This window comes from Shimia fortis (genome assembly GCF_040225985.1).
In the GTDB taxonomy this organism is placed as follows: domain Bacteria; phylum Pseudomonadota; class Alphaproteobacteria; order Rhodobacterales; family Rhodobacteraceae; genus Shimia.
Map to the genome: position 1 here is coordinate 114,261 of NZ_JBBPEU010000005.1, position 56,881 is coordinate 171,141.

General features: G+C 58.4%; 55 protein-coding genes (2 of these 55 only partly in view). 31 read left to right on the plus strand and 24 right to left on the minus strand.

Annotation, left to right across the window (positions count from 1 at the left end; genetic code table 11):
• Both WNE31_RS09820 and ald read right to left on the minus strand, forming a co-directional pair.
• Positions 1-522, minus strand: the start of a protein-coding gene (locus tag WNE31_RS09820; RefSeq protein WP_349979573.1) for a CobW family GTP-binding protein. Its footprint begins 528 nt before the window's first position; only the first 522 of its 1,050 coding nucleotides appear in the window; it begins with the start codon at positions 520-522; the stop codon falls past the left edge of the window.
• A 245-nt stretch (positions 523-767) separates the two neighbouring features.
• The gene (gene ald, locus WNE31_RS09825; RefSeq protein ID WP_349979574.1) at positions 768-1,886 is read right to left on the minus strand and encodes an alanine dehydrogenase; all 1,119 of its coding nucleotides are present in this window, start codon (positions 1,884-1,886) and stop codon (positions 768-770) included.
• 139 nt (positions 1,887-2,025) lie between these two features.
• Here ald and WNE31_RS09830 point away from each other — a divergent pair, with 139 nt between their 5' ends.
• The gene (locus tag WNE31_RS09830; protein ID WP_349979575.1) at positions 2,026-2,490 is read left to right on the plus strand and encodes an Lrp/AsnC family transcriptional regulator; all 465 of its coding nucleotides are present in this window, start codon (positions 2,026-2,028) and stop codon (positions 2,488-2,490) included.
• Here the strand turns inward: WNE31_RS09830 and WNE31_RS09835 are convergent.
• Positions 2,481-3,467: a P1 family peptidase gene (locus WNE31_RS09835; protein WP_463407430.1), complete on the minus strand. Its 987-nt coding sequence runs from the start codon at positions 3,465-3,467 to the stop codon at positions 2,481-2,483. The genes WNE31_RS09830 and WNE31_RS09835 overlap by 10 nt on opposite strands.
• 308 nt (positions 3,468-3,775) lie before the next feature.
• On the opposite strand from WNE31_RS09835, the gene WNE31_RS09840 reads away from it, so the two are divergent.
• The gene (locus WNE31_RS09840) at positions 3,776-5,020 is read left to right on the plus strand and encodes an aminopeptidase P family protein (RefSeq protein ID WP_349979577.1); all 1,245 of its coding nucleotides are present in this window, start codon (positions 3,776-3,778) and stop codon (positions 5,018-5,020) included.
• 48 nt (positions 5,021-5,068) lie between these two features.
• Here the strand turns inward: WNE31_RS09840 and WNE31_RS09845 are convergent, their stop codons facing one another.
• The 4 genes from WNE31_RS09845 to WNE31_RS09860 form a co-directional block, all read right to left on the minus strand.
• On the minus strand, positions 5,069-5,623 hold the full coding sequence (locus WNE31_RS09845) for a hypothetical protein (protein ID WP_349979578.1): 555 nt from the start codon (positions 5,621-5,623) through the stop codon (positions 5,069-5,071).
• A 151-nt stretch (positions 5,624-5,774) separates the two neighbouring features.
• Positions 5,775-6,896, minus strand: a complete 1,122-nt coding sequence (locus tag WNE31_RS09850) for a serine/threonine protein kinase (RefSeq protein ID WP_349979579.1) — start codon at positions 6,894-6,896, stop codon at positions 5,775-5,777.
• Between the two features lie 205 nt (positions 6,897-7,101).
• Entirely contained in the window at positions 7,102-7,443 is a 342-nt protein-coding gene (locus tag WNE31_RS09855; RefSeq protein WP_349979581.1) for a cupin domain-containing protein, read from the minus strand.
• 66 nt (positions 7,444-7,509) lie between these two features.
• The gene (locus tag WNE31_RS09860; RefSeq protein WP_349979582.1) at positions 7,510-7,935 is read right to left on the minus strand and encodes an organic hydroperoxide resistance protein; all 426 of its coding nucleotides are present in this window, start codon (positions 7,933-7,935) and stop codon (positions 7,510-7,512) included.
• A gap of 118 nt (positions 7,936-8,053) precedes the next feature.
• Between WNE31_RS09860 and WNE31_RS09865 the strand changes: the two genes are divergently transcribed.
• From WNE31_RS09865 to WNE31_RS09905, 9 genes are all read left to right on the plus strand, one after another.
• A complete protein-coding gene (locus WNE31_RS09865) occupies positions 8,054-8,512 on the plus strand; it encodes a MarR family winged helix-turn-helix transcriptional regulator (RefSeq protein ID WP_349979583.1) in 459 nt (152 codons plus the stop codon).
• Positions 8,513-8,664: 152 nt separating this feature from the next.
• A complete protein-coding gene (locus WNE31_RS09870; protein WP_349979584.1) occupies positions 8,665-9,741 on the plus strand; it encodes a coiled-coil domain-containing protein in 1,077 nt (358 codons plus the stop codon).
• A 7-nt stretch (positions 9,742-9,748) separates the two neighbouring features.
• A complete protein-coding gene (locus WNE31_RS09875; RefSeq protein ID WP_349979585.1) occupies positions 9,749-9,931 on the plus strand; it encodes a hypothetical protein in 183 nt (60 codons plus the stop codon).
• Positions 9,924-11,048: a hypothetical protein gene (locus WNE31_RS09880; RefSeq protein ID WP_349979586.1), complete on the plus strand. Its 1,125-nt coding sequence runs from the start codon at positions 9,924-9,926 to the stop codon at positions 11,046-11,048. The genes WNE31_RS09875 and WNE31_RS09880 overlap by 8 nt, the downstream gene beginning before the upstream one ends.
• Before the next feature lie 104 nt (positions 11,049-11,152).
• Entirely contained in the window at positions 11,153-13,087 is a 1,935-nt protein-coding gene (locus tag WNE31_RS09885) for an AAA family ATPase (protein WP_349979587.1), read from the plus strand.
• Positions 13,088-13,160: 73 nt separating this feature from the next.
• Positions 13,161-13,832 (plus strand): hypothetical protein, encoded by a 672-nt coding sequence (locus WNE31_RS09890; protein ID WP_349979588.1) that lies wholly within the window; start codon positions 13,161-13,163, stop codon positions 13,830-13,832.
• Positions 13,829-15,172 (plus strand): DUF6638 family protein, encoded by a 1,344-nt coding sequence (locus WNE31_RS09895; protein ID WP_349979589.1) that lies wholly within the window; start codon positions 13,829-13,831, stop codon positions 15,170-15,172. The genes WNE31_RS09890 and WNE31_RS09895 overlap by 4 nt, the downstream gene beginning before the upstream one ends.
• A 3-nt stretch (positions 15,173-15,175) precedes the next feature.
• Positions 15,176-15,442 carry a hypothetical protein gene (locus tag WNE31_RS09900; protein ID WP_349979590.1) on the plus strand — a complete coding sequence of 89 codons (267 nt, stop codon included), beginning with the start codon at positions 15,176-15,178 and terminating at the stop codon, positions 15,440-15,442.
• Between the two features lie 12 nt (positions 15,443-15,454).
• Positions 15,455-16,111 carry a DUF1523 family protein gene (locus WNE31_RS09905; protein WP_349979591.1) on the plus strand — a complete coding sequence of 219 codons (657 nt, stop codon included), beginning with the start codon at positions 15,455-15,457 and terminating at the stop codon, positions 16,109-16,111.
• Positions 16,112-16,143: 32 nt separating this feature from the next.
• Here WNE31_RS09905 and WNE31_RS09910 read toward each other — a convergent pair whose 3' ends face one another.
• The 7 genes from WNE31_RS09910 to WNE31_RS09940 form a co-directional block, all read right to left on the minus strand.
• Complete coding sequence (locus WNE31_RS09910) at positions 16,144-17,034, minus strand: dimethyl sulfoxide reductase anchor subunit family protein (RefSeq protein WP_349979592.1); 891 nt, start codon at positions 17,032-17,034, stop codon at positions 16,144-16,146.
• Positions 17,034-17,807, minus strand: a complete 774-nt coding sequence (locus WNE31_RS09915) for a 4Fe-4S dicluster domain-containing protein (protein ID WP_349979593.1) — start codon at positions 17,805-17,807, stop codon at positions 17,034-17,036. Before WNE31_RS09915 ends, WNE31_RS09910 begins: the two co-directional genes overlap by 1 nt.
• On the minus strand, positions 17,804-20,605 hold the full coding sequence (locus WNE31_RS09920; RefSeq protein WP_463407429.1) for a molybdopterin oxidoreductase family protein: 2,802 nt from the start codon (positions 20,603-20,605) through the stop codon (positions 17,804-17,806). The genes WNE31_RS09915 and WNE31_RS09920 overlap by 4 nt, the downstream gene beginning before the upstream one ends.
• Positions 20,606-20,765: 160 nt before the next feature.
• Positions 20,766-22,541: a sulfoacetaldehyde acetyltransferase gene (gene xsc, locus WNE31_RS09925; protein WP_349979594.1), complete on the minus strand. Its 1,776-nt coding sequence runs from the start codon at positions 22,539-22,541 to the stop codon at positions 20,766-20,768.
• A gap of 108 nt (positions 22,542-22,649) precedes the next feature.
• Positions 22,650-24,104: a MocR-like pyridoxine biosynthesis transcription factor PdxR gene (gene pdxR, locus WNE31_RS09930; protein WP_349979595.1), complete on the minus strand. Its 1,455-nt coding sequence runs from the start codon at positions 24,102-24,104 to the stop codon at positions 22,650-22,652.
• Positions 24,105-24,166: 62 nt separating this feature from the next.
• Positions 24,167-24,757 carry a GNAT family N-acetyltransferase gene (locus WNE31_RS09935; RefSeq protein WP_349979597.1) on the minus strand — a complete coding sequence of 197 codons (591 nt, stop codon included), beginning with the start codon at positions 24,755-24,757 and terminating at the stop codon, positions 24,167-24,169.
• A gap of 109 nt (positions 24,758-24,866) precedes the next feature.
• Entirely contained in the window at positions 24,867-26,267 is a 1,401-nt protein-coding gene (locus WNE31_RS09940) for an aminotransferase family protein (protein WP_349979598.1), read from the minus strand.
• Positions 26,268-26,668: 401 nt separating this feature from the next.
• On the opposite strand from WNE31_RS09940, the gene WNE31_RS09945 reads away from it, so the two are divergent.
• The 8 genes from WNE31_RS09945 (at position 26,669) to WNE31_RS09980 (ending at position 33,543) form a co-directional block, all read left to right on the plus strand.
• Complete coding sequence (locus WNE31_RS09945; RefSeq protein ID WP_349979599.1) at positions 26,669-27,673, plus strand: taurine ABC transporter substrate-binding protein; 1,005 nt, start codon at positions 26,669-26,671, stop codon at positions 27,671-27,673.
• Between the two features lie 120 nt (positions 27,674-27,793).
• Positions 27,794-28,600: a taurine ABC transporter ATP-binding protein gene (locus WNE31_RS09950; protein WP_349979600.1), complete on the plus strand. Its 807-nt coding sequence runs from the start codon at positions 27,794-27,796 to the stop codon at positions 28,598-28,600.
• Entirely contained in the window at positions 28,597-29,865 is a 1,269-nt protein-coding gene (locus WNE31_RS09955) for an ABC transporter permease (RefSeq protein WP_349979601.1), read from the plus strand. Before WNE31_RS09950 ends, WNE31_RS09955 begins: the two co-directional genes overlap by 4 nt.
• A gap of 109 nt (positions 29,866-29,974) precedes the next feature.
• On the plus strand, positions 29,975-30,457 hold the full coding sequence (gene smpB / locus WNE31_RS09960; protein ID WP_349979602.1) for an SsrA-binding protein SmpB: 483 nt from the start codon (positions 29,975-29,977) through the stop codon (positions 30,455-30,457).
• A 126-nt stretch (positions 30,458-30,583) separates the two neighbouring features.
• Positions 30,584-31,441 carry a 3-mercaptopyruvate sulfurtransferase gene (gene sseA / locus WNE31_RS09965; protein WP_349979603.1) on the plus strand — a complete coding sequence of 286 codons (858 nt, stop codon included), beginning with the start codon at positions 30,584-30,586 and terminating at the stop codon, positions 31,439-31,441.
• Positions 31,441-32,625 (plus strand): amino acid aminotransferase, encoded by a 1,185-nt coding sequence (locus tag WNE31_RS09970; protein ID WP_349979604.1) that lies wholly within the window; start codon positions 31,441-31,443, stop codon positions 32,623-32,625. Before sseA ends, WNE31_RS09970 begins: the two co-directional genes overlap by 1 nt.
• A gap of 111 nt (positions 32,626-32,736) precedes the next feature.
• Positions 32,737-33,084 carry a hypothetical protein gene (locus WNE31_RS09975; RefSeq protein WP_349979605.1) on the plus strand — a complete coding sequence of 116 codons (348 nt, stop codon included), beginning with the start codon at positions 32,737-32,739 and terminating at the stop codon, positions 33,082-33,084.
• Between the two features lie 3 nt (positions 33,085-33,087).
• Positions 33,088-33,543, plus strand: a complete 456-nt coding sequence (locus tag WNE31_RS09980) for a patatin-like phospholipase family protein (protein WP_349979606.1) — start codon at positions 33,088-33,090, stop codon at positions 33,541-33,543.
• A 394-nt stretch (positions 33,544-33,937) separates the two neighbouring features.
• Here WNE31_RS09980 and hemP read toward each other — a convergent pair whose 3' ends face one another.
• From hemP to WNE31_RS09995, 3 genes are all read right to left on the minus strand, one after another.
• The gene (gene hemP, locus WNE31_RS09985) at positions 33,938-34,096 is read right to left on the minus strand and encodes a hemin uptake protein HemP (protein WP_349979721.1); all 159 of its coding nucleotides are present in this window, start codon (positions 34,094-34,096) and stop codon (positions 33,938-33,940) included.
• Positions 34,097-34,316: 220 nt separating this feature from the next.
• Positions 34,317-35,651 (minus strand): ammonium transporter, encoded by a 1,335-nt coding sequence (locus WNE31_RS09990; protein ID WP_349979607.1) that lies wholly within the window; start codon positions 35,649-35,651, stop codon positions 34,317-34,319.
• A 25-nt stretch (positions 35,652-35,676) separates the two neighbouring features.
• A complete protein-coding gene (locus WNE31_RS09995) occupies positions 35,677-36,015 on the minus strand; it encodes a P-II family nitrogen regulator (RefSeq protein WP_058313150.1) in 339 nt (112 codons plus the stop codon).
• Between the two features lie 255 nt (positions 36,016-36,270).
• Between WNE31_RS09995 and WNE31_RS10000 the strand changes: the two genes are divergently transcribed.
• Positions 36,271-38,457 (plus strand): transglycosylase domain-containing protein, encoded by a 2,187-nt coding sequence (locus tag WNE31_RS10000; protein ID WP_349979608.1) that lies wholly within the window; start codon positions 36,271-36,273, stop codon positions 38,455-38,457.
• Positions 38,458-38,492: 35 nt separating this feature from the next.
• Here WNE31_RS10000 and WNE31_RS10005 read toward each other — a convergent pair whose 3' ends face one another.
• Positions 38,493-39,086, minus strand: coding sequence for an ABC transporter substrate-binding protein (locus WNE31_RS10005; RefSeq protein WP_349979609.1), 594 nt, complete (start codon positions 39,084-39,086; stop codon positions 38,493-38,495).
• Position 39,087: 1 nt separating this feature from the next.
• Positions 39,088-39,831, minus strand: a complete 744-nt coding sequence (locus tag WNE31_RS10010; RefSeq protein ID WP_349979722.1) for an MlaA family lipoprotein — start codon at positions 39,829-39,831, stop codon at positions 39,088-39,090.
• A 201-nt stretch (positions 39,832-40,032) separates the two neighbouring features.
• Between WNE31_RS10010 and WNE31_RS10015 the strand changes: the two genes are divergently transcribed.
• The 6 genes from WNE31_RS10015 (at position 40,033) to WNE31_RS10040 (ending at position 45,909) form a co-directional block, all read left to right on the plus strand.
• Entirely contained in the window at positions 40,033-41,769 is a 1,737-nt protein-coding gene (locus tag WNE31_RS10015; RefSeq protein ID WP_349979610.1) for a type I secretion system permease/ATPase, read from the plus strand.
• On the plus strand, positions 41,766-43,082 hold the full coding sequence (locus WNE31_RS10020) for an HlyD family type I secretion periplasmic adaptor subunit (RefSeq protein ID WP_349979611.1): 1,317 nt from the start codon (positions 41,766-41,768) through the stop codon (positions 43,080-43,082). The genes WNE31_RS10015 and WNE31_RS10020 overlap by 4 nt, the downstream gene beginning before the upstream one ends.
• A gap of 79 nt (positions 43,083-43,161) precedes the next feature.
• Complete coding sequence (locus WNE31_RS10025) at positions 43,162-43,623, plus strand: RidA family protein (RefSeq protein WP_349979612.1); 462 nt, start codon at positions 43,162-43,164, stop codon at positions 43,621-43,623.
• A 2-nt stretch (positions 43,624-43,625) separates the two neighbouring features.
• Positions 43,626-44,387 (plus strand): glycerophosphodiester phosphodiesterase family protein, encoded by a 762-nt coding sequence (locus WNE31_RS10030; protein ID WP_349979613.1) that lies wholly within the window; start codon positions 43,626-43,628, stop codon positions 44,385-44,387.
• A 47-nt stretch (positions 44,388-44,434) separates the two neighbouring features.
• A complete protein-coding gene (locus tag WNE31_RS10035; protein WP_349979614.1) occupies positions 44,435-45,622 on the plus strand; it encodes a GNAT family N-acetyltransferase in 1,188 nt (395 codons plus the stop codon).
• The gene (locus WNE31_RS10040) at positions 45,619-45,909 is read left to right on the plus strand and encodes a 4a-hydroxytetrahydrobiopterin dehydratase (protein WP_349979615.1); all 291 of its coding nucleotides are present in this window, start codon (positions 45,619-45,621) and stop codon (positions 45,907-45,909) included. Before WNE31_RS10035 ends, WNE31_RS10040 begins: the two co-directional genes overlap by 4 nt.
• Before the next feature lie 64 nt (positions 45,910-45,973).
• Here the strand turns inward: WNE31_RS10040 and WNE31_RS10045 are convergent, their stop codons facing one another.
• Positions 45,974-46,462, minus strand: coding sequence for a peroxiredoxin (locus WNE31_RS10045; protein WP_349979616.1), 489 nt, complete (start codon positions 46,460-46,462; stop codon positions 45,974-45,976).
• A gap of 86 nt (positions 46,463-46,548) precedes the next feature.
• On the opposite strand from WNE31_RS10045, the gene WNE31_RS10050 reads away from it, so the two are divergent.
• The 3 genes from WNE31_RS10050 to WNE31_RS10060 all read left to right on the plus strand — a co-directional run bounded on the left by WNE31_RS10050 (position 46,549) and on the right by WNE31_RS10060 (position 49,331).
• Positions 46,549-47,757, plus strand: coding sequence for an NAD(P)/FAD-dependent oxidoreductase (locus tag WNE31_RS10050; protein WP_349979617.1), 1,209 nt, complete (start codon positions 46,549-46,551; stop codon positions 47,755-47,757).
• Positions 47,754-48,314 carry a 16S rRNA (guanine(966)-N(2))-methyltransferase RsmD gene (gene rsmD, locus WNE31_RS10055; RefSeq protein WP_349979618.1) on the plus strand — a complete coding sequence of 187 codons (561 nt, stop codon included), beginning with the start codon at positions 47,754-47,756 and terminating at the stop codon, positions 48,312-48,314. The genes WNE31_RS10050 and rsmD overlap by 4 nt, the downstream gene beginning before the upstream one ends.
• A gap of 156 nt (positions 48,315-48,470) precedes the next feature.
• On the plus strand, positions 48,471-49,331 hold the full coding sequence (locus WNE31_RS10060) for a DUF2189 domain-containing protein (protein ID WP_349979619.1): 861 nt from the start codon (positions 48,471-48,473) through the stop codon (positions 49,329-49,331).
• A gap of 69 nt (positions 49,332-49,400) precedes the next feature.
• Here WNE31_RS10060 and WNE31_RS10065 read toward each other — a convergent pair whose 3' ends face one another.
• The 3 genes from WNE31_RS10065 to WNE31_RS10075 form a co-directional block, all read right to left on the minus strand.
• A complete protein-coding gene (locus WNE31_RS10065; RefSeq protein WP_349979620.1) occupies positions 49,401-50,447 on the minus strand; it encodes a TRAP transporter substrate-binding protein in 1,047 nt (348 codons plus the stop codon).
• Positions 50,448-50,709: 262 nt separating this feature from the next.
• Positions 50,710-51,516 carry a type I methionyl aminopeptidase gene (gene map / locus WNE31_RS10070; RefSeq protein ID WP_349979621.1) on the minus strand — a complete coding sequence of 269 codons (807 nt, stop codon included), beginning with the start codon at positions 51,514-51,516 and terminating at the stop codon, positions 50,710-50,712.
• Positions 51,517-51,648: 132 nt separating this feature from the next.
• Positions 51,649-52,107, minus strand: a complete 459-nt coding sequence (locus WNE31_RS10075; protein ID WP_349979622.1) for a GNAT family N-acetyltransferase — start codon at positions 52,105-52,107, stop codon at positions 51,649-51,651.
• Between the two features lie 302 nt (positions 52,108-52,409).
• Here WNE31_RS10075 and smc point away from each other — a divergent pair, with 302 nt between their 5' ends.
• Together smc and WNE31_RS10085 are read left to right on the plus strand one after the other, a co-directional pair.
• Positions 52,410-55,865 carry a chromosome segregation protein SMC gene (smc, locus tag WNE31_RS10080; RefSeq protein ID WP_349979623.1) on the plus strand — a complete coding sequence of 1,152 codons (3,456 nt, stop codon included), beginning with the start codon at positions 52,410-52,412 and terminating at the stop codon, positions 55,863-55,865.
• A gap of 90 nt (positions 55,866-55,955) precedes the next feature.
• Positions 55,956-56,303 (plus strand): hypothetical protein, encoded by a 348-nt coding sequence (locus WNE31_RS10085; RefSeq protein ID WP_349979624.1) that lies wholly within the window; start codon positions 55,956-55,958, stop codon positions 56,301-56,303.
• 12 nt (positions 56,304-56,315) lie between these two features.
• Here the strand turns inward: WNE31_RS10085 and WNE31_RS10090 are convergent, their stop codons facing one another.
• Positions 56,316-56,881: the 3' end of a calcium-binding protein gene (locus WNE31_RS10090; protein WP_349979625.1), read on the minus strand. Its footprint extends 949 nt past the window's final position; the window shows 566 of its 1,515 coding nt (coding positions 950-1,515); its start codon lies beyond the right edge, outside the window — the gene reads right to left on this strand; it ends in the stop codon at positions 56,316-56,318.

The following is a 56,881-nucleotide window of genomic DNA, read 5'->3' on the forward strand; positions in this document are numbered from 1 at the left end:
TTCGAAAAGGATGATCTGTTCCGGTGTGGCCAGATCCGTCTTGCTGAAGATAACAAGATCCGCCATCGCCACCTGCGACACGGCCTCGAATTGCGAGTCCAGCGTTCCCGGCCCGTTCACTGTATCCGCAACTGTCACCACACCGTCCATCCGCGTTGTGCGCGCCAGGATGTTCTCGACCAGAAGGGTTTGCAGGATCGGGCCGGGATCGGCCAGACCGGTTGTTTCGATCACGATGCGGTCAAACTCGAACGCGCCTGAATCCCGCCGGTCAATCAGATCGACAATCGTATCGGCCAGCTCGCCGCGCACCGTGCAGCACAGGCACCCGGACTGCATCAAAGAGATGTTGTCGTTCGAGGTTTCCAGCAGATCGTGGTCGAGTCCGGCCTCACCGAATTCGTTCACGATCACCGCGATGCGCTCCGACGACGGATTGTTCAGCAAGGCGTTCAACAGGGTCGTCTTGCCAGCCCCCAGAAATCCGGTGATCAGTGTGACGGGAATGCGCGTGTCGTTCATATTGTCTCAGGTCCATGCGGTTGGGTGGCAAAGGGGCGATGCGCACGGCGAGGGACGTGGAACTTCTCCCGACGCTCTCAGAGCAAACCGCCCCTACGCATTTCGACAGATAGGTATGTTATAGTATTACATGATGCAAGGCCGATCCATGTGTCACTGGCCCCAAACAATATGAAAAAGGCGCCTTCGAACTGCTGCGAAGGCGCCCTTGTTTCTGATGTGTGCGGCCGAGAGCTGCCCGCCGGTTACTGCTTGAGAGCCAGCGAAGGCGACAGCACGTCCAGCCCCAGCGCCTCGCCCACTGCATAGTAGGTCAACTTGCCCGCATGTACGTTCAACCCGTTCAAGAGGTGCGGATCGTCCTCACACGCCTTGCGCCAGCCCTTGTTCGCAAGCGCCAGCATGAACGGCATAGTGGCGTTCCCCAAGGCGATGGTCGAGGTGCGCGCCACTGCGCCCGGCATGTTCGCCACGCAGTAATGCATGATGCCGTCAACGTCATAGATTGGTTCGGCATGGGTGGTGGCCTTCGAGGTCTCGAAACACCCGCCTTGGTCAATCGCCACGTCCACCAATGCCGCGCCCGGCTTCATCGTCGACAGCTGCGCGCGGCTGACCAGCTTGGGTGCGGCTGCACCCGGGATCAGAACTGCGCCGATCACCATGTCAGCCTGTGCCAGCAATTCGGCGGTATAGCCCGCCGATGAGAACCCGGTCTTGAAAACGCCGCCAAAGGCATCATCCAGATACCGCATGCGTGGCAGTGATCGGTCCAGCACGGTCACATCCGCGCCCATGCCCGCCGCGATCCGTGCCGCATGGGTGCCGACAACGCCGCCACCGATCACCAGAACCTTGGCAGGGCCCACACCGGGCACGCCGCCCATCAGCACACCGCGCCCGCCATTGGCCTTTTGCAGGGTCCATGCCCCCACCTGCGGCGCAAGGCGTCCGGCCACCTCGGACATCGGCGCCAGCAGGGGCAGACCGCCCTGTGCGTCGGTCACTGTTTCATAGGCGATCGCCGTACAGCCCGACGCGATAAGGTCATGGGTCTGCTCGGGATCAGGGGCAAGGTGCAGGTAGGTGAACAAAAGCTGCCCCTCGCGCAGCATCTTGCGCTCGGCAGCCTGGGGTTCCTTGACCTTGACGATCATGTCGGCGCTGGCAAAGATCTCCTCTGCCGTGTCCAGAATGACCGCCCCGGCCGCGCGATAGTCATCATCCGTGAACCCCGAACCGGCCCCGGCACCCGACTGCACGATAACCTCGTGCCCATTGGCAATGGCCTCTTGCGCGGCGGTCGGCATCAGGCCGACCCGAAATTCCTGGGGTTTGATCTCTGTTGGACATCCGATTTTCATCTGCGTTTCCTCCCGCAAGTGTTTCTCGGAATTGTGCCGCACCGCCCCCGCAATGTGCTGCATTTTTAAGCGAAATTAAAACATGCAAATCGAAGGATCTTCGACTAAGTTCGTAAAAACTGCAAAAGGCTTTCAACATATGTCGCTTGATCAAACGGATCGTCGGATTCTCGGAGTTTTGCAACGGCGAGGTCGCATCTCAAACGCCGACCTCTCGGACGAGGTCAACCTGTCCCAGTCCGCTTGCCACCGGCGCGTCCAGCGGCTCGAGGCGGATGGCTATATCCGCGACTACGTGGCGCTCCTGGATGCCCGTAAAATGGCCGTGCCCACCACCGTTTTTGTGGAGATCACCCTCTCGGCCCAGGCCGATGACGTGCTTGACGCGTTTGAAAAGGCGGTTTCGCGCATTCCCGATGTTCTGGAATGTCACCTGATGGCGGGGTCTGCCGACTACCTGCTCAAGATCGTGGCCGAGAACACCGATGACTTTGCGCGCATCCACCGGCAATATCTGTCGCGCCTGCCGGGGGTTGCACAGATGCAATCTTCATTCGCGCTGCGCACCGTGTTCAAGACGACGGCCTTGCCGATTCACCCCTGACGATAGGCATAGGCCGGCACCACGTCACCGGCGGCTGGCGTGGCATGAAACACTGCCCGCGCAATCGCCCGCGCCAGGCACGAGGCCGCCGCATGGCCCAACCACATCATGTCCTCTGCCGGGCGCACCATGGAGCGCGCGCCGGTGGACACGCCATACACAAGATCGCCATCCATGGGGGTGTGCGACGGCACGATTGCGCGGGCCATTCCGTCATGCGCCGCCGTGGCCATACGGGTGCACTGGCTCTGGTCCAGCGCCGCATCGGTCGCGACAATCGCGATGGTCGTGTTGGCATTATGGCTGGCCAGTTTGGTCGGCGGCAGACCCTCGGGATACTCTTGTGCAGACCCCAATCCGCCGAATTCCTGTCCCATCTCAAACGGTGCGGCCCAGAAATGGCGCCCGTCCACGGTTGCGTCCCCCAAGGCATTCACAGCGACCAACGCCCCGACCGTATGCCCCGAGGGCAATACAACCGAGGCCGACCCCAGCCCCCCTTTGAAACTGGCCAAAACGGCCCCCGTGCCAGCCCCGACCGATCCCAGATCAAACCGATCACTGGCCTTGCCAAGGGCCTCTGCCCCAAGCTGTTTGTAAGGGTTTTCGGTCCAGTCCTTGTCGCCCCCGTTCAACAGGTCGAACAGGATCGCCCCCGGCACGATCGGCACGACCTGATCACCGACGGCAAACCCTTTTCCTTGGCCCCGCAAGGCATCGGCCACGCCTGACGCAGCATCCAGACCAAAGGCCGATCCTCCCGAAAGAACCAGCGCATTGACCTGCTGCACCGTGCGGTCCGGCGCCAGAAGGTCAGATTCCCGTGTGCCCGGCGCGCCCCCCATCACATGCACGCCCGCGGTGAACGCCTCGTCCGCCACCAGCACCGTTGCGCCTGTCTTGATCCTTTCATCCGAGGCATTACCAACCCGCAATCCCGCAACATCCGTGATCAGGTTTCTGTGCCCGGTCTGCAGCATGTCATGTCTCCCTTTTGGCCCAACCTACCGCGCATGAGGGGTGATGCAACGTCCCCCCTCTTTTTCTTGGGATAAATACCTCGGGGGTTTGGGGGCAGAGCCCCCATGACCGACCTCTGCGAAAAATTTCTCTTGCGCGACTCGTCACACCTGGTGCAAGGATTTCCACAGCATTGGCGATGGCGTCGCCACATTCCGCACCGGAATGCGCTTTTCTATCCAGTCCTGAACGCCGGGACCTCTTTTGTAAGCACGCGCGTCAAAAGGGGGCCTGTTCCCTGACGCGCTCTGAACTGGAGGTCAAAATGACTGTTATTCCCCGTTACCAAGATCTGTCCGCGGCTGCGGCCCGTCCGGATTTCTATCGTTTCCACAATGGTGAAAAGGCCCCATTGCAATTTGCCGAGGCCGAATATGCCGCGCGCGTTGCGGGCCTGCGCCGGATCATGGCCGACCTAGGTGTTGATGTGGCGGTGTTCACGTCGATGCACAATGTTTCGTACTATTCAGGGTTCACCTATTGTGCCTTCGGGCGGCCCTACGCGCTGGTCGTGACCGACACTGCCTGCGTGACCATCTCGGCGGGCATCGACGCGGGCCAGCCATGGCGCCGCTGTTATGGCGACAACATCACCTACACCGACTGGCAAAGGGACAATTACTGGCGCGCCATTGAATCCGTGACCGGCATGGGCCGTGTTGTCGGCTACGAGGGCGACCACCTCAGCCTGCTGCAAAAGGCCAAGCTGGATGCTTTCCTGTCCCCGTCGCAAACCGTAGACCTCTACGAGGCCACCATGCGGCAGCGTATGCATAAATCCGCCGCTGAGCTTGACATGATCCGCGCAGGGGCCGCCGTGGCCGATGTGGGCGGCTATGCCATCCGCGATGCCGTGCGTGAAGGTGTGCGCGAAATCGACGTGGCGATGGCAGGGCGTGACGCGATGGAACTGGAAATCGCACGGCGGTTCCCGGATGCCGAGTATCGCGACACATGGGTCTGGTTCCAGTCGGGTATCAACACTGACGGCGCGCACAACCCGGTCACGGCCCGCAAACTGCAACGCGGGGATATCCTGTCGCTCAACACCTTCCCGATGATCTCGGGCTATTACACCGCACTGGAGCGCACAATGTTCGTGGGCGAGGTCGACGATGCCTCGCTGCGCTATTGGGAGGCCAATGTCGGCGCGCACGAGTTGGGCATTTCATTGTTGAAACCGGGCGCAAGCTGCGCCGAGATCACCCACCAGATCAATGATTTCTTCGCCGAACGCGACATGCTGCAATATCGCAGCTTTGGCTATGGTCACTCTTTCGGGGTGTTGTCCCATTATTATGGCCGCGAGGCGGGTCTGGAACTGCGCGAAGACATCGACACCGTTCTGGAACCCGGCATGGTGATCTCGATGGAGCCGATGTTGACGATCCCCGAGGGCCAGCCCGGTGCCGGCGGATACCGCGAACATGACATTCTCATCATGACCGAAGACGGAAACGAAAACATTACGGGCTACCCCTATGGTCCCGCGTTTAACGTGGTCGGCTGATACGGCACAAAGGGGGCGTCCTGCGGTGCCCCCTCATCCGACCCAAAGTTACTGGCCGAACTTGGACAAGGCGCGGAAATCCATTGTGCCCAGCAGGTCCAGCATCACCGGCACGTCGGCGCCCGACGCCTGCACAAGGATACGATTGTCGACCAGCGCGCTCAACTCGCCATCCTGATTCATGAATTTCTGACGGCCGACCCGTTCGATCTTGGCCCCCATCAAAGCTGCATTGGCGACCATGCCGCCCATCGCGGCCACCATCGGGTTATCGGCCATGATGGACACGGTAAAGGATTGCGTGCCATCGCTATACTCGGCCTCGGTTCCGACGCCGCCGCCCATCATCGGCAATCCCGCGTTCATATCCGTGTTGATCGTGCGGGTCCAACCATCCGGCGCGGCGGGCAACACATCCGACAGCGCCCCCGTTTTTTTCGCGAGCAAAAGTTGCTTGGCAAAGTCCAGCTCTTCGATCGCGTATTGGACGTCGCCTTCGTTATAGGCGGTAAGGGCGCTTTCCAGCGCATCCGAAATTTCGTCCGCCTGCGCGGATAAGGCGGTCATCCCAACGATCAGCGCGGCTGCAAAAACCTGTTTCATGAGTGTCTCCTGTCAATTCCAAGTCGGAAATCTGGTCTGGCAATGCCGCCATTCTATGCGTGAAACGGTTCGCGCCAACAGGGAAACGCCCCGAAAACCATAAAAAAACGGGGCGCGCGGCCCCGTTTCCTGATGCATGGATGTGCGCAGTTCACTGGTTCGGGAAATAGTCTTCGCAGTCGCCGTCGCGATAGACATCCGCCGTACAGCAATGCAGACCCCCGCCAAAGGCATAGGCATCGCGCAGGTCTACTTCGACCACTTCCATCCCAAGTTTGTCCATCTGCTCGGCCTGATAGACCTCGGACTTCTCGACGCAGACGGTTTTCGGGTCGAGCACAAGGACGTTCATCGACAGCCATGTCGATGAATAGCACAGAGGTGGCGGTGTGTTGTGTGCCGGTTGCGCCGCGTCGACGATCTCCCATCCGTTCTTTTCGAACAGGCCACGCTGTTCTTCGGGCAGGCGGCGCTGCGGGTTGTTCAGGATCAAGCCCGGACGCAGCGGCGTAAAGGTCGCGTCGATATGGATCGGGTAAGGATCACCAGGAAAATTCACCGTATGGACGCGGTGATCCGGGAAATGGCGACGCAACCATTCAATGCCCTTCAGGTTCGTCGTGAACCCGTGCTGCACCACCAGATCCTTGCCGAACCGCAGCACGTCGGCGGCATCGAACAGGGGCTCTTCCTCGGTAGTGACAAAGAATTTCTCCGCCGCCCATTGCAGGCGCTTCTCCACGCCGATCTTTTCGCTGAGGTAATCGGGGTGGTAATCCGCATCGGTCAGGCGTGGTTTGGGCGCGGCCTCGTGCCGAAAATTCGGGTCTTCCTCCCAGTACTGTTTCAGAAGCGGGCGATAATTCAGATATTCGAACCAGCGGCACCGATATGACATCGTCGCTTCCAGCATTTCATGCCCCACGGTCAACAGCACGTCGCGTGGTGGCATACAGCCGAACTGGCTGGCAGTGTGGAAATCGGGCGTCGTGACGGGTTTGGAATGATCAATCGGGGTCGGGCGGTCCACCCGCACGCCGCGCTTGCGCAGTTGGTCGGCGAAATTGTCCAAGAGCTCGTTGGCGCGATCAATGGTTTCCTGTGGGCGGCGGCCCCACTGGCCGCGCATGTCGCTGTCCTCGGGGACCTTGGCGTCCAGCGCGGGTTCCTCGGGCGGGATATGGCAATCATCCGCACGGCCCACGATCACGTGGCGCAGCGTGTCCCATTCATTCCAGCTTTTGACTTCGGTTTTCTCCGGCGACCAGGCCATGACCCTCTCCTGTCTCTTGTGAGAGACGGGGCGCGGGGCCTCCAATCTCCCGATTGAAAGTCCCGGCGTGCAGGATCGTGAAACCAAGCAAGAGCGCAGGCTCTCCGGCGACGCCATCGCCGTGTGCTTTGCGCGAGATATAGCAGTTCGGTGAAAGGCGGGGAAGACGATTTCGGCCTCGGCATCCCCCGCAAAGGTGATCTGCTTAAAGACGGATCACATAATCCTTGGTCGTGGTTTCAACCACCTCCCAAGTGCCCTCGAAACCGGGGCGGAGGATAAAGCTGTCACCGGCCTCAAGCCGCGTTTCCCGCCCCTTGGCATCGGTCAGGATCGACACGCCGCTCAGAATGCGGAAATACTCCCATTCGTCATAGACCACACGCCATTTACCCGGCGTGGATTTCCAGATTCCGGCATAAAGCCCGTCGCGCTCCTCTAGGTTCCAGGTGGTGAACTCGGGGGTGCCTGAAATCAGGCGGTCCGCTGCGGGCGTGTCATGTTCGGCGTCACCCGTGGGGGCAACCTGTTGCAGAAGCGCGGTCATGGCGTGTCTCGTCTGTTGTTTTCCAACAGCTATGACGCCCGACCGCGCCCTGCAAGACCGATTGTCTCAGACCAGTTTCGGCGTGATCTCAAGCGCGCCACGGGTTGCGTGGCTATAGGGGCAGGTCAGGTGTGCCGTCTCGACCAGCTTTTCGGCCACGGCAGGCTCCAGCCCCGGCAGCGACACTTCAAGGTCAACTTCCAGACCGAACCCCACGTCTTCGCGCGGGCCAATGCCGACAATGGCCTTGACTGTCGCCTCGTCGGGCACGGCAATCTTTTGCTGCATCGCGATGAACTTGAGGGCAGACAGGAAACAGGCCGCATAACCGGCGGCAAACATCTGTTCGGGGTTGGTGCCTTCACCGCCCGCGCCACCAAGAGCCGCCGGGGTCGAGAGCGCCACGTCAAGATGGCCATCCTCGGAAATGGCGCGGCCTTCGCGGCCTCCGGCGGCAGTGGCGGACGTGGTGTAGAGGGTTTTCACAGGCATCAGTCTCTCCATTTGCATCGTGTACGATTTAATTGTGTGCGATATTTGTGCCTGCCGTTAAAATGTCAAGTCTTGCGAATGGATCGTGCACGATTTATTTTATATCGCAGGAGACCCCATGACAGATCACGCCCCCCCGCCGTCCCTGTTGGACCAGATGCTGTGCTTTGAAATCTACAGCACCGAACACGCCTTCGGACGTCTTTACAAAGACCTGCTGACGCCGCTCGGCCTGACCTATCCCCAGTTTCTTGTGATGATTTTTCTCTGGGAGCAGGATGGCCGCATGGTCCGCGAAATCGGCGCGGCGCTGGGCCTTGAGTCCAACACGTTGACGCCGATGATCAAACGTCTGGAAGCCGCAGGTTTCGTCAAACGCACCCGCGATACACGGGACGAACGCCGTGTGCTTGTCGGGTTGACCCCGATGGGTGACCAGTTGCGCCACGAAGTCGGCCATATCCGCGCTTGCGTGACCGAGGCCACCGGCATGAGTGAGGCCGAGTTGCGCACCTTGTTCACAAGCCTCAAAACCCTGCGCAAGGCGTTGGAAACCGCCTCTGGCGGCAGCGGCTGACTTTGCAGGGTCTGCCCCCGCGTCCGGACGAACACCCTTTCCTTGCACGGGCACATTTGCAACACTAATCGTGAATTGATCGGGGAGGGGATGTAAATCCTTTTTACATTTCCCATCTCTTTCTCAACGCATTGATCACAAGGGAGAGTTTTATGGCTGATTTTGACGCCCAGGTGCGCGAATCCCAGGAACAGGTCGCGGCTGCACAGGCCAAGATTGCAGAACTGACAAGCCGGATCGAAACCGCGCGGACCAAGATGAAATCTGGCGATGACATCGCCATCGACATCGAAAACGCCACGCTGGATGACGTGCACGCCCATACCGAGGTGATGAATGCCAACATCGCCGAGTTGATCATGGGACTGGACGATGTGACATCGGCCTTTTCCAAGGACTTTGACGAGATGCGCGACAAGACCGGCTGGGAGAGCTTTGTCGGTATCTTCAGTCGCGGCAAGGCCGAGTCCATGCGTCAGGAGCGCATCAAGACCGCCAATATCGACGACAAGCTGACCGACCTGATCGCCAAATCCGACGTCATCACCAAGCTGCTCGAAGGTCAGCTGAACGTGCTGAATGAGCAAAAGGAAAAGGTTGAAACAAATCTGACGGAAACACTGGACGAACGCGAAATGACCGTGGGCGAGCTGGAATCCCTGCGTGCCGAGATCCTTGGCATGGATCCAAAGATCATCGAATTGGAAAACAAGATCAGCGTCGAACAGGACGCCGCCGCGCGCACCAAGCTGGAAACCGAACTGGCCGATGCGAACAAGGCGTATAACGAACTGGTCCAGCAAGAGCAGGTCAAGCTGGCCAAGTCGCAAACGCTCGAGCGGTACATCGAAAAGGGCAAGACCTGGGTCGACTCGTTGCAAAACCAGGCGGCAACACAGATGGTGCTGATCAACAAGCTGCAAACAGACACCAAACAGCGCGTGGTGCTGTATGACGCCCTGACCAAATCTCTGAAAACCGCGCAACAACAGGACATTGCCCACCGCATCAACGAAATCGGCGTCGAAACCGACAAAGAGGCGCAGGCCTCCATGGCGGCCATCGGCACGGCGACGAACCAGCGAATGGCGGACATGCTCGAAGCGCACGAAGGCCACATGGTTTTTGCCCGCGACGTGCTCGAGGCTAAGGCCAAAGCCGACGAACGCTTTGCCCGCCGGTTCCAGAAGATCGTCGAGAAACACGACAAGAACCTGTACGGGGCTTGATTAGGACGTGAGCAAGACAGTGAAATCCTACTCGGTTGCCATTCTGACAGGGACGGCCGCCGGGCTGGCGGCACATTGGGCATTAGATCTTCCGATCTGGGCTTACTCGGCCGTGGGCGGCGGGGTTGCGGGTCTGATGATTGGGGTAATGAACCGTTGGCTTTCGGAAGATCGGGTGGACAATGACTGACGCGCCCACAGACGACCACAAGGCCTTGATGGAAACCTACGCCTCGCGTCGGTACTTCAAGAAGTTCGAGACTATAACCAACCACTTGACCCGCGTCGCGGCTACCCGCGCAGGCCAGGGTGAGCTGAGCAATGCCGACGTCAAGGTGCTGACCCGCTACCTCACGCAGCTCTCGTTCACCTTCAAGGCGCTGTCGATGAAGTATCTGCTGGTAGGGCGTGAGACGGGGCGCTTCTTTGGCTCTTTGTCGATGGACGCGGTTGAAAGCGGCTTTCCGGTGTTCAATGAACTCTTGGTCATGGCCAATGACGCCCAGCAGGCGCGCGGGCATCTGGAAAACATGCCTTCGGTCGAGGCGCTCAAGGATCAGATGGTGCGCAAGATTGTCGGAGATCGAGAGATCCCGACCAAGCTGCAATTCGCTCTGTCGCAACGGCTCTATTACGAAGAACTGATGCGCGGGAACCTGTTCTGGGCTCAGAATCACCCAGAGGTGCAATGGATCGCCAATATCGACGACAACCGCCGCCGGTTCCTCGTGCATTGGGCGGTTTATGACAGCCAGATCAATCTGCCCACGGTCTATCTGATGGAGGTCGAGGATTCGGGCCGTGTGGCCCTGCCCAAAGACGAACGCCGTTGGCCCGAAGTACAGATGCACTTGATGGGGCAGTCGTTGGGCGGGTTGAAACTCGTCACCATTGCGCATGGCTTTGACCGCAGCTTTGACGACCTGCATCCCAAACGCATGCGCCGTTATCATATCGGCCCGATGTATTCGAGCGTCTACACCCGCCAGTCCGGCCCGATCCGCGACGTCCTCGAACAAGCCCGTGCGCCCGAGGGCGAAGATTGGGCGCTGGCCTGGACGGTCGAGGAACTGGAGTCAGAGCGCGTGCAAGAAGAACGCGCCGGATGGTTCTCAAAGGTCGAACGCGAAGTGTTCGCGCTGGATCCGTTTTCGGGACGCGGAGTCGACACCGGCGCGACCCGCACCGAGCGCAGCATCATCCTGCCCCAGCGCCCGTTTCAGGCACTCGCCGAACTGTCGCCGCCGGGCTTTGCCAGCGTCAACAAATTCGTTGTGAGCCCTTCGGGTCAGGTGCTGAGTTATTAACCTTTAGGGCGGCGCATCTGTCGCTCAAACGCAAGTTCAATTTTGTACAAAGCGGTCATTCGGCCTGAAAACCTTGTACAAACCAGACAAATCCGGGTGAGATTATGAGTGTGACAGCCGATCAGATGGAACTGCGCGAAGAAGATATCCGCAAGCATTACGCGGCGGCTGTCGGGATGTTGGATGGCTTTGACCACACCCCCCGCATCGGCAAGGGGCGCGACGTGGCGACCTCCGAAAAGTCTTCTGGCCTGGGCACCCGTCGCCGGTTCCGGTCGACCACGCCGGGCCTTGTCACCCGCTCAACAGCGCGACCCGAAGGCGTGCACCTGATCGCGCGGATCGAAGATGCAGATGGCGATGATCCGCTGGTTTCGCCCCTGCAGGCCAACGTGATGCATACATTGCGCCGCGCCTTGGCGATTGCCCTTGCCGTGGGCGAAAACTATGCCGAGGCATCGGGTCTCTCGGACTTCAAGCGCGCCAACCTTGCGGGCAGCTTAGGTGCTGACAAAAAAGCAGAATTTTCCGAACTCCTGACGGCTGAGGCGCTGGTCGTTCTGCATGTATTCGCCAATACCACAGCCTATCTCTTAGCTCCGCATCTGGGTGAGGTTTCCGTCGAAGTGGGCGAGGTGGAAGAGGTTTTGACCGATAACGCCCAGTTGGCCCTGCACGGGGCCCTGTGGGAACTGGATCAGGACATCGCCGCCCTTGGCACGGACGAGGCACGTCTTGTTGCCACCGTCTGTGCCTATGCTGAACAGCTTATGGAAAAGCTCGCGCTGCGCGCCCAATCCGCCGGGCGTCTGGCCGCCTTTGCCAATGCCAGCTGGCGTGTCGAGGAAAATGATCTGACAATTCAGGGGTTTACACCGGCGCGCAAGGCCAAAGGCAGCACGCTGACCATGACCTTAAAGAAACCGAACGAGGTCATCGGCAACCACATCGCCAAGTATCAGGCGATGAAATTGTCAAAGATGCTCATGGCTTACGACTTTGACCGCCGCCTGAACCCGTTCGCCGAACTGGGCGGGTTCATCTTCACCTTCATGGGCGATGGCAAACCGGGGACGGGCAAAACAACGCTGATCCAGATGATGGCGGGGATGATCAACGACTATTGTCAGGTGGCCGGATATCCGTTCCGCTATCAGAACCTGTCGACCGACAATATCGACAGCTATCAGGGTAAGTCGGGCCAGAACGCCAAGGCGTTTATCAACAATATCATCGACCCGGGTGTCATTGGCTTCGGCACGATTGACGACATTGACCAATTGGCGGGCAAACGCGGCGACCGTCAGTCCTCGGCCGGTCAGCTGGAAATCACCGCCGTGCTGATGGAGAGCTTTGCCGGCGCCAATACCGTTGTGCGGGGCAACTGCACCTTTGGCATGTTCTCGAACTATCCTGAAAACGTCGACGACGCCCTGCGCCAACGGGCCGGTGCACGGTTCCTTGTGGACGGGCCTCAGACCCGTGACGACTATATCGACATCCTGCATCTGTTGATGGGCAAGAACCACGACATCCCCTTGGGTGACCATGATCTCTACGAAGCGCAGGCCATCCAAAAGGCGGTGGCGGCATCTTTCGAGAGCCATTCCCGCCCGCATGAGGCGGGTCTGTTAAACGTGTTTGATCGCATCCATGATCAGGTAGGCGAGCTGGATACAATTGCCAAGCTGGGCACCTATCTCAAAGGCATTCAGCAGGCAGACGAACGGTTCACCGGCCGCGCGATCAAGAACATCACCGACGCGGTCAAGGTCCGCGCGATGGACTTTGAGCTGCCGGACGAGTGGATGGAGAACCCAGAACTGTTCCTGTTCCAATCCTATGAACGCAAGAAAGACATGATCGGCGCCCTGCGTGTCCCAATCACCGTCGATATGGTCCTGCAAGAAATCAACCGCTACGCGGATTCCGAGTTCCGCTATGCCGACAAGTCCGACGAGGTGGCGATTGAGGCCATGGTGCGCGACTTTGGCCGTCAGGAAGAGGCGAAGAAGCGGTATCTGGAGGGGAAGGGGTGATGGAGTACTATCAAATTGACATTGGTTTTAGTTCTGATCGACGTCGAGATTTCAGCGGGAGGCTGGTTCATTGGTGAAAATCAAAGAAAAACCTCAATGGCCCTTCGGAAAACCTCTGGGTCACATAAGAATAGCGGGCGCCGAACTGATTGATATGTTGGAGAAATACGAGATGCAAGGCGTGTCAGTTCAGGCCGAAACCTCAAAGCACGATTTCGACAGCGTCACTGACATGAAATCAAACCTGCCTCTGCTGCGAGGCGACACGAAAGTTACATTGAAGCCCAACGGCAAGTGGCAATACAGCTTAAGCGTGAACTTCAGCTACTGTACGACAATGCAATCTCTTTTCTACGACTCAGAACATAAAGACGAACTTGCTGTTCTTCGCCAAAACATTGAAGCCGAATTGAAGAACCATAGAACTCCTTTTCTATGGCCATTCACTATTGTGCCGCGCTTTCTTTGGTGGGGAGCTGTTTTGGGTCTGTGGGTTGGCGAGCTTATTGTCACTAGAAGCACCGAGTCAGAACTGAGCTGGGAAGCAGGTAAATTTGATACCTTTGTCTATTCTGCATTTTTCTTGTCGTGCATTCTGGGCTTTTTGCCTCCGGTGTACCATTCACGAAAAGACACGTTTTGGCAAAGAAACAAAGACAAAGTTCTCGTTGGGGCATTGATGCTTGTAATCGGGGTGCTTGTGACAAAGTACTCCCCTCTTTTGTTTGGAATATTTGAGAAATGAAACGTCTCATCCAACGCGGCCTGATGTTTGGCAATCTGATCGAGGTGGCCTCGCCCGTATTGGTCGAGCGCTATAACCGTGCGCTGAAGCATTTGACGGGCAAGACTACGGCGCTGACGGATTTCCATATCGACGTATCCGGCTATTCCCCCGAAATAGGGGACGAGTTGGGGGACCACCTGTACCTTAACCACAACGGCGTGAACCGGCAGTTTATCCTGCTCACGACCGAGCAGAAAAACGCGCCGTTGCTCAATGCCAAATTTTCGACCAGCCGCGATATTCTGCGGGACTTTATCACCGAGAACGAACGCCAGTTGTTCGCTCTCACCGCCCGTGACGCGGTGGCGGGGGAACTTGTGAACTCAGTCTTCAGCGTCACCGATCCCGTGCGTCTGTTCGACATCCGCAAGGTGGTGATCGAAGCCGACACGACCGAAGGCACCCTGCGCGACGTGGAAAAGCTGGCCGGGATGGTGGACCGTTTCAAGGATGAAGAGGACGCGTGGTTTGACGATGTGCTGATCGCGGACATGATCGGCGTCGCCAAACGCACGGGCGACGTGACGCGCAATCCGGTGCGGCTCAAACATATGGAATTCCAGCAGGACAATTTCTGGACCGCGCATTTTGGCGGACTGTACCTGTTTCGCGGGGTTGCACATCCGGCGTTGATCGCACGCGCGAACAAGGATTCGCTGGGCGATTTACCAATCCCGTATGTGTTTGACTTCACCGACCGGCACCAGATTGCCAAGTTCCTGCAAGAAAACGATCTGGTCGAGTCCATCGTGAAGGCGCGGGGCATTGATGCCGCCGCCATCCTGAAACAGAAGATGGATTTCATCGTGGTCGATGCGGCGCAGGACAGCGGCATGGACCTGACCGGTGCGACGCGGCGGGATATTCGCGCGCTGGCCCGCGCCAATGCCAACCGCTTACCGCCTGAGTATCACGGGCTGCGCAAACTGGTGGATTGGGCCGAGAACGGGGCGGCGTGGCCAAGGATCGACAGCGGCCATCCGGCTTATTTCTATACGCTGCGTGCGGCGGCGTCGCCGCACGCTGATCTGGTTAATATGCTGTTGGCGGAACTGGCGCCCAAAGACGTGCGGCAGCTTTTTATCTGCCACAAAGAGGCCTTCTATGCGGCTTATGCGGGGTGGAGCGACACCAAGAAATCCTATGTGGCGGATTTTCTGGAACGAGAGTATCAGGTGGACAAGGCGGGCGCGCGCGCGGCGCTGTTCGGGCACGAAGCCCCGATGGCACAACCAGTGACGCGTTCGGATGACGACCTTATCCGGCGGGTCGGCCCCTGGGGCGCGGTAAGGAGATAGGCCATGTTTGCACTTATAAGGTTGGGCATCGTTGCCTTTATCGTCCTGACAATTCTCTACGTGGTCATCTCGGTCTGGTCGCGCAGGACGCGTCGCGGCAAGCTCGAAGCGGAGTGGGACGAAGAGGGTATGACCGGCGACCGCGATCTCTGGATCGAAGAGGGGCTGCGCGACTATGATGAGTCGTTGCGCCGAAAGCTGATCCTCGGGGTCTATGTGATCCCGATCCTCTGTGTGATCGCGATCATCTACGTGATAAACATTCAGTAAAAGGGGCCTGATATGGTCTATGTAAAGTGGATTTTCTGGGGCACGTTCTGGGTGCTTGTGGCTGCGTTCTTTCACTACACGTTGCCCAAGCGGGATATCGTCTACGTGACCGGCGTCGAAATCAAGATGGAGCAGTTCGGCGAGAACTCGATCTTTTGGGCCGCGCCGGACACCGGGGCCAATATCACCGACGGCGTGGTGCGACGCGATGTGCGGTTCATTGATGCGGTCAAGGCGAATGGTCGCGTGAAGGTCTATCGCAACGAAGATACCGGATGGGGCTGGCCGCCCTATTTTAAGCTCGACAGTTCAAACCTGCAGGCCGAGGCGCGGAACCTGACCTCGACGGCGGACAATCCGAACTGGGTGGCGATCCGGTATTATGGCTGGCGGTTCATTCCGTGGAGCATCTATCCCAACGCGGTCTCGATTTACGAGGTGGAAGGTCCGGATGTACGTCTGATCCCTTGGCTGAACATCGTGATCCTGACGGTCTTCGGCGCGCTAAGCTGGGCTGTGTATGTCCGTTGGCGGCGCTTTCGCGAAGCGCGGATCGACCCGATGATGGAGGATATGAGCCAGAGTTTCGAGGCTGCGGGTGACAGTCTTTCGGAAAGCCGTGGCCGGTTCCGGCGCTGGCTGGACAGTTGGAAAACGCCCAAGCGATAATGACGGAACATGACGCCGAGGTGGCCTGACTGTCAGGCTGCCTCGGTTTGCATATGTGCCCCATAGTAAAGGCCGACCACATGCTCGGCCTCTGCAAAGAACAGCCAGCGCGACGCCCCGACACCTGCGAGATGGCTCAGGACCGCCAGCAGACCGAACAGATGCGGCAGGGGAAGCATCAACAAAAGCACCGGCAGAACCGTCATCAGGCCAAGCGAGATCACCCGAAGTTTCCGGGCGTGTTTGCGACCGATCTGGTGCACCATCTCTTTCATCAGGTAATTGGGCGAAGAGTGGGGATGCGCCATCGAGCGGACCGACCCACGAGTGCCAAGCCCTGTCGCCGTGCCAAGCGTGTGGCCGCGTTGGTTGAACGCCTTGTCTCCAAAGCGCCACCAGACAATTTGTACCAGTCCCGAGAGGACAAGAAAAACCGTCGCGACCGAAACCCGGCCCGACAACAAGGCGCCACCCGTGACCGAAAGGGACATGAACAAGAACGGTGTCAGCGCGGTGTTCCAGCGCGGCACGGTCTTTAACTGTGCGTAGATCATTGAGGTCGTGAAAACGGTGCCAAGTGACAGCAACGCGCCCAAGGGGCCCAGAAACGGCATGCGCCAGTCAAGGAACACAAGGCCCGCGCCGTAAATCGCCATTACCAGCAATGCCGCGACCGCGCAGATGCCTTCGCGGCTAAGCCAGCTGGTTTGCCATTGGCTGAACGCCCGCCAAGCGCGTTCCGGGTGCCCGAGGTGAAAGGTCGAGGCCAGCAAGCCGCCCACCGCCAGAACATAGGCGATGGCGAAAAAGGCAAAAGCCACCCATCCGGTGGGTGGGGTCGGGTCAATACCCAGCCACGCGAGCAGGCCAAAGCCCGCGCCGCTAAGGGTCGAGAACAGTATGATGGATGGGGCGGGATGCATCAGCCGTCCTCCTTCTGCGCGTCTCCGGGCAGCCGAGACAGGGTTTTATCAATCCAGCCGAGGAATCCCGAAGGCTGTTCGTGCAGCGGTTCAAGATAGGGGGCGAGGGGGCTTTCGTCCTGCCAGCTGTCTCTGTCGCGAGGAGGCAGGTATTTGTTCACCGGATTGGTGCCCTGTTCCGGCATCAGGTCCATGCCGCCCCGTTCCGCAGTCAGGCGGCTGACATGCGACTCCGGATCTGCGAAATCGCCGAAATGGCGCGCCCCTGCGGGGCAGGTGCGCACGCAGGCCGGCACGCGGTCTTCTTCGGGCAACGTTTCGTTATAGATCCGGTCGACACACAGCGTGCATTTCTTCATGACCTTTTCCTGCTGGTCCATCTCGCGGGCGCCATAGGGGCAGGCCCATGCGCAAAGACCACAGCCGATGCAGCTGCTTTCGTTAACCAGAACAATGCCATCTTCGGCGCGTTTATAGCTGGCACCGGTCGGGCAAACGGTCACGCAAGGCGCGGTTTCGCAATGCAGACAGGATTTCGGGAAATGTACGGTCTGAGCAGGGCCTGTTTCTGGTTGAACTTCATAGGTGTGCACCCGGTTCAGAAACGTGCCCATCGGTTCGTCGCCATAAGGGTTTTGGTCCGACAGGGGGGCGCCATAGTTTTCGGTGTTCCAGCCTTTACAGGAGATCACGCAGGCATGACATCCAACACAGGTGTCAAGGTCGATCACCAGCCCGAGTTTGCGCTCTGTGTTCGTGGGTAGCTGCGTCATTTTCCGACCTTCCATGCAAGGCTGGCTGGCCCTTTGGGCACTGGCGACTTGATCGGCGGAAGGGCCGGTTGGCTTTCCGTTTGCGGCGGCGCTTTCGCGATATTCACGCGCAGGTCGAACCATGCGGCCTGTCCCGTGATTGGATCGGAATTGGCCCAGCGAAGGCCATCCCCCTTGGGCGGCAGCAATTCGTGGATCAGGTGGTTCAGAAGAAAACCCTTGGAGCTTTCGGGCGCGGTTTCGTCAAGTGCCCAGGTGCCTTTGCGCTTGCCGATGGCATTCCATGTCCAGACCGTGTGATCGTTCAGGGCCGCTTGATGGGCGACGGGCACGGTGATGCTGCCATGGGCCGAGGTCACGGTTGCCCAGTCGCCTTCCCGGAACCCATGCTCCTTCCAAAGGCGCGTGGGCAGGTAGAGCGGGTTGTGCCCGTGCAACTGGCGCAGCCACGCATTCTGGGTGCCCCAGCTGTGATACATGGCCATGGGCCGTTGAGTCAGAGCATGGATCGGGAAGGCTTCGGTGTTCACGTGGCTGTCTTCAAATGGCGGGTACCACGTGGGCAGGGGATCCATCACTTCTTTCAGGCGGGCGCGCAGGTGATCCGGAGGCTGGCGATCCCCGTGCCCTTCGGCCGCCCTCTGGAACTTGCGTACTGGTTCCGAATAAAGCTGGAAGAGGTAGGGCGTCGGTGCATCAAAAAGGCCGATCTGGACCGCCCAGTCCTGATAGGCCGCGTTCCATGGCTTGTAATAGTGGGCACCATCCGGGACGTGTTCCACGAAGAAACCGCCATTTTCGATATATTTCTGCAGTTGATCAGGGTTCGGCGCACCGCGCCCGACATCGGTTCCGTCGCCCCGGAACCCGGCAAGCGGGCCAATTCCGGGTTTGCGCTCGTGATTCACGATATAGTCGGCATAGTCGTCATACTTTGCGCTGCCATCGGGGTTGGTGAAGCCGGGCAGGCCCAAACGGTTGGCCAGCTGCACCAGCACGGTCTGGAAACCGCGCACATCCCGGTCAGGTTCAATCACGGGCCATCGGATCGCATCCGCCGCGGCGTCCGCCTCGCAGATCGGGCGATCCAGCAGAGAGATGCAGTCGTGCCGCTCAAGATAGGTCGTGTCCGGCAGGATCAGGTCGGCATAGGCCACCATTTCGGAACTATAGGCGTCTGAATAAATGATGTGAGGGATCACATAGTCGCCGTTGGCATCCGTGTCGGTCAGCATCTCGATCACGCCGCGCGTGTTCATCGAGGAATTCCACGACATGTTCGCCATATACATGAACAGCGTGTCGATTTTGTAAGGATCGCCTGCGTGGGCATTCGAGATCACCATATGCATGAGGCCATGGGCGCTCATCGGGTTTTCCCACGTATAGGCCTTGTCGATCCGCGCGGGCGAGCCGTCTTCTTTCAGGCATAGGTCTTCGGGGCCTTGCACATAGCCGAGATGCGGGCCATCCAGTGGCGCGCCCGGGGTGACCTTGCAGTGCGGTTTGGGGTGGGCTTCTGAGGGTTTCGGGTACGGGGGTTTGAAGCGAAACCCACCTGGCGTTTCGACGCTGCCCAGAATGATTTGCAAAAGGTGCAGCGCGCGGCAGGTCTGGAACCCGTTGGAATGGGCCGAAATGCCCCGCATGGCATGGAACGAGACCGGACGTCCGACCATTTCGGTATGGGTTTCGCCCCGGAAATCGGTCCATTCCACCGGCAATGTGATGGCCTGTTCGAACGCCACATGTGCGAGTTCGGCGGCGATGCGCCGGATACGGTCGGCGGATATCCCGCAGCGGTCGGCGACGGCATCGGGTGCGTATTCTGGCGACAGGTATTTCTCGGCCATTAGGGCCATGACCGTCTGATGGGTCTTTCCTGCATGGCGATAGCTGGCGGAAAGGTCTGGCTGCACCCCTTTCTGGTCGAACGGTGCCGGTTTGCCAGTGGCACGGTCGATGACCAGCGGCTTTTTGTTCTCGTCCCTCAGAAACAGCCCCGTCTCAGGATCAATCAGAACCGGCGCGTTGGTGTATTGGGCCAGATAGTGCAAATCGATTTTGCCAGCCCGCATCAGTTCGTGCACAAGCGACAGAATAAACAGGCCATCGGTGCCGGGGGTGATGCCGACGCAATCATCGGCCACGGCGTTATAGCCGTTGCGCACGGGGTTCACGCCGATCACGCGCGCACCGCGGGCCTTGATCCTGCCGATTCCCATTTTGATGGGGTTGCTGTCATGGTCCTCTGCCACGCCAAAGATCATGAACAGTTTGGTATGGTCCCAGTCCGGCTGGCCAAATTCCCAGAACGCGCCGCCCATCGTGTAGATGCCACCCGCCGCCATGTTGACCGAGCAGAACCCGCCATGGGCCGCAAAGTTCGGGGTGCCGAAGTTCTGCGCCCAGAACCCTGTGAAGGACTGCGATTGGTCACGCCCCGTAAAAAAGGCAAGCTTTTCCGGGTTGGCTTCGCGTATGGGTTTCAGCCAACCAACCGCAATGTCCAGGGCCTCGTCCCAGCTGATTTCCGCGTAGTCCCCGGACCCGCGCGGGCCAACGCGTTTCATAGGGGCCCGCAGGCGCGAGGGGGCATTGACCTGCATGATGCCGGCTGACCCCTTGGCGCAGAGCACGCCCTTATTCACGGGGTGGTCACGATTGCCCTCGATATAGGCGACCTTGTCGTCCTTCATGTGCACATTGATGCCGCACCGACACGCACACATATAGCAGGTGGTCTTGCGGATTTCGTCCGAGACTTTGGGCGAGAGGTCGATCTTGGGTTGTGGCATACGTATTCCCTGGCTGTTCTGCGCCACGCTAGGTGAGAAAACCGAAGTGCGCGACAATTTTCTGCCTTTGCGGTGCTGGCGGGAAAACGTCTCGGCAAATGCCGCATTGGCGGAATAATGTGCGGGAGAGGCGCGCTGTTAGCAGCAGCGCGCCTTATGGTCAATTCACCTTTTGCGGACGCATGTCGTTTTTGCTGATGCCCGCCACTGCAACAGGTTTTTTCATGGCGTCGCGACGGAAGGGTTCCCCCAGTTCCTGGTTTATCATCGCTTCGATCAGGGTGGTAATGCCGTTTTTCTGATCTTCCACGGCCTGCTTCAGGGCTTCGGTCAGTTCGTCCATGGTGCGGGCGACCACGCCTTTCAGACCGCAGGCTTCTGCGATACCGGCATAAGACACCTGCGTGTCCAACTCGGTGCCGACGAAATTGTCATCGAACCACAGGGTCGAATTGCGCTTTTCCGCGCCCCATTGATAGTTGCGGAACACGACCTGCGTGATTGCGGGCCACTCCTCGCGTCCGATCGCGGTCAGTTCGGTCACGGCGATGCCGAAGGCCCCGTCGCCTGAGAATCCTACAACCGGAGTATCCGGGCAGCCGATCTTGGCGCCGATCACAGCGGGCAGGCCATAGCCGCACGGCCCAAATAGGCCCGGCGCCAGATATTTGCGGCCCGATTCGAATGACGGATAGGCGTTGCCGATTGCACAGTTGTTGCCGATGTCCGACGAGATGATGGCTTCGGTGGGCAGGGCAGACTGGATCGCGCGCCACGCCATGCGGGGGCTCATCCAGTCGGGTTTGTCTGCGCGGGCGCGTTCATTCCATGTCGTGCCCGGATCGTCGTCTTCGTGATCCATTGAGGCAAGCTGTTGCGCCCATGCTGATTTGCGCTGGGCGATTTCGGCCTTGCGGTCGGCGCGCCCTTCGTCGCCTGCCGTGTCGGACAGTTTTTCGAGGATCGAGGTCGCGACCTTCTTGGCGTCGCCCACGATCCCGACAGTCACGGGCTTGGTCAGGCCAATCCGGTCCGGGTTGATGTCAACCTGAATGATCTTGGCGTTGGTGGGCCAGTAATCCATCCCGTATCCGGGCAGGGTCGAAAACGGATTAAGGCGTGTGCCAAGCGCCAACACAACATCGGCCTTGCTGATCAGTTCCATGCCCGCTTTCGACCCGTTATAACCCAGAGGACCAGCAAAAAGAGGGTGGGATCCCGGGAATGCATCGTTGTGCTGATAGCCACAGCACACGGGCGCATCAAGACGCTCGGCCAGTGCCATCGAAGCGGGGATCGCGCCGCCGATCACCACGCCTGCCCCGTTCAGGATCACAGGGAATTTGGCCTCCGACAAAAGCGCGGCTGCTTCGTTCAGTGCGTCTTCGCCGCCGCCCGGGCGTTCAAACTCGACGATAGCGGGCAGGTCGATGTCGATCACTTGTGTGAAGTAATCACGGGGTACGTTGATCTGGGCCGGGGCGCTGTTGCGCTTGGCCTGCAGGATTACCCGGTTCAAAACTTCGGCCATACGGGACGGATCGCGGACCTCTTCCTGATAGCAGACCATGTCCTTGAAGGCGGCCATCTGTTCGACTTCCTGGAATCCGCCCTGACCCATGGTTTTGTTAGCGGCTTGGGGCGTCACCAACAAAAGCGGCGTGTGATTCCAGTAAGCGGTTTTAACCGCGGTCACGAAATTGGTGATGCCCGGGCCGTTCTGGGCCACCATCATCGACATCTTGCCGGTGGCGCGTGTATAGCCATCGGCCATCATTCCACCTGACCCTTCGTGGGCGCAGTCCCAGAAGGTGATCCCGGCCTGCCCGAACAGGTCGGAAATCGGCATCATGGCCGAGCCGATGATCCCGAAGGCGTGTTCAATCCCGTGCATTTGAAGCACTTTGATAAAGGCTTCTTCCGTGGTCATTTTCATTGTGTGGGTCTCCTGTCGCACCGACCGTGCATTTGCCAAGAATTTACGAGGCCGGTGATCTATGGGTTAGGGCCAGAATGGGTGTCCGCGTAAGTCCAAAACAAATTTTCAGGCCAAGGCTTTCGCGATCAACTCAACGCCCGCCGGAATTCGCTCGGACGGGATCGAAGAATAGGCAAGACGATAGAATTCACGCGGTCGTCCCGTTCCGTGAAAGAAGGGGCGGCCGGGTTCGATCAGAACGCCCTTGTGCTGCAATTGCGCGGCCAGCTTTTCAGTGTCTGTGCCTTTTGGGGCCTGCATCCAGAAGGACGAACCCCCATGCGCGCCCTGTCCGGCAATGGTAAGGTCGTTTTGGTCAATTGCCTGCTGCATGACGTCCCTGCGTTTGCGAAGCGCTTCGCGGATGCGCCGGATCAGCGCATCATAGTGACCTAGGGACAGGAAATAGGCCGCAGTGCGCTGGATATGTCCGGGCGGATGCCGCAGGACGCTGGCACGCAGGGCGCGGGCCTCGCGAATGAAGCTTTCAGAGCCGACGAGATAGCCAAGGCGCAGGCCCGGGAAAACGGATTTGGAAAAGCTGCCAACATAGATCACGCGCCCGTCTGTGTCCAATGACTTGAGGGCGGGTGAAGGCGCATCCAGAAAGGACATCTCGAATTCATAGTCATCCTCTACAATCAGCGCATCGAGATCCCGCGCCCGTGTAAGGAGGGCGTGTCGCCGGCTCATCGGCATGGTCGCGGTGGTCGGGCATTGATGGCTGGGCGTTGTGAAAATCACATCAGTTTGCGGCGGAATGGAATCCGGCTGCAACCCGTCACGGTCCACCGGCAAAGCGGCCAAGTGGCAGCGGGATTGGGTCAGAATATCGCGCAAGGCGTGATAGCAGGGGTCTTCGATGGCGGCCATCCTGCGCTGGGTCAGCAGAACCTGCGCCGCCAGCCAAAGTGCGTTCTGCGCGCCAAGCGTGATCAGGATTTCCTCGGGGCGCGCAATGATGCCACGGCGGGGCAGGGTGTTGCGGGCGATGAATTCGACCAGCCGCGGATCGTCCTGATCGTAATAATCGGTGGTCAGCGCGGTAAAGTCCTTCTGCCCCAGTGCCTGAAGCGCGCACAGCCGCCAGTTGGCGTGGTCAAACAACGTTGGGTCGGCCTGGCCATAGATGAACGGGTATCTGAACCGCGCCCAATTCTGCGGCTTTTCTGGTGTATCGCCCCCCGTGAAACGTCGGCCGATCGCCTTGGTCCAGTCGACCTTGTCTTCGCCACGTTTGGGGGGCGTGAATTGCGGCGGTACAGGCGCGTTCTCTGAGACGTAATAACCGGAACGCTTGCGAGACTCGAGATAATCGTTGGCCAGCAGTTCCGTATAGGCAAGTGTCACGGTGATCCGCGAGATCCCCAAGTGGTCGGCCAGCTTGCGCGTTGAAGGCAGGCGTTCGCCCCGGCGAAAACGCCCCGACAAAATGCCTTCGGCAATCATTTGCTGGATCTGAGATTGCAGTGTGCCCTGAAAGGCGGGATTGAGAAAGAACGTTTCGACAGAGATGGTCATGCCACAGGATAGGCTGGACTTATGTCTGGTGCAATCTGGTCTGGTTCTGCAGCGAATTCAGCTCAGCTTTGGCGTTTCTCGATCTGCCAGGACAGGTTCGCTTTTACCGCGGGCCATTCATGCGGCAGAATCGAGTAGACCGCCGTGTCACGCAGCGTGCCGTTGGCCATGACCATGTGATTGCGCAACACGCCATCCAGTTTCGCCCCAAGCCGTTCAATAGCGCGACGGGATTGGGTGTTCAGGAAATGAGTCCGGAATTCAACGGCGATACAGTCGAGATCTTCGAACGCATGCTGCAGCATCAACAGTTTGCATTCGGTGTTCATCGCGCTGCGCTGTACCGAGGCCCGATACCATGTCGATCCGATCTCAAGCCGCCGGTTGGTCGCGTCAATATTCATGTATGTGGTCATTCCGACGGCTTTGCCTTGCGGGGTCAGGATCGCGAAGGGCAGCATCTTGCCCTCTGCCTGCAACCCGTAGCGGCGGTCGATTTCCGCCGGAACGCCCTCAGGCGTCGGAACCATCGTGTACCACAAACGGTGCAAGTCGCCGTCGGCCGACGCTTCGGCAAGGTCGGTCGCGTGATCTTGCGAGAGCGGGGCCAGACCTACATGTTGTCCGGTCAGGCGTATCGGAGAGGGCCACATGTGATTCTTCTTGTCAATTTTGTGCAAAAGGGGTGCGGGGTCTGAAATGATAAAGGCGGCCCAGAGTCGAAGGCCGCCTTTTCCATGTTTTCGGCAATGGAGGCGTGTGTCAGCCGAACACCTTGGTCAGCGCCCTATCCACTGCATCGGTGATGGCGTCGATGTCCTCGGGTGTAGCGATCAGGGCCGGCGAGAAACACAAGACATTGTTGCGACCGGGCACCGAGCGGTTTGCCGCGCCGATAATCACGCCTTGCGCACCGCAATCGGCGACAATGGCCATGACGTCTTTTTCGTCGACCGGCTCTTTGCTGTCACGGTCCCTGACCAGTTCCGCGCCAAGGAACAGACCCTTGCCACGCACATCACCAATGACCGCGTGCTTTTCCATCAGCGCCTTGAGATTGCCCATCATGCGTTCGCCCATGCGTGTGCAGTTTTCGAGCAGGTTTTCCTCTTCGATGATGGCCATGTTCTCCAGCGCCGCCGCTGGACCCGCCGTGCATCCCCCGAAGGTCGAGATATCGCGGAAGTGGTTCAGCTTGTCCTCGGGGTTGTCCTTGAAGTGTTCGAAAACCTCTTCGGTGGTCACCATGCAGGCGATGGCTGCATAGCCGGAAGCCACACCTTTGGCCATGGTGACGAAGTCTGGCTGGATGCCATAGTGCTGGTATCCGAACCATTCGGTGCCGGTGCGCCCGATGCCGCAGACGACCTCGTCAATGTGCAGAAGGATGTCATACTGTTTGCAGATTTCCTGCACGCGTTCCCAGTATCCTTCCGGCGGGGTAATCACACCGCCGCCAGCCGTTACCGGCTCAAGGCACAGCGCGCCCACGGTTTCTGGGCCTTCACGCAGGATCACCTCTTCGATCAGGTTTGCGGCGGCGATGCCAAAGTCGCGGCCCGACAGATGATCCAGACCCAGTTCGTGCTTGCGATATTCCATGCAGTGGGGCACGCGCACGAAATCAGGGGCAAACGGTCCGTATTGCGCGTTACGCTCGTCCTGTCCACCGGCCGACATCGCGGCAAGGGTCGAACCGTGATAGTCGCGGTCGCGATACAGGATCTTGGTTTTCTTGCCGCCATATTTCTTGTGGGCGATCTGGCGGACCATCTTGAACGCCTTCTCGTTCGCCTCGGACCCCGAGTTGGTATAGTAGACTCGGCTCATACCGGGCATCTTCTCGATCAGTTTTTCAGCGAAAAGCGCGCCGGGAATGGACCCGCCCGAATTGGCGAAATAGCACACCTTCATTAGTTGGGCATGAACGGCATCCGCAATCCGCTTGCGGCCATAGCCGACATTCACGGTCCAGACCGCGCCCGAAACGGCGTCGATGTATTCCTTGCCGTTTTGGTCCCAGACGCGCATGTCCTTGCCTTCGATGATGATACGCGGCTCGCCGGTTTCAAAGGGCTTGTGCTGGGTCAGGTGGTGCCAGACATGGGCTTTGTCTGCCGAGACAACCCGTTCCAGATCGTTTTTGTTAAAGTTGCCGTCCATCGGGACACCTCATCGTATTTCAAGGCATTGCTGCGGTTTCAACCGAAAACGGCCGGAAGAATCCGGCCTTGTTCCGACTCTATCCTCGCCAAAATTTCAGGCATCTCAATAGGGCCAAAGTGTATCATGATATATATCCAGAATTGGCTGGATTTACTTTGGGGTGGTGCAGAAAAATTTAGTAAATATATGAAATGTATTAATTATTATTAAAATCTGCCTTTCTGAGGTATTCGAAAAACCAAAGGTAACCAAATGCCTTGCGTAAAAAAGATTTGCGCGAACGCACGATTTTCACTCGAATTGCTTTCGTAGGGCGCGGACCCTCTCGACCCCGGTACAACAGGCGAAGACCGGACGGGGTCAAATAATTTTCCGCAGTTCAACACGGGAGAACAAACATGAACCTCAAACACAAACTCACAAGCGCCGTGGCCGCTGTCGCCCTTATGAGCGGCGCACAGGCTGCTATGGCTGCAGACGAAATCACCGTTGCCTATTTCCTCGAATGGCCGATGCCGTTCCAATACGCCAAGGTCATGGGCACCTACGAAGAAGAAATGGGTGTGGATATCAATTGGGTCAGCTTCGACACCGGCACCGCGATGAGCGCGGCCATGGCATCGGGCGACGTCCAGATTTCTGTCTCTCAAGGCGTACCGCCGTTTGTGGTGGCCGCGTCGGCAGGGCAGGACATCCAGATCGTGGATGTGGCCGTAAGCTATTCCGAGAATGACAACTGTGTCGTGGCCGAGGCGCTTGAGATCGATAAGGACAGCGCCGGGGAATTGGCGGGCAAGAAGGTTGCCGTTCCGCTGGGCACGGCGGCGCATTACGGCTTTCTGAGCCAGATGAACCATTTTGGCGTCGACCTGGCCGGTCTTGACGTGGTCGACATGGCCCCAGCCGAGGGCGCAGCGGCCCTTGCACAAGGGTCGGTGGACATGGCCTGTGGCTGGGGCGGCGCATTGCGGCGCATGAAAGAGCACGGCAATGTCCTGTTGACCGGCGCAGAGAAAGAAGAGCTGGGTATCCTTGTCTTTGACGTCACCTCGGTGCCGGCGTCCTTTGCCGCCGAGCAGAGCGATCTCCTTTCTAAGTTCCTGAAAGTGACCGCTGATGCGAACGCCATGTGGAATGCCGGCGGCGATGGAGCGGCCAAAATGCTGCCCGTGATTGCCAAAGATGCGGGTATGGACGTGGCCGACACTGAAGCGACCATCGCAACCTTCAGCTTCCCGTCGGTAGATGACCAGTTGGGTGCAAAATGGCTTGGCGGTGGCGCACAGGAATTCATGAAGGGCGTGGCTGATGTCTTTGTGGGTGCAGGCAGCATCGACAAGGCGCTGGACACCTATGAAAACGCCGTGAATACCGGTCCGCTGGCGTCTGCCAAAGGCATGTAATTCTCCCGGGGGCCACCCTCGTGTCGTTGCAACGGCGCGTTGGGTGGTCCTGTGGGTGGATGATGGTGCGCGCGGGCTGTCCGCGCCACCGAATGAATTTTCAAGACTGAAAGGCGGACCATGTCGGGACTGTCGATCGAAAATATTTCGATGCGCTTTGACCTGCCCAATGGCAGTTCGGTGCAGGCGTTGAAAGATGTGAGCCTGCACCTGAAAGAAGGCGAACTGCTGAGCGTGCTGGGGCCTTCGGGATGCGGAAAGACCACGCTTTTGAACATTCTCGCCGGATTTCTGGCGCCCACAGAGGGCCAGATCGTGATGAACGGCCACACCGTACAAGGCCCGGATGCCGAGCGAGGCATGGTGTTCCAGCAAGGGGCCCTGTTCGAATGGATGAGCGTGCGCGACAACGTGAGCTTCGGACCGCGCATGAAAGGTTTGAAAGAGGCCGACTGGGGCGAGAACGTGGACCATCTTCTTGATGTCGTCGGTTTGCAGGACTTCAAGCAAAAGGCGATCTACGAATTGTCCGGCGGGATGCAGCAGCGTGTGGCTCTGGCGCGGTGTCTGGCCAACGATCCTGATGTCATTCTGATGGACGAGCCTCTGGGCGCGCTGGATGCGCTGACCCGCGAAAAGATGCAGTCTTTGGTGCTGAAACTCTGGAAAGAGACCGGCAAGACAATCATTCTGATCACCCATTCGGTGGAAGAAGCTTTGCTGCTGGGGGAGCGCCTGCTGGTTATGGCCCCGCGACCAGGGCGTATCCACAAGGAATACCGGTTGCCATTTGCCGATCTCGGGGTGGGGCAGGATCTGCGCGAGGTGAAGAAACACCCTGAATTTAGCCAGAAACGCGAGGAAATCCTCGGGATGATCTGGGACATGGAAGAAGAGATAATGGGACGCACGGAGGCCGCACAATGATTCCGTTTCTGATATATGCGGCTATTTTCGTGGTGTCATTTTATGTGGTCCGCTTCATCGCACAACGCACCGCGATCCGGGATTACACGTCTTTGAAGACGGTGACTTTTGGTGACGAAAGCACGGTCCGCTCCAACCGCACTGCCTCGATCATCTCGATCGTGACGATTTTCGTTCTTTGGGGGGCATTCACTGGATCAAAACTGCTGCCCGCGTTTCTGCATGCGCCCGGACCGTTCGTAGGAGAGGCAACTTTTACCTATACTGCGGCGACAGAGGACGGGCGTCAGGATGACGCTACAGTTACGGTGATCGTGCATCCGGTTGATCAGGAGGTTAGCGCGCCCGAAGTCGCCCCCGGAGAGGGGTGGGCCAAGAACGACTCGGCCACGATAGGTGCTTGGCGGTCAGGTCTGATCCGGGTCGACAAGAACGATGAGATCGGCCGCAAAGAAGGGGCCACCGTGGTGGCCGTCAACGGACAGGCTATCTCGCCCGGTGGTGAAGTGATTACCGAGTTTGGGCGCGTCGGCATGTCGCCCAAGGGCACGCTCAACTTTGCCCCGAACAAGGGCTGGCAGATGGAGCCGATCTGGCTGCCCGCGCCCGAAGCCGTGGTTAAACGTCTTGGAGAAATTGCCAGCGAAGGGTTCCGGGGCAGCACGCTCTGGGAGCATCTTGGCTATTCCTTGTTCCGAGTCGTGGTGGGCTTTTTCTTCGGGGCCCTTGTGGGGATCCCGCTGGGCTATGCGATGGGGCTGTCCGATTGGTTTCGGGGCTGGTTCGACCCGATTGTCGAATTCATGCGCCCTGTTCCACCGCTGGCCCTGATCCCGTTGGTCATCATCTGGGCGGGGATTGGTGAACTTGGTAAGATCATTCTTCTGTTCCTTGCCGCACTCTGGATCATGGCCATCGCGGCCCGCTCGGGTGTATCTGGAGTGAATATCTCGAAGGTGCATGCAGCCTATTCCCTCGGGGCGAGCAAGGTCCAAATCATGCGACACGTGATCATTCCAAATTCACTGCCGGATATCTTCACCGGTGCGCGTGTGGCGATGGGGGTCTGTTGGGGCACGGTTGTGGCGGCAGAACTTGTCGCCGCCGAAAAAGGGGCGGGCATGATGATCATGGTCGCGTCCAAGTTTCAGAACACGGATATCGTCATTATGGGCATCATACTGATCGGGATCATCGGCTTTGGGATTGACATGCTGATGCGCTGGGCGGAACGCGTTCTGGTGCCGTGGAAAGGCAAAGGCTAGAGCGACTTTCAAAGCACGAGTAAAGGGCGGCCTCTGAGCCGCCCTTTTTCTTGTGTCCCCAAGAAGCCTTGTAGACAGTTCCTGCGGCCCCATGTAATCAGTCTCGACGATGGCAAAGCAAAAGAAACAGAACTCGGATCCCAACTATAAAGTGATCGCTGAAAACCGGCGGGCACGGTTTGACTATGCCATTGAGGACGATATCGAATGCGGCATCGTCCTGAGCGGGTCCGAGGTCAAATCTCTGCGGGAAAACAGCGCCAACATAGCCGAAAGTTATGCGGCGGTTGAGGACGGCGAGCTGTGGTTGGTGAACTCTTATATCGCCCCCTATGATCGCGCGATGTTCAGCCACCAAGAGCGCAGACGTCGCAAGATGTTGGTGAGTCGCAAAGAGCTTTCCAACATGTGGAGCGCGACCCAGCGCAAAGGCATGACGCTGGTTCCCCTCGTGATGTATTTCAACCACAAGGGGCTGGTGAAGCTGAAGATTGGCATCGCCAAGGGTAAAAAGAACCACGACAAACGCGCCACCGAAGCCAAGCGGGACTGGGGCCGTCAGAAACAAAGACTGCTTCGTCACGGCGAATAAGAATACCTTCTAGCCTGTCGCCTGTGCGCCTTTGTTGTGTTTTGCGGGCAGGTGAGCTCTTGGTGTAACTTGCGTCCCGACGCTGCCGATAGTAGGCAGGTGGGTGACTCAATTTTGGGGGCAGACATGGCTCAGGATGATCCTCGCACGCTTGTGTCCACCGAGTGGTTGGCCGCGCATATGAAAGACCCGGATTTACGGATTATTGACGCGTCCTGGCACATGCCGGCGGAGAACCGCGATCCGCAGGCCGAATATGACGCCGCACATATCCCGGGCGCACGGTTTTTTGACATAGATGAAATCGCTGACCTGCGCAGCGAACTGCCCCACATGGTTCCGCCCGTTGAAAAATTTATGTCGCGGATGCGCGCGATGGGCGTTGGCGATGGGCATCAGGTCGTTATTTACGACGCAAATGGCGTCAACTCGGCCTGCCGTGTCTGGTGGTTGTTCAAGCTCATGGGGCAGAACGACGTGGCCGTGCTGGATGGTGGTCTGCCGAAATGGCAGGCCGAAGGGCGCGCCATCGAAGACATGCCGCCCGTGATTCGTGATCGCCACATGACGGTGCGTCGTCAGAACCACCTTGTGAAAGACGTAACACAGGTTTCGGCGGCCTCGAAATTGGGGGATTTTGAAATCATCGACGCGCGCAGTGCTGAACGCTTCAAAGGTGAGGTGGACGAGCCGCGCGCCGGTCTGAGATCGGGGCACATTCCCGGATCCAAAAACGTGCCTTTCGCAACCCTGCTGACCGATAACGGTACGATGAAAGACCCCGACGCGTTGCGGGCGATCTTCGAAGAGGCCGGGGTTGACCTGTCCAAGCCCGCCATCACGACCTGCGGGTCGGGTGTGACGGCCTGTATTCTTGCCCTCGCGATGGAGCGTTTTGGCAAGACCGATTATGCCGTCTATGACGGTTCCTGGACCGAGTGGGGTGCCTTTCCCACTCTCCCAATTGCCACCGGAGAAGCCTGATGCTGAACAACCTGAAACAACAGCCTGCGGACAAGATCCTCGCCCTGATGGCGATGTATCGTGACGATCCCCGCCCGACCAAGATTGATCTGGGTGTCGGGGTCTACAAGAACGCCGAGGGTGTGACCCCGGTGATGCGGGCGGTCAAGGAAGCCGAGCGTCGTCTGGTCGAAGAGCAAACCACCAAGGCTTATGTGGCGCTGGCAGGGGATCCGGCGTTCTCGGATGCGATGATTGATCTGGTGCTCGGCACCACCGTGGCGCGCGATCGTATAGCCGCCGTGGCCACACCAGGTGGCACAGGAGCCGTGCGTCAGGCCTTTGAACTGATCAAAGGTGTCAGCCCCGACGCAACGATATGGGTGTCCAACCCGACCTGGCCGAACCATGTCTCGATCCTGAACTATCTGAACATGAAACAGTCGGCTTACCGCTATTTCGACGGTGAAACCCGTGGTGTCGATTTCGACGGGATGATGGAAGACCTTTCTGGCGCGTCGGCGGGCGATGTCGTGCTTCTGCACGGCTGCTGCCACAACCCGACAGGGGCAAACCTCAACATGACCCAGTGGCAAGAGGTGGTGACCCTGCTGAACGAAAAGGGTCTGATCCCGATGATCGACATTGCCTATCAGGGCTTTGGCGATGGTCTGGATGAAGACGCGGCGGCGACACGGCTTGTGGCGTCAAGCGTGCCGGAGTGCCTGATTGCGGCCAGCTGTTCGAAGAACTTCGGGGTTTACCGCGAACGCACGGGCCTGTTGATGGCGATTTCCGAGGATGCGGGAAATACAGCTGTGACTCAAGGCAATCTCAATCACCTGAACCGCCAGAACTTTTCCTTCCCGCCGGATCACGGCGCACGGGTTGTGACGACAATCCTTACCGACGAAGCCTTGCGCGCGGACTGGGCGGCCGAACTGGAAGAAACACGTCTCGGGATGCTCAAACTGCGCGAGCAACTGGCAAGCGAGTTGCAGCGCCTGTCCGGATCTGACCGTTTCGGATTTCTTGCGCAGCACCGCGGAATGTTCTCGCGCCTCGGCACGACCCCGGATATGGTCGAACGTCTGCGTGCAGAACACGGGATCTACATGGTGTCGGACAGCCGTCTGAACATCGCCGGCCTGAACCAGACCACAGTCCCGATCCTTGCCAAGGCGATTGTTGACACGGGCATCTGAGGCCGACTTCAGAACAGGAGAAAGCCATCTGCATCTGCGGATGGCTTTTTCTTTTCCGCAAGCCCTCAACAGATAACGTAGCAACCGTTAGATGGTCTTGGTGGATTCGGCTTGTATGAGCTCTCGCGAAGTATTTTTGTTTTGCTCGCAGGAATGACATTTGCCGTCGCGGGATGTGGGGAGCAGCATGACCGTTCAGAGACGGCTCCTCCTGCTGAAAGCTATGAAAACTTCGGGCCTGTGGGGTATGCTGTGCCGGTGCGAGCCGACGAGGCCGCCTACAAGGAAGATCCCGCGGCGCTGGTGTCCTATTACGAAAATGGCGTCATGCCCATACCGGTCGCTGTTCACGGTCGTGGAATGAATATTCTGGCCTTGTCCGGGGGAGGGCAGGATGGTGCCTTTGGGGCCGGAGTGTTGAATGACTGGACACAGGCAGGGACACGGCCGCAGATTTAGATCGTGACCGGAATTTCCACAGGCGCGCTCATGGCGCCCTTTGCCTTCCTTGGGTCTGACTATGACGATCGACTGCGCAGCACCTATACACAGTCTTCGACCAGCGATATCGCGCGTTTCAACGTGCTAGGTGCAGTCTTTGAGCGGGGTTATGTGGCATCGACCCGCCCCCTTGCCGAAGCGATCAGGCGCGAACTGGATGCATCTGTGATCCGCGCCATCGCCGAGCAGTCACGTCAGGGGCGCAAACTGTTGATCGGCATGACGAATACCGACGCCGAGCGTCCGGTGCTTTGGGATATCGGGGCCATGACACAGGTTGATACGCCTGAGTCCCACGACATGATCCGCGAAGTAGTTCCTGCGTCCGCGTCGATACCTTTTGTGTTCGAACCGGTGCGCATCCTGGTCACGGGCGGCACTCAAATCCGGGGGGAATTCCACGTGGATGGGGGCTGACCCGCGAAATCTTTGTGTATCCGCCGCAATTCGACATGCGCAGCCCTTCGGAAACATGGGTTCAGTTCGGGCAGCAAGACCATTTGGCTGAACCACAATAATAGGCTCGAGGACAGTTACGCGCCTCAGAATACATAACTGCGCGATATGGCTGAGCGCACATTCGCGATTCTGATCCGCTCTCAGAGCATCGAAATATCAACTCGATCGCCTTTCTGGCCAAGCGGGACGGGCTGAATGCGCATCTCCAGTCCATCCCTGCAAGTTTTGATGCAAGCCGAGCGAAGCCTTAGATCAGGCTTATATGGTCGCCCTGTTCGAAGTTGTTTTTCAGCAGGCTTTGCAGCCGGATGGGTGGTTGACAAACATCCAGAAGCGCAACGCGCCTTAGCTCTTACTTCGTCAGGATCAGCTTGCCCGCGCGCGTGATTCTTAGCGTATAGACCTGTTCATCCAGAACGATCTGGGCAAGGCCTTTGTCGCCGGTCAGCGTGCGGGCATCATGCAGAGGCATTGGATTCAACAGGTGGCTCATTGGAGTTTGGGCATTCATGGGTTCAGCCTCGTTCATCAAGTCACAAATCTCTCCACGAACGGTGCAGCGCGTTTCCTGCGTGGTCCTGTGGATGCTCACTGGCTCGCCCGGGATCACGGGCTGGCTGATATGATAATAGATGACAAAAAAGGTCGGATAAGTCAACACCCAACGATCCGGTATAGAAAAACCCGGACGTCGCCGTCCGGGTTCGTTTTTTTGCGATGTCTTGGAAGGCTTAGCCGTTGGTGAACTCGGGGTAAGCTTCCATGCCCAGCTCTGCCATGTCCAGACCGTTGATCTCTTCTTCTTCCGAGACACGGATGCCGATGGTTACTTTCAGGATGAACCACACGATGGCCGACAGGACGATGGTTGCGCCGCCGATGACAACGATGCCGTAAAGCTGTGCACCGATGGTGGCGTCGCCGTTCGAGAGAACAACTGCCAGGGTGCCCCAGATGCCTGCGATCAGGTGAACCGGGATGGCGCCTACGACGTCGTCGATTTTGAGTTTGTCCAGGAACGGAACTGCGAAGACCACGATCACGCCACCGACCATACCGATGATGGTTGCGAGGCCAAGGGTGGGTGCCAGAGGTTCAGCCGTGATCGACACGAGGCCGGCCAGTGCGCCGTTCAGTACCATTGTGAGGTCAGGCTTTTTGAACATGATCTGGGTCAGGATCAGGGCTGCGATGGCGCCACCGGCTGCGGCTGCATTGGTGTTCGAGAAGATGCGCGATACGTCAGCAACGTCGCCTACCGAACCCATGGCCAGCTGCGAGCCGCCGTTAAAGCCGAACCAACCCAGCCACAGGATGAACGTTCCCAGCGTTGCGAGGGGCAGGTTCGAGCCCGGCATCGGGATCGTGCGCCCATCTTTATACTTGCCGATACGCGGTCCGAGGATGATAGCACCGGTCAGAGCAGCCCAGCCGCCTACCGAGTGTACGATGGTCGAGCCGGCAAAATCCGAGAAGCCTGCTTCGCCCACAAAGCCACCACCCCAGGTCCAGGATGCGGTCAGCGGATAGATGATCGAAGTCAGAATGACGGTGAAGATCAGGAAGGGCCACAGTTTGATCCGTTCAGCCACGGTGCCCGATACGATTGAGGCCGTTGCCGCACAGAACATCAGCTGGAAGAAGAAGTCCGAGCCGGTCGAGGCGTAGGAATAGTCGTCTGCTGCGTCGGCGGTCACGCCCACGGCTTCCAGAACGCCCGGTCCCCAAACACCCGACAGAACGCCTTCAACACTCCAGGTGCCGAGCGGGTACATAAGGTTATAGCCGATCAGGTAATAGAAGATGGCGGCCAGACCGAACAGTGCCATGTTCTTGGTCAGCTGCATGGTCACGTTCTTGGCACGCACGAGGCCCGCTTCGAGCATGGCAAAGCCAGCAGCCATGAAGAATACCAGGAAGCCGCCAATCAGGAACAGCAGCGAGTTCAGGATAAAGACGGTATCGGTCGACGGGTTGGTGCCCGGAACCGGCCTTTCTTCAGCGAGCCCCATCACCGGCAGCGCGGTCAGCGCAACGGGCAGGGCGATTTTTGCAAGTGTTTTCATTGTCTCTCTTCCTTCCGTGACGCTCTTAGATCGCGTCTGCGTCCGTTTCGCCGGTGCGCACGCGAACTGCTTGCTGCACATCCAGCACAAAGATTTTGCCGTCACCGATCTTGCCGGTTTGTGCGGTTTTGGTGATAGTTTCGACGACCTGGTCGGCCATGGTGGCCGGAACGACCAACTCGAGTTTGACCTTCGGCACGAAGTTCACGGCATATTCCGCGCCGCGATAGATTTCAGTGTGGCCCGACTGAGAGCCGAAGCCCTTGATCTCGGTGACCATCATGCCGCGCACGCCGATTCCGGTCAGCGCCTCGCGGACCTCCTCGAGCTTGAACGGTTTGATCGTTGCAATAATCAGTTTCACCGTATTCCCCTTTCCGTTTGCAGGCAGACACCTGCGTTGTGCACCTGCAGAAAACCTGCCCAGCGCGGGGAATCGAAGGTTTTTGCTGCAAAAATCACCGTTTCATCAGGTGCGTGTGATTAAAAAATGCACAAAATATGGTTGTTGACTAAAAAATAGGCAAAACAATTACGTTTATGTCGATTGGAACGGGTCAACATCCAACGCAATCCGGTTTAAACTGACTCAAAATCAAGGTGCCGAGCAGTACTGCATATGAGTGATTCAGGTCGAAAGACGCCACCTCTGGTGGCTGAAAACCGCTATGGCAAGGCGTCTGCGCCAAGGCGCAAGGCTGCCTCGAAACCCAAGGCGAAACCCAAGCCTACGGTGAAACGGACCTCAACCAAGAAAACAGCCCCAAAGCGAAAGCCGGCCCCCAAGAAACCCCCGCGCAACCCCGTTGTGGCCTTTTTCGTCGGGATCCTGCGGTGGATCTGGCGACTGGTCTGGGCGTTTACGTGGCGCTCGGCCATGGTGTTTGGCCTGCTTTTGACGGTCTCGGTTGGGTATGTCTATTCGACCTTACCAAATGTGGACGCGTTGCTGGATGGTCGCGCGCGAGGTTCGGTCACGATGCTGGACGCCAACGGTGATGCCTTCGCGTGGCGCGGAGACCAGTTCGGCGGCGTTGTCACGGCTGACAGTGTCTCTCCGGACCTTCGGAATGCCGTCGTCGCGACAGAGGATAAACGTTTCTATCGTCACTTCGGGGTCAGCCCACGCGGTATTGCCAGCGCAGTACGCATCAACCTGAGCGAGGGGCGTGGACCGCTCTCTGGGCACGGCGGGTCTACGATTACGCAGCAAACCGCGAAGCTTCTGTGTCTGGGTGTCGAGTATGATCCGAACGAATGGAAGAACGAGGCCGCCTATGTGCGTGACTGTCGCCAGGGATCGTTGTGGCGCAAGGTCAAGGAAGCGGTCTATTCGCTTGCGATGGAATTCAAGTACACCAAGGACGAAATCCTCTCGATCTATCTGAACCGTGCCTATATGGGCGGAGGGGCCTATGGCGCCGAGGCCGCGGCGCAGCGGTATTTTGGAAAACATGCCGCAGTTCTGAACCCGGCTGAGGGGGCGATGCTGGCGGGGCTTTTGACCGCACCATCCTCGTTGGCGCCCACGGCCAACCTACAAAGATCGCAGGATCGCGCGGCCACGGTTCTACGTCTGATGAATGAACAAGGCTATCTGACAAACGAGGAAACCGTCTATTGGCAACAAAACCCTGCACAGTTGTCTGAAGCGGCCGAAGCACAAAGCGGAGGGTATTTCGCAGATTGGGTCATGGCCTCTGGTCCTGAATTTTTCACCCGTAACACCACCGAAGACGTGGTGATCCGCACCACGCTTGATCCCCGCATCCAGGCCGCGTTGGAAGATGCGATGACCTTTGTGTTCGAAAACAAGGTGCGGGAAGGGTCCAAGGCGCAGGCGGCCATCGTTGTGATGTCTGCGGATGGAGCGGTTCGGGGCATGCTAGGGGGACGGGACACTACCGTGTCCGGTGCCTTCAACCGTGCAACACAGGCCAAGCGGCAAACCGGGTCGGCGTTCAAGCCCTTTGTCTACGGCACGGCACTTGAACTGGGCTACAGCTGGGATGATACGGTGGATGACGCACCATATTGTATGAACATCCCGGGATCAGGTGAATGGTGCCCTCGAAATTATACCAACAAGTATTACGGCACGGTCACTTTGACCGAGGCCTTGAAACGGTCGCTGAACGTGCCTGCGGTCAAGGTCTCAGAGGCGGTCGGGCGCGAAAATGTGCGCACGGTTGCCTCGGATTTCGGGATCGACAACGAACTGGCCCTGGGGCCTGCCTTGGCGCTCGGGGCTTCTGAGAGCACCCTCTTGGAAATGACCGGGGCCTATGCCGGTATCCTGAACGGTGGGTCTTCGGTGACACCTTATGGTCTCGTGGAATTGCGTCTGCAGGACGAAGACGAGCCTCTGATGGGGACGGGGGGCGGTATCGGGGAGCGTGTTATTTCTGAAGTCGCCGCCCGAGAACTTATCTATATGATGGAAAAGGTGGTCAGCGAAGGGACAGGCGCGCGCGCGCGCCTTGATGGTTGGCAGGTTGCTGGCAAGACCGGCACGACACAGGCCGCACGTGATGCCTGGTTTATCGGGTTCACTTCGGAATATGTCGCAGGTGTCTGGATGGGGTATGATGACAACACCCCATTGACCGGAGTCACGGGCAGCGGACTGCCGGCCGAGATCTGGCACGAGGCGATGACGCGGGTGCATGAGGGGCTTGATCCTGTCCCTCTGCCTGCTTTCGTGCCCAAGCCGAAGAAGCCGTCGCCAAAACCTACGAAGAAACGCGGCACTGGGCTGGATGATGCCATCAACGGGATTTTGCGGGATATCTTTGGCGGGAATTAAGTGTCGTCAGGATTGAAAACGCTAAAGGCCGGGCATTACCCGGCCTTTTTCAGATCCTGTGTCAGAAGATCAATGTCGCCTTTGCGCCGGTCCAGCATGGCGCCGATTTCTTCTTTTTCACTCAGGCGCAGGCTGATGCCTTCGATGATCATGTCGAAAAAGCGTGGCTTACCCGATTTGTCGGAAACGAGGAAATTGACCGCAAAAGGTGCCTCGCCGCGAAGCTTTGCAACGGTCTGTACCTCGTGGAAACTTTTGACCCGTCGTGCGCCCTGAACCTCGATCTGGCCGCCCACGAATTCTTCGAAGCGTTTGCCATACTTGCGGGCAATGTATCCTTGGAAAGCCTTGGTATAGGCCGACAGCTGGGCGCTGGTCGCGCGTCGGGCATCTGCTCCAAGGGCGGAGCGCGCGATTACGGGGACGTCTGCGTAGGTGACGAAGATACGTTCGAAATCACGGATCATGCCAGACAGCGAGTTTCCGGATGAAATGACTTTGTTGATGTCGGCAACAGCCCGGTCGACCAAATTTTTCGCCTGCGCATCGCTCAGGGCAAACGCGCTGGCTGGAAGCATTGCCGCAAAGACAGATGCCGAGGCTGTGGCCAGAAAGGTACGACGGTTCATGTCAGAAATCCTCGTAAGGGTCCGAATAGGGGTCTGAATACGGATCGAGATATGCATCCGGCCCCGACATTCCAAGCTCAAACCGGCGATTCTGCAAGTAAAGGCTTCGTGCTTGGGCATAGCTGTCGGCGCTGTCATACAGGATGGATTCGACCGTGGTGTCATAGTCGTACCGCGTTCCCATGGAATCCAGCACATAGGCCACGATACCGACATACTGTGTCGGATCCTGAAAGATCACCACAAACGGGTTCATGGCGACGTCGACAAAGAAGGCGACCGTGTCACGCGAAGTGGAGGGGCCAAGGAAGGGCATTTCGACATAGGGCCCTTCGGCCATGCCCCAGACATGCATGGTTTCGCCAAAATCGGTATCGCGCCGTTCAAGCCCGATATCCGCGGCGGGATCAAAGAAGCCCCCGATCCCGACGATGGTATTCACGGCAAAGCGGCCCGTGTTGTGCAGAGCATCCCCGGGCTTTGCCTGAAGCAAATCGTTGATCACGTCGTTCGGCAAGGCAAGATGCGACGAAAATCTGCCCACTGCGCTGCGGATTCCGGTGGTGGTTGCGGCGCCATAGCCTTCGGACAAGGGGTCGACCAGAAGTCTGTCCATGTCCTTGTTGAATTGGTGGGTCCCGCGATTCTCGGCTTCGAACGGGTCATAAAACCCTGTTGTCGGCGCATTGTCCGCGCAGGCCGCAAGAAATAGGGCCGCGCAAAGGGCTGCGAACCGGAAAAGCATATTGCACGGGCGGGTGTTACGCAAAATTGACAATGGAAATCCCGTATCAAACTTCGTATCAGTCCATTTAGACCAATCACCGGGCAACCCCAATGTCTCGCATTGAAATGGCGCGGCCTGTGGCAGTTTGGAGACATACCAATCGTGTCGCAACCGTGTAATGTATTTTGAAAAAACGTCTTCAGGTAGCAGGATGAGCAGATGAGCAACCCCATGACACAAGCTGGACAGGACGAATTGCGCGCCGTCCGCCGCGAGAGTCGCAGCCTATATTGGGCTGTTGGCATCTTCAGTTTCTTTGCGAACTTGCTGATGCTGACGGGCCCCCTCTACATGCTTCAGGTCTATGATCGGGTTTTGGGAAGTCGATCTGAGGAAACTCTGATTGCGCTGTCGCTGCTTGTGGCCTTTCTGTATGGCACGATGGGCATTCTGGATTTCGCACGCGGCCGGATCATGGCGCGGGTTGGTGCGCGATTTCAGACACGCCTCGACCGCCGGGTTTTTGATGCAGTTGTGCGCAAATCCGCGATCAAACCCGACGAGCGGTCACAGACGGGGTTGCAGGATTTGGAATCGGTGCAAAGGTTGATGTCCGCGCCTGTTTTGATGTCGGTGTTCGATATGCCTTGGACACCTTTCTTTCTGGCCGGGATTGCAATTTTCCATCCGTGGCTTGGTATTCTGGCGATTGCCGGTGGTACGATCCTGGTGGTTGTCACCTTGTTGAACCAGTTGACCACGCGCAAACCCGTGATGAAGGCTAACATGGCCGCACATCATTCTGAAATGATCAGCCAGCAAATCCGCACCGAGGCCGAAATGGTACAGGCCATGGGGATGCAGACGGCAGCGTTTGATCGCTGGCAGGTAGCACGCACCAAGGCGCTGGACGAAAACGTTGCTGCTGCCGATCTCGGGGGGGGGTTCACGGCCACGACCAAGACATTCCGCATGTTCCTTCAATCGGCCATGTTGGGGCTTGGCGCGTATCTCGTGTTGCTCAACGAACTGACCCCGGGCGCGATGATCGCCGGGTCGATCCTTTTGGGGCGCGCGTTGGCGCCGATCGAATTGGCCATCGGTCAATGGCCGATGGTGCAACGTGCGATGAAAGGCTGGGGCAACCTCGAGATTCTGCTGAGCGAGGTGCCGCCCTCCAAACCCAAGACGGCGCTGCCTGCACCCAAGGCAAACCTTGATGTGCAACAGCTGACGGTTGTGCCGCCCGGAGATTCCCAGGCTGCGTTGCGCATGATCACCTTCACGCTGCGTCCGGGCGAGGCGCTTGGCGTGATCGGCCAATCCGGTGCGGGGAAATCCACGCTGGCCCGCGCACTGACCGGAGTGTGGCGACCCGCAGGTGGCAAGGTGCGCTTGGACGGGGCTTCGCTTGAGCAATATGATCCTGATGTTCTGGGACAATATATCGGGTATCTTCCGCAACGCGTTCAGATGTTTGAGGGAACCATTGCCGAAAATATCGCGCGTTTGTCGAAACAACCCGATCCCGAAAAGGTGGTCGCGGCCGCCAAGAAGGCCGCTGCGCACGATATGATTGTGAAGCTGCCTGAAGGCTATGATACCCGCATTTCTGCAAATGGCGGGCGCTTGTCAGGCGGGCAGATCCAAAGGATCGGTCTTGCCCGCGCCCTGTATTCAGACCCTGTCATTCTGGTACTGGACGAACCCAATTCGAACCTCGACAACGAAGGCTCTCAGGCGTTGAACCAGGCTATCCGGGTGATGAAGTCGGAAGGGAAATCCGTGCTGATCATGGCCCACCGGCCTGCCGCAATTCAGGAGTGTGAACTGCTCTTGGTTCTGGACAACGGCATGAGCACCGCCTTCGGACCCAAGGAAGAAGTGATGCAGAAAATGGTGGCCAACCATCAGCAACTCAAGAAGGCTGGTAACAGCGGGGGAGGGGTTCAATGAGCGACGCCGAAAACGTAAAGGCGGAGTGGCCTGTTGGCAAACACATGCTCATTGGCCTGTTTGGTCTGGTGGTCTTGCTTGGTGGGTTTGGAACATGGGCGGTGATGACGGAAATCTCCGGGGCCATTATTGCAGGTGGCCGGATCGAAGTTGATCGCAACCGGCAGGTTGTCCAGCATCTTGATGGTGGCGTCGTCGAAGACATCCTTGTCGATGAAGGTGACACTGTGTCTGAAGGACAGGTTTTGATCCGGCTCGATCCGACCCTGATCGCATCCAACCTCGCGATCACCGAAAGCCAGCTTTACGAGTTGATGGCGCGTCGTGGACGCCTCGAGGCCGAGCGTGATGGCAATGACGAGCTTGTTTTCGAAGAAGAGCTGCTTGAGGTCGCTGCGCGTAATCCCGAGATCATGGATATCGTCGAGGGACAACGCCGCCTGTTTCATGCGCGCAATGAATCCCTGACGCGGGAAGTTGAACAGCTTGGCAAAAGGCGGGCTCAGATCGTCAACCAGATCGAGGGGATCGAGGCGCAGCAACAGTCTTTGACAGTGCAACTTGGACTGATCGTTGAAGAGTTGGAAGACCAGAGAACCCTTCTTGAAAAAGGTCTTGCGCAGTCGAGTCGCGTGCTCGCCCTGCAACGGGAAGAGGCCGAGTTGAGCGGCACAGTTGGTGAACTCACCGCGACCAAGGCGCAGGCCGAAGGGCGGATCACCGAGATTGACATTGAACTGCTCAAGCTGGACACGCGGCGGCGGGAAGAGGCCATTTCGCGCCTGCGCGACCTGCAATATCGTGAACTCGAACTGGCCGAACAGCGCCGCGCGTTGAAGGAACAGTTGTCGCGGCTGGATATCAGGGCCCCTGTGTCCGGCGTTGTGTACGGGCTTCAGGTTTTCACACCGAAGTCGGTGCTGCGTCCGGCTGATCCGGTTCTATTCATCGTTCCGCAGGATCGCCCGCTGGTGATCGCGGCACAGGTGGAACCCATCCATATCGAACAGGTATATGTCGGGCAGGAAGTGATTGTGCGCTTCTCGTCTATTGACCAGCGGAACACCCCGGACATGTTCGGCGTTGTCACACGCGTCTCGCCAGATGCGTTCGAAGATCAGGCGACGGGCCTGTCCTATTATCGGGCCGAAATCGAACTTTCCGAGGAAGAGCTGGCCAAGCTGCCCGAGAACGTGACGCTTATTCCGGGTATGCCCGCAGAGAGTTATTTGAGAACAGATGACCGCACCCCGATCACCTATCTTGTAAAACCTCTGACCGACTATTTCACCAAGGCTTTCCGCGAAAGCTGACCAAAGCTTCGGAATTGGGCTTTTCTTACGAGGCGGCGCGATCTAGCGTCGCCTCGAAACATTTTGTGGGAGTGGAATGATGAGCGCGATCGAAGCAAAACTTGCCGAGTTGGGTGTCACCCTGTCCGAGGCTCCGGCCCCGGCGGCGAACTATGTGCCCTATGTCGTGGTGGGCGATCTGGTGCATGTTTCGGGCCAGATCTCGATGGATGAAAAGGGGCTGATCACCGGCAAGGTCGGAGAAACGCTCGACACTGACGCAGGTACCGCAGCGGCCAAGACCTGTGCGATCAGCCTGTTGTCGCAGGTCAAGGCGGCCTGTGACGGCGATCTGGACCGGCTGGTACGGGTGGTCAAACTCGTCGGGTTCGTCAATTCGACTGCGGACTTTACCGATCAGCCCAAGGTCATCAACGGCGCCTCTGATTTCATGGTGGCGGCCCTTGGCGATGCCGGTCGCCATGCGCGCTCTGCGGTATCTGCGGCCTCGCTGCCCTTGGGCGTTGCCGTCGAAATCGAAGGAATCTTCCAGATCAAGTGACCATGTTGGATGCGGTTTTTCTGAACGTGCCTCTCGCGCATCGTGCCTTGCACGATTTGTCCGCGGGGCGCCCTGAAAACAGCCGCGCGGCGATCCGCGCGGCTGTCTCTGCAGGCTATGGAATCGAAATAGATCTGCAGCTGTCCGCCGACGGGCACGCCATGTGTTTCCACGACTATGATCTTGGAAGGCTCACAGGTGAAAAGGGACCGGTCCAACGCCGAAGCGCCGCCGAATTGGGTCAAATCCAGCTGACTGGTGGGGATGAAGGTATCCCGAGTTTTGCCGAGGTGCTGGACATCGTGGCGGGGCAAGTGCCGCTTCTGGTCGAAATCAAGGATCAGGACGGCTTGATGGGGCCAAATGTGGGGCTCCTTGAACAAGCGGCAGCGACAGATGCTCAGACCTATGAAGGGCCGCTGGCTTTCATGTCATTCAATCCCAACAGTGTTGCAGCACTTGCCGAGATCGCGCCGCAGTTTGCGCGTGGCCTTGTAACCGATGCATACAGCGCAGAAGACTGGCCTATTTTGCCGCCTCGGGTCCGCGATGCATTGCGGGACATCCCCGATTTTGAACGCGTCGGGGCCAGTTTCATCAGCCAACAAGCCAGCAGCCTCGGGTTGCCGCAGGTGGCGGACCTCAAGGCACGGGGTGTTCCGGTTCTTTGCTGGACGATCCGCTCAGCCGAGGCTGAGGCCAAGGCGCGCGAGATTGCGGATAATGTGACATTCGAGGGCTATCTTGCCGAGATACCCGCTTGAACCCGTTGTCCGCTGCGCCAAATATGGAAAGGCGGACAGGGGGTTGCATGGACGGCGCACCAATTGAAATTGAGATGCATGAACGGCTCGAGACCATCGGTCAGGCCGATTGGGATGCGTGCAGTTGCCCCGAGGCGGCTGAGGGCGGGCGCCCGAACGACCCGTTCACCACTTACCGGTTTCTGCATGCGATCGAGGAAAGCGGCTCTGTCGGGCCGGGCACGGGTTGGCAGCCCCGCTATCTGACCGCGCGTGCGGCGGGTCAGGTGATTGCCTGCGCCCCGCTTTATGCAAAGTCGCATTCGCAGGGCGAGTACGTGTTCGACTATAGCTGGGCCCATGCTTACGAAAATGCGGGTGGGCGCTATTATCCCAAACTGCAGGTTGCGGTACCTTTCACGCCGGTGACCGGCCATCGTCTTTTGACCCGTCCCGGTTTTGAAGAGATCGGGCGCGCGGCGCTGGTGCAGGGAATGGTGCAGGTTGGCGCGGACAATGATCTGTCGTCCTTGCACCTGACATTTTGTTCTGAACCGGATGTCGAAGCAGGCAAACAAATGGGATTGTTGCACCGGACCGGCCAGCAATTTCATTGGGTGAACACCGGATATGAGTCTTTCGACGCATTCCTCGCCTCCCTTTCTTCGCGCAAGCGCAAGAACATCCGCAAAGAGCGCGCTGTGGCACAACGTTTTGGTGGAGACATCCTTTGCCTTACTGGGGATGATATCCAACCCAACCACTGGGATGCGATGTGGCGCTTTTATCAGGACACCGGCGCGCGCAAATGGGGCACGCCCTACCTGACGCGCGCTTTCTTTGACCGCGCACATGAAACACTGCGCAATGATATCCTGTTAGTCTTCGCAATGCGGGACGGGCAGGCCGTAGCGGGGGCGATGAACCTGATTGGTCAAGAGGCGCTTTTTGGCCGGTATTGGGGCTGTGTCGAGGATCATCCCTTCCTGCATTTCGAACTGTGTTACTATCAGGCAATGGATTGGGCGATTGAACAGGGTCTGGCACGTATCGAAGCCGGTGCCCAGGGAGAGCACAAGCTTGCCAGGGGCTATCTTCCGGTAACCACGCATTCGCTGCATTGGCTGCGAGATCCGGGATTTGCCGATGCGGTCGCGAACTATCTCGAGGCCGAGCGTAACGCGGTCGCAGAAGAGATTGAGGTCATGACTGCTTGGGGCCCCTTCCGAAAAGACAAACGAGAGGATCACGAATGACCGAAAAACTGAGCGAGACAGCCCGAGATGCCATGTTGGCACCGCTGCTGGAAAGCGGCTGGGAGATGCTTGAAGATCGCGACGCTATTCGCAAGACCTTCCGCTTTGACAGCTTTATTTCCGCGATGGGGTGGATGACACGTGCCGCGTTTTGGGCCGAGAAGTGGGACCATCATCCCGAATGGTTCAACGTCTACAACCGTGTCGATGTTCTGCTGACCACGCATGATGTGGATGGTCTAAGCGCGCTTGACGTCAAATTGGCACGCAAGATGGATACGCTTTGACCGCACAAAGACGCAAAGAAGGGGCCGACTGGGCCCCTCTTGTTTTATGCTTCGCGTTTGCGGATCAAAGGTGACCAAGCAACGTTTCACCTGCAGTCAGGTCGCAAACGCCGCGCTCTTCTTCCTCTTGTATCCAGGTCACCACGCCGTCATCCACAATCGCGGCAAAGCGGCGGGTGCGGTTAATAAAGCCGACTGGCGCTGCAGAAAAATCCAGCCCCATGGCCAGTGTTAGTGCGCCATCAGGATCGGACAACATAGTGATCCCCGCTTTGTCCGCACCGGTATCCGCCTCCCAGGCTTGCATCACCCAAGGGTCGTTCACAGACATGCACACGATGTCATCGACACCCTTTGCGCGGATGGCGTCAGCGTTGCGCATAAAGCTGGGCACATGAGCGGCCGAGCAGGTGGAAGTAAACGCGCCGGGAACCCCGAACAACGCGACTTTGCGGCCCTTGAAAATTGAATCCAGCGCCACTGGTTCCGGCCCGGCTTCTCCGAGCTTCATCAAAGCGCCTTCGGGCAGCTTGTCCCCTGCAGAAATCGTCATCACATGTCCTTTGTTGGTTTGCGTTTTCCTAACGCGTGGATATAGGCTCGCGTGTGAAAAAGGAAACTCAAACCCATGGAGGGGGTATGACACACGTTGTTGTGATAGGAGCGGGTCAGGCGGGGTCATCCCTCGTGGCGAAACTGCGCAATGGCGGTTTTCAGGGCAAGGTCACCCTAATCGGAGAAGAACCCGTCGCACCCTACCAGCGCCCCCCTTTGTCGAAGAAATATCTATTGGGTGAAATGGACCTTGATCGCCTTTTGCTGCGCCCAGAGAGTTTTTATTCAGAAAACGGGATCGACCTGCATCTCAATGAAACCGTTCAATCCATTGATGTGGCCGGCCAGGCGGTCGTGGCGGGCGGACACCGCATCAATTATGATGAACTGGTTCTGACAACAGGGTCCGTGCCCCGGCGGTTGCCGGCGGCTATTGGCGGGCTGCTGGACAGCGTCTACGTCGTGCGGGATCTCAAAGATGTCGATTCGATGGCCCCTGAATTTGCCGAGGGCAAACGGGTTCTGATTGTAGGTGGCGGGTATATCGGTCTTGAGGCGGCGGCTGTTGCGGCCTCGCGCGGGTTGGATGTCACTTTGGTCGAGATGGCGGACCGTATTCTACAGCGCGTGGCGGCGCCTGAAACCTCCGACTACTTCCGCACTTTGCACAGCGGAAAGGGCGTCAGGATTTTGGAAGGCGTGGGACTAGACCATCTCACCGGGGACAAAAAAGTGAGCGGCGCCAAACTTACCGACGGCACAGAACTTGACGTGGATTTTGTGATCGTCGGTGTTGGCATCAGCCCCGCCACGGCGTTGGCGGAGGCGGCCGGTTTGGACATTGAGAACGGGATCAAGACCGACGCTCAGGGGCGGACCTCGGTGCCGCATATCTGGGCAGCAGGCGATTGCGCATCGTTCCCCTACAAAGGCGCGCGCATCCGACTGGAAAGCGTGCCGAACGCCATTGATCAGGCTGAAATCGTTGCTGAGAATATCATGGGGGCGGACAAGGACTATGTCGCCAAGCCCTGGTTCTGGTCGGATCAGTATGATGTCAAACTGCAAATCGCCGGCCTGAATACGGGATATGACCGTGTCGTGACCCGCGAAGGTGGCGGCGGCTCAGTATCGTTCTGGTACTATCAAGGGGATCAGCTTCTTGCGGTGGACGCCATGAATGCGCCGCGCGACTACATGATCGGAAAACGCCTGATCGAATCCGGCAAGTCGCCCGCGCCTGAGACGGTTGCGGATCCGGACACCGACATGAAAGCGCTGATGAAGTTGTGAGGATCATTGCCGGACAATTCCGCGGGACAGCCCTTGCCAGTGTCGGCAAAGGGGACGCTGGCGCGCATCTCAGACCCACAACAGACCGCGTGCGTGAAAGCCTGTTCAATGTTTTGATGGGCGGAAAATTCGGCGATCCCATCACGGGTGCACGGGTTTTGGACCTGTTCGCGGGAACGGGGGCGCTGGGGCTTGAAGCGCTGTCGCGTGGGGCCAGTCATGTGACCTTTGTCGATGACGGGCGCAAGGCGCAAAGTCTGATCCGCGACAACATTCGGATTACGAAAGCCAAATCTGAAACGGGCCTCTCGTCTCGGGATGCGACCCGATTGCCCCCCAATGACGGAGACGCATACGACCTGATCTTTCTTGACCCGCCCTACGGTAAGGCGTTGGGACAATCCGCGCTGGCCACTGCCCAAAAGGGCGGCTGGATATCGGAAACGGCCCTGATAGTCTGGGAAGAAAATGCGCCGCAACTACCCCCTCAAGGATTCGCGTTACTGGACCAGCGTAAATATGGCGACACTCATGTGACCTTTCTCCAACCGGCCTGAAAACGTAATCAACCCTATGTGATCCCCCACTTCTGTAAAAATGTGGTAGTGTAACTCAATCACAGCAGGCTCCCGTGTGGGTTGGTCCTGCAAATGCAAAGAGCCAACCCCCTCGGAGAAACCAACGACCTGCCGTGTCTTGCAAGGGAGGTTGAGATGGTTGAGACAATTGGAAACCCGCTGACATGGGGCGTGCGCGCGATCGCAAAAAGCGGTCAAAGTGTGGACGAGGCCATCACTCACCTTGGCAGCGATGTACGAGTCACCCCGCGTGTTCAAAGGATTGGCGCGCATAAGGTTGCGTCTGCCCTGCGTGCGGGATGGGTTGATACACAGAAATTCAGAAGTGATGTCTTCGTCTTGATGGCGATCTATCCTTTTGTGGGGATCGCGCTTTGTGTCGTGGCGTTCAACCTCGCCTTCCTGCCGGCCTTGTTTCCAATGACCGCAGGCTTTGCCTTGCTGGGGCCCGCGGCGGCGACTGTTCTTTATGTGCAGAACAAACTGGGTGAGAGCGGAGAGGAGCCTTCGATCCTGTCTGCCGTCAGTGCGCTCAGGTCAAAATCCATGGGGCCAGTTCTGTTTCTATCGATGTATCTGTTGGTGCTGTTTGTCTTCTGGATGGCAGCGGCGATGTGGGTCTATCGCATTACGCTCGGGCCCGAGTTGCCCGTCGGGGCAACGGCGTTCCTGCGCGATGTTTTGACAACACTTGAAGGCTGGACGATGATCTGGCTTGGGTGCGGGATCGGCGCGGTGTTCGCGACTCTTGTGCTGCTTACCTCTTTGGTAAGTTTCCCGATGCTAGTGGATCGGCCAGTGGGCTTGCCGGTGGCGGTTGCGACATCTCTTCGGGTCGCTGTGAAGAATCCTTTGCCCACGGCCCTCTGGGGTCTCACCGTGGCGGGGCTGTTGTTCTTGGGCAGTCTGCCGTTCTTTCTGGGTCTGGTGATCGTGTTGCCGGTGCTTGGACACGCGACATGGCACTTCTACCGGGCGGCTGTCCAATTCGAGTGACTCGACCCGGCACGCAAAATGAAAAGGGCCGCCTCAGTGGGCGGCCCTGTCAGTTCCAGCAGTATTTGCTTAATTCATCGGTGCAGAGCTGTCGCGCGTGATCTGAACTGCAGCGCGTGCATCTTCCACAAGTGTCGCGCCATCTAGGCCCTTCTTGGTCATCTCCGCAATCCAGTTCTGCGTGACGACGTCGCCCAGTTCCTGAATGCGGGCGGTTTCCGCCTCATTCAGTACAGCAATTTCATTGCCCGCTGCGGTCATGACATCTTTGCCAACCTTGTCACCCGTGTCATGGGCGCGTCCGGCCCAAGCCGATGCGAAGAAGCCCGAGTTCGCGTCTATGACCGCTTTCAGGTCATCTGGCAGGCTTTCATACTTGGATTTGTTCATCGCCCAGATGAAGTAAAGGTTGTAAAGCGACTTGTCCCCGGCAACATCGGTGTGGCTGTCGGTCAACTCGTCCAGCTTTAGCGACGGCGACATTTCCCAAGTGATGACACCGCCATCCACAACCCCTTTGGACAGGGCTTCGGGGAAGGCAGGCACGGGCATCCCGATCGGCGTTGCGCCGACCTCTTTCAACAAAAGGGTCGCAGGGCGCGAGGGGCCGCGCAGCTTGAGACCTTCAAAGTCCTCGACGGTCTGCACCGCAGGGCCTTTCTTATGCACAAGGCCGCGGCCATGCATATGCGCTGCGATGACGTGCACATCCTTGAAGTCGTCCATCAGGTGTTTTTGCGTAAAGACCCAAGCGGCTTTCGAGGCTTCCTCGGCCGATTTCGTGACCATGAAAGGCAGTTCCATGGCTTCGGCTTCGGGGAAACGTCCGGGCTGATAACCGGGGATCACCCAGCCGCCGTCAATGGCGCCGTCGCGGATAAGGTCATACTGGCTGGGGGCTTTGCCACCCAATTGCATGAACGGATAGATTTCGACTTTGATCCGGCCATTGCTGTCTTGCTCCACCTTCTCGGCCCAAGGGCCAATGAAATAGGTGGGATTGGCGGATTTTGGCGAAACGAAGTGCTGGAAGCGGAGTGTCACTTCCTGCGCGATAACGTTGGTTGCGGTGAGCCCCAGAAGGGCGGCGAGGGCTGCGGATTTGAGTGTTTTCATATCCCGAGCCTCCTCCTCGATTGGTGAACGTCAAGCGGCGCTGCTGCGCTGCGGCGTGTGATGGTTATAAGGAGTGCACCGTGGTCTTGCAAACGGTTCTCAATCACACGTGTTCCCCTTGTAAGTGTCTATCATGTTGAAATTATTTTCAGAAATTTGACTGCGTGGGAAAAATTCAGCGAAAGTCACGTTGACACAAAACGATGGAATCAACCGAAAAAAACCGGTTGATTCCCGTCTTCAGGCCATCTTGCTCTGAGGGTTAGCCGTAGGTCGGATGAAACTTTCCGGCAGGCGACAAAGTAAAGATATCAACCCCGTCCGCAGTGACGCCGACCGAGTGTTCAAACTGTGCTGAGAGCGACTTGTCCCGCGTCACCGCAGTCCAGTCATCCGCAAGCACCTTGGTTTCGGGGCGCCCCAGATTGACCATCGGTTCAATCGTGAAGAACATGCCTTCTTCCAGAACCGCACCGGTTCCGGCACGGCCATAGTGGAGCACATTCGGCGGCGCATGAAAAACCTGCCCAAGACCATGGCCGCAGAATTCGCGCACGACCGACATGCGGTGCCCTTCCACGTAAGTCTGGATGGCATGGCCGATGTCACCGAAAGTATTGCCGGGTTTCACAGCTTCGATCCCGATCATCAGGGCATCGTGCGTGACCTGTATCAGACGTTCGGCCTTGCGGTTCAGTTTTCCGGCCACGTACATCCGGCTGGTGTCGCCAAACCAACCATCCACGATCACGGTGACATCAATGTTCAGGATATCGCCATCCTTGAGCTTTTTGTCACCCGGAATGCCATGACAGACGACATGGTTTACCGAGATGCAGCTTGCGTGTTTGTAGCCTCGGTAGCCGATCGTAGCTGATTTAGCACCGGCGTCGTCGACTTTTTCCTCGATCAGTCGGTCAATTTCACCCGTGGTCTGACCCGGAAAGACATGTTCTGCGATCTCGTCAAGAATACGCGCTGCCAAAGCGCCAGCCTTGTGCATGCCTGCAAAGTCCGAGTCCTGATGAATCCTGATCCCGTCGCGCGTCTGGCGGCCTTTGCCGATCATGTGCCTGATGCTCCAAATCATTTGTTCACAAGGTATTTAAGTGTGTTTTGCCCGGGACGCCAGTGGTCACTTGAAGCACCCTAAGGCGGTCGCGGCAGTTTCTTGGGGGTATTGGAGCGCTGTTCATGAACGCTAGGCCAACTCCTTGGTCATGAAAATGGATGACGTATTCGCCTCATAGTCACCAAAAGGTCCGCAATCCACATAGCCATGCGCCTTGTAAAGGCTGTGCGCCTGCACAAGCTTATCGCCGGTTTCAAGTTTGACCATGCGCAGGCCCTGCGCCCGTGCGTCGGCTTCAACCTTTTGCATCAAGAGGTGAGCGATCCCTTTCCCGCGGGCGCGAGGGTCGACAAACATCGACTTGATTTCGCCATAGTCGGTCTTGTTGGCAAGCGCGACACATCCCAGCGCCTTGCCGTCCTCACGTGCCACATAAAAGTTGATCGAGGGCACGCAGAGTTCTTCAATGTCGAGAAAATGGTTTTCTTCCGGCGCGAACAACGACTGCATCAGCGCATGGCTTTGGCGCAAAAGCGCCGTGGCTTGCGGGTCTCGGGGATCGGCTGGAAGAACCTTGATCGCGGACATTTACCTGTCTCCTGTCTGGGAATGTGCATGTTTGACAGGCCACGGGGCTTGTGTCCAGTAGGGGCGCAAGGGACACTTGCGTCAAAAGACAAAGATTCTCAGGCAAGACCCCTAGGGTAGCATCTGGGCGATGACCACGCGAGCCGACGGGCTCTGTGCGAACGGGGTGTCCGCAATCAAGGTTCAATATCTTGTGGATAACTCCTGTGTTCGGGGTATATGCTGTGGTTTGTCGTTGACTCAGCCACAACCGCTTGGGCAGGCTTTCAGAACACCGAGAATCACGAGGGCATGATCCAGCTTTGCGCTTTTCGAAACTCCGACTGACCGGCTTCAAGAGCTTTGTAGACCCCACCGACCTGATTATCGCGGATGGGCTGACCGGCGTTGTGGGGCCGAATGGCTGTGGCAAATCCAACCTTCTCGAAGCTTTGCGCTGGGTGATGGGGGAAAACCGCCCGACCGCTATGCGCGGCGGCGGCATGGAAGACGTGATCTTTGCGGGGGCGGCCACCCGTCCGGCCCGCAACTTCGCTGAAGTTGCGCTGCAAATCGATAATTCCGAACGCCTTGCACCCGCAGGATTCAACGATGAGGACAACTTGGAAATCGTGCGTCGGATCACGCGGGATGTTGGCAGCGCTTACAAGGTCAACAGCAAGGATGTGCGTGCGCGGGACGTGCAGATGTTGTTTGCGGATGCGTCGACCGGCGCCCACTCGCCCGCGCTGGTTCGGCAGGGCCAGATTTCCGAGTTGATCAACGCCAAACCCAAGGCGCGTCGTCGTATCCTTGAAGAGGCGGCGGGCATTTCTGGTCTCTACCAGCGTCGGCACGAGGCAGAACTCAAGTTAAAAGGCGCGGAGACCAATCTTGCCCGTGTGGATGATGTGATCGAACAACTGGCGGGCCAACTGGCCCAGTTGGCGCGACAGGCCCGGCAGGCCGCACGTTATCGTGCCATCGGCGAGGAATTACGCCAGTCTGAGGGGATGCTTCTTTATCGTCGTTGGCGCGAGGCGGACGAAGCCCGTGCCAAGGCCGACGAGGATTTGCGCGAGCGCACGACTCAGGCCGCCAAGGCCGAGGCTTTGGCCCGTGAGGCGGCCAAGCGTCGCGCCCAGCAGGACGAAGCTTTGCCACCCCTGCGCGAGGAAGAGGCGATTGCGGCGGCGATTTTGCAGCGATTGCAAGTGCAACGGGATGCTCTGAACGACCAAGAGGCGCATGCGCGTCAAATCATCGAGACTTTGAAAAACCGGATTGCGCAACTGGGATTGGATATCGAACGGGAAACAGGCCTTAACCGGGATGCTGGCGAAACCATCGAGCGTCTGGAATGGGAAGCCGAGCAGATATCGAAGGCGGGCGAAGGTCACGAGGACCGCTTTGAAATGGCTGCCGAAGAGGCGCGCGAAGCCGCAAGCGTTCTGCAGGATCGTGAAAGTGACTTGTCACAACTGACTGAAGACGTGGCCCGCCTGGCCGCCCGGCATCAATCTGCACAGCGCCTGCTGGAGGACAGCCGCAAGACCCAAGCTAAGAGCGAGGCCGAGGCTTTGAAAGCGCGTGAGGCCGTACAGCTTTCACAGGAGGCACTGTCCCGTGCGGCAGAGGATGTAGAACTGGCTCAAACGGCCGAGGCCGAAGCGTTGGAGGCTGCACAGGCCTCGGAGGAGGCGTTGGCCCGTGCGGAAGAGGAACGGGCAGAAACACAGGCGCGCGAAGCGGATGCCAGGGCGGAACGGTCCGAGGCCGAAGGCGAATTAAATGCCTTGCGGGCCGAAACAACGGCGCTGGCTAAACTGGTGGAACGTGACACGGCCGAGGGTGGGCAAATACTGGACCGGCTTCAGGTGCAGCAGGGGTTTGAAAAGGCTTTGGGCGCGGCCTTGGCCGATGATCTGAGGGCGCCCGAAGTGGACGAGGATGGGCCGTCGGGTTGGCATGTCTTGCCGCCCTATGACACGGATCAGGCGTTGCCGGACGGGGTAACGTCACTGGTGGCGCATGTGTCTGTACCCGAGGTGCTTGAACGCCGGATGAGCCAGATCGGTCTCGTGGCAACGGAAGATGCGATGGCGCTGCAACCCTTGCTCAAGCCGGGGCAGCGCCTTGTTTCGCTGGAGGGGGATTTGTGGCGCTGGGACGGATACCGGGCCTGGGCCGAAGATGCCCCAAGCGCGGCGGCCCTGCGTTTGCAGCAATTAAACCGGCTGGAAGAGTTGAAACAGCAACTGGCGCGTGCCACCGCTCGGGCAGATGGTGCGGTTCAGGCGCATGAAACCCTCCAGATGCGCCTTCGCGAACTGTCAGAGATGGACAAGGCCGCACGGTTGGCCCGTCGCGATGCCGACCGCGCCGTGGCTGATGCGAACCGGGCGCTGAGCCGTGCCGAAGCGGATCGCAATCTGGCTGAGGGTAAGCTCGAGTCACTGGGGCTGGCTGTAACCCGGCACGAAGAAGAAGCGATGGCCGCGCGCGCGCAGCTTCTCGAAGCGGAACGCGGTCTGGCCGATCTGGGTGATCTGGATGCGGCCCGCGCCGAGGTCGAAGACGTAAAAATGACGGTCGAGGCCGCGCGGATCACAATGATGTCGCGCCGCTCAGCTCATGACGAAATCCGCCGCGAAGGCGAAGCACGCCTGAAGCGATCGCAGGAAATCACCAAGGAAATCAGTGGCTGGCGGCACCGTCTTGATACGGCGGAAAAGCGGATCAACGAACTGGCCGAACGCAAGGCTGCGTCCGAGGAAGAGCTTTACGAGGCTGGAACAGCCCCCGAAGAGATTGCCGCCAAGCGCGAAGAGCTGACCAATGCCATCGAGGATGCAGAAGACCGGCGCCGGGCTGCCTCGGACGTGCTGGCCGAGGCAGAAACCGCCGCGCGAGAGTCAGAGCACGCGGAACGCGAGGCCGAGCGTCTGGCCGGGGAAGCCCGCGAAGCCCGCGCCCGATCAGAGGCCCGTGCAGATGCGGCAAAGGAAACCGTGTCCTACGCGGCCGAGCGGATTTACGAGGAACAACAGGTTTCCCCTGCAAAACTGCTTGAGACGTTGGACGTCAATCCGGATGAAATGCCGGACAGCCACGCGATTGAGGCGGATGTGAACCGTCTCAAACGTCAGCGCGACAGCCTTGGCGCAGTCAATTTGCGAGCTGAAGAGGATGCCAAGGAAGTTCAGGAAGAACACGATACGTTAGTCACTGAAAAGACCGACCTTGAAGAGGCGATCCGCACTTTGCGGAACGGGATTGCGAGCCTGAACCGGGAAGGGCGCGAACGCCTGTTGACTGCGTTTGAGCAAGTCAACAACAACTTCTCATTGTTGTTCCGGCACCTTTTCGGCGGCGGCGAAGCCAATCTGGTTTTGGTCGAAAGCGATGATCCCCTTGAGGCCGGTCTCGAAATCATGTGCCAGCCGCCGGGCAAGAAACTGTCTACCCTTTCGCTGCTTTCGGGTGGAGAGCAGACCCTGACGGCGATGGCGCTCATCTTCGCGGTCTTCCTGGCCAACCCCGCCCCGATCTGTGTGCTGGACGAGGTCGACGCTCCGCTAGATGATGCAAACGTGACGCGGTTCTGTGATCTGCTTGATGAGATGTGCCGCCAAACCGACACGCGCTTCCTGATTATCACCCACCATGCCGTGACCATGGCGCGGATGGATCGCTTGTTCGGTGTGACAATGGCCGAGCAAGGCGTGTCGCAGCTTGTCTCTGTTGATCTGAAAGCCGCAGAAACCCTTGTAGCCTAAAGCTTCCAATATCTTGCACAATGACTTCACCCGAACGTGACACGCGTATTGTCAGCAGGTGTGTCAAGGTGGATTTCGGAGGCACGCGTCATGAAATCAATCTTTGTCCTACTGCTACTCGCCGGGCCCGTCTGGGCGGAAGACTGGAAAATGCGCGATGGAGATCGTCTGTTCTCGGCAGAAGAATTGCTTGCACGTCTGACTGCATCCTCGTTGGTTTTCTATGATGACGGCGAATCCGTTTACGGGAATGAAGGTGCCTATACTTACACCTATGGCGGTGGCGGGAGGTGGGAAGGCTGGTACGATATCCACGAAGGAAGCGTGGTGTGCGTGACCTTTGTAACGGGCGCCTCGCGTTGTGACCGGATCGTCGAAAACGCAGGCAGGCTGGTTTTGCTGACCGAAGCAGGAGAACGGTTTCCCGTTCGCCCCTAACGCTGGTCGGGATTAGGCGAGAAGATCGAAGCTCGCGCTGCCTGTCACCTGAACGGTAAGGGAATCGAGATCTGCGCCGTCGATCAATGCCCAAACGATATGTCCAGTCGGTCGGTGCGTGATGAAGGCCTCTTCGATGTCGCTTTGTCCTGCACCCGGTGTATTGGCAAAACTGACCAAGAAGTCGTTTTGCGTAGCGCCTGACTGTCCAAAGACCAAAACATCACCGTCCGCGTCAGAATAATCCTGCACCCAGTCCGAGCCATGATCGCGGATCCCAAGGTGATAGAACCGGTCCGCCCCGGTGCCGCCGTTCATGCGGTCGTAACCGAACCCGCCATTCAGGAAATCTTCTCCGTCGCCACCCGACAAGGCATCGGAAAGGGCCCCGCCCGACAATTCGTCATTTCCATTCTGGCCTCGCAGATCGTCCGACCCGAACCCACCCAACAGTGTGTCATTACCGTCCATGCCGAACAAAAGGTCATTTCCGTACGATCCGTCGGCGCGGTCATCTCCGGCACCCGCATAGATGATGTCGCGCAGGTCATCGGATGTGGCCCCACCGGCAATCTGAT

Excerpts from the sequence above, each read along its gene's own strand:
- ald (WP_349979574.1), bottom strand. The coding sequence starts at position 1,886 with ATGAAAATCGGATGTCCAACAGAGATCAAACCCCAGGAATTTCGGGTC.
- WNE31_RS09830 (WP_349979575.1), top strand. The coding sequence starts at position 2,026 with ATGTCGCTTGATCAAACGGATCGTCGGATTCTCGGAGTTTTGCAACGG.
- WNE31_RS09840 (WP_349979577.1), top strand. The coding sequence starts at position 3,776 with ATGACTGTTATTCCCCGTTACCAAGATCTGTCCGCGGCTGCGGCCCGT.
- WNE31_RS09845 (WP_349979578.1), bottom strand. The coding sequence starts at position 5,623 with ATGAAACAGGTTTTTGCAGCCGCGCTGATCGTTGGGATGACCGCCTTA.
- WNE31_RS09850 (WP_349979579.1), bottom strand. The coding sequence starts at position 6,896 with ATGGCCTGGTCGCCGGAGAAAACCGAAGTCAAAAGCTGGAATGAATGG.
- WNE31_RS09855 (WP_349979581.1), bottom strand. The coding sequence starts at position 7,443 with ATGACCGCGCTTCTGCAACAGGTTGCCCCCACGGGTGACGCCGAACAT.
- WNE31_RS09860 (WP_349979582.1), bottom strand. The coding sequence starts at position 7,935 with ATGCCTGTGAAAACCCTCTACACCACGTCCGCCACTGCCGCCGGAGGC.
- WNE31_RS09865 (WP_349979583.1), top strand. The coding sequence starts at position 8,054 with ATGACAGATCACGCCCCCCCGCCGTCCCTGTTGGACCAGATGCTGTGC.
- WNE31_RS09870 (WP_349979584.1), top strand. The coding sequence starts at position 8,665 with ATGGCTGATTTTGACGCCCAGGTGCGCGAATCCCAGGAACAGGTCGCG.
- WNE31_RS09880 (WP_349979586.1), top strand. The coding sequence starts at position 9,924 with ATGACTGACGCGCCCACAGACGACCACAAGGCCTTGATGGAAACCTAC.
- WNE31_RS09885 (WP_349979587.1), top strand. The coding sequence starts at position 11,153 with ATGAGTGTGACAGCCGATCAGATGGAACTGCGCGAAGAAGATATCCGC.
- WNE31_RS09895 (WP_349979589.1), top strand. The coding sequence starts at position 13,829 with ATGAAACGTCTCATCCAACGCGGCCTGATGTTTGGCAATCTGATCGAG.
- WNE31_RS09900 (WP_349979590.1), top strand. The coding sequence starts at position 15,176 with ATGTTTGCACTTATAAGGTTGGGCATCGTTGCCTTTATCGTCCTGACA.
- WNE31_RS09905 (WP_349979591.1), top strand. The coding sequence starts at position 15,455 with ATGGTCTATGTAAAGTGGATTTTCTGGGGCACGTTCTGGGTGCTTGTG.
- WNE31_RS09910 (WP_349979592.1), bottom strand. The coding sequence starts at position 17,034 with ATGCATCCCGCCCCATCCATCATACTGTTCTCGACCCTTAGCGGCGCG.
- WNE31_RS09915 (WP_349979593.1), bottom strand. The coding sequence starts at position 17,807 with ATGACGCAGCTACCCACGAACACAGAGCGCAAACTCGGGCTGGTGATC.
- WNE31_RS09920 (WP_463407429.1), bottom strand. The coding sequence starts at position 20,605 with ATGCCACAACCCAAGATCGACCTCTCGCCCAAAGTCTCGGACGAAATC.
- xsc (WP_349979594.1), bottom strand. The coding sequence starts at position 22,541 with ATGAAAATGACCACGGAAGAAGCCTTTATCAAAGTGCTTCAAATGCAC.
- pdxR (WP_349979595.1), bottom strand. The coding sequence starts at position 24,104 with ATGACCATCTCTGTCGAAACGTTCTTTCTCAATCCCGCCTTTCAGGGC.
- WNE31_RS09935 (WP_349979597.1), bottom strand. The coding sequence starts at position 24,757 with ATGTGGCCCTCTCCGATACGCCTGACCGGACAACATGTAGGTCTGGCC.
- WNE31_RS09940 (WP_349979598.1), bottom strand. The coding sequence starts at position 26,267 with ATGGACGGCAACTTTAACAAAAACGATCTGGAACGGGTTGTCTCGGCA.
- WNE31_RS09945 (WP_349979599.1), top strand. The coding sequence starts at position 26,669 with ATGAACCTCAAACACAAACTCACAAGCGCCGTGGCCGCTGTCGCCCTT.
- WNE31_RS09950 (WP_349979600.1), top strand. The coding sequence starts at position 27,794 with ATGTCGGGACTGTCGATCGAAAATATTTCGATGCGCTTTGACCTGCCC.
- WNE31_RS09955 (WP_349979601.1), top strand. The coding sequence starts at position 28,597 with ATGATTCCGTTTCTGATATATGCGGCTATTTTCGTGGTGTCATTTTAT.
- smpB (WP_349979602.1), top strand. The coding sequence starts at position 29,975 with ATGGCAAAGCAAAAGAAACAGAACTCGGATCCCAACTATAAAGTGATC.
- sseA (WP_349979603.1), top strand. The coding sequence starts at position 30,584 with ATGGCTCAGGATGATCCTCGCACGCTTGTGTCCACCGAGTGGTTGGCC.
- WNE31_RS09970 (WP_349979604.1), top strand. The coding sequence starts at position 31,441 with ATGCTGAACAACCTGAAACAACAGCCTGCGGACAAGATCCTCGCCCTG.
- hemP (WP_349979721.1), bottom strand. The coding sequence starts at position 34,096 with ATGAATGCCCAAACTCCAATGAGCCACCTGTTGAATCCAATGCCTCTG.
- WNE31_RS09990 (WP_349979607.1), bottom strand. The coding sequence starts at position 35,651 with ATGAAAACACTTGCAAAAATCGCCCTGCCCGTTGCGCTGACCGCGCTG.
- WNE31_RS10000 (WP_349979608.1), top strand. The coding sequence starts at position 36,271 with ATGAGTGATTCAGGTCGAAAGACGCCACCTCTGGTGGCTGAAAACCGC.
- WNE31_RS10005 (WP_349979609.1), bottom strand. The coding sequence starts at position 39,086 with ATGAACCGTCGTACCTTTCTGGCCACAGCCTCGGCATCTGTCTTTGCG.
- WNE31_RS10010 (WP_349979722.1), bottom strand. The coding sequence starts at position 39,831 with ATGCTTTTCCGGTTCGCAGCCCTTTGCGCGGCCCTATTTCTTGCGGCC.
- WNE31_RS10015 (WP_349979610.1), top strand. The coding sequence starts at position 40,033 with ATGAGCAACCCCATGACACAAGCTGGACAGGACGAATTGCGCGCCGTC.
- WNE31_RS10020 (WP_349979611.1), top strand. The coding sequence starts at position 41,766 with ATGAGCGACGCCGAAAACGTAAAGGCGGAGTGGCCTGTTGGCAAACAC.
- WNE31_RS10025 (WP_349979612.1), top strand. The coding sequence starts at position 43,162 with ATGAGCGCGATCGAAGCAAAACTTGCCGAGTTGGGTGTCACCCTGTCC.
- WNE31_RS10030 (WP_349979613.1), top strand. The coding sequence starts at position 43,626 with ATGTTGGATGCGGTTTTTCTGAACGTGCCTCTCGCGCATCGTGCCTTG.
- WNE31_RS10035 (WP_349979614.1), top strand. The coding sequence starts at position 44,435 with ATGGACGGCGCACCAATTGAAATTGAGATGCATGAACGGCTCGAGACC.
- WNE31_RS10040 (WP_349979615.1), top strand. The coding sequence starts at position 45,619 with ATGACCGAAAAACTGAGCGAGACAGCCCGAGATGCCATGTTGGCACCG.
- WNE31_RS10045 (WP_349979616.1), bottom strand. The coding sequence starts at position 46,462 with ATGACGATTTCTGCAGGGGACAAGCTGCCCGAAGGCGCTTTGATGAAG.
- WNE31_RS10050 (WP_349979617.1), top strand. The coding sequence starts at position 46,549 with ATGACACACGTTGTTGTGATAGGAGCGGGTCAGGCGGGGTCATCCCTC.
- WNE31_RS10060 (WP_349979619.1), top strand. The coding sequence starts at position 48,471 with ATGGTTGAGACAATTGGAAACCCGCTGACATGGGGCGTGCGCGCGATC.
- WNE31_RS10065 (WP_349979620.1), bottom strand. The coding sequence starts at position 50,447 with ATGAAAACACTCAAATCCGCAGCCCTCGCCGCCCTTCTGGGGCTCACC.
- map (WP_349979621.1), bottom strand. The coding sequence starts at position 51,516 with ATGATCGGCAAAGGCCGCCAGACGCGCGACGGGATCAGGATTCATCAG.
- WNE31_RS10075 (WP_349979622.1), bottom strand. The coding sequence starts at position 52,107 with ATGTCCGCGATCAAGGTTCTTCCAGCCGATCCCCGAGACCCGCAAGCC.
- WNE31_RS10085 (WP_349979624.1), top strand. The coding sequence starts at position 55,956 with ATGAAATCAATCTTTGTCCTACTGCTACTCGCCGGGCCCGTCTGGGCG.